42 protein-coding genes and 2 riboswitches (2 of these 44 running past the window's edge) are annotated in these 57671 nt (G+C 72.1%); of the genes, 16 read left to right on the forward strand and 26 right to left on the reverse strand.

Going from position 1 to position 57671, the window contains the following annotated elements; all coding sequences use genetic code 11:
* From WMF45_RS21810 to WMF45_RS21865, 12 genes are all read right to left on the reverse strand, one after another.
* Window positions 1-585, reverse strand: partial view of a hypothetical protein gene (locus tag WMF45_RS21810; protein ID WP_437718782.1) — the 5' portion only. It extends 345 nt beyond the left edge of the window; 585 of the gene's 930 nt are visible here — the first part of the coding sequence; it begins with the start codon at window positions 583-585; its stop codon lies beyond the left edge, outside the window.
* Window positions 543-965 (reverse strand): hypothetical protein, encoded by a 423-nt coding sequence (locus WMF45_RS21815; protein ID WP_437718783.1) that lies wholly within the window; start codon window positions 963-965, stop codon window positions 543-545. The genes WMF45_RS21810 and WMF45_RS21815 overlap by 43 nt, the downstream gene beginning before the upstream one ends.
* Window positions 966-1081: 116 nt before the next feature.
* Window positions 1082-3166, reverse strand: coding sequence for a hypothetical protein (locus WMF45_RS21820; protein WP_437718784.1), 2085 nt, complete (start codon window positions 3164-3166; stop codon window positions 1082-1084).
* Between the two features lie 239 nt (window positions 3167-3405).
* Window positions 3406-4917, reverse strand: coding sequence for a metallophosphoesterase (locus WMF45_RS21825; RefSeq protein WP_437718785.1), 1512 nt, complete (start codon window positions 4915-4917; stop codon window positions 3406-3408).
* Between the two features lie 194 nt (window positions 4918-5111).
* Window positions 5112-6566, reverse strand: a complete 1455-nt coding sequence (locus tag WMF45_RS21830; RefSeq protein WP_437718786.1) for a serine hydrolase domain-containing protein — start codon at window positions 6564-6566, stop codon at window positions 5112-5114.
* Window positions 6567-6793: 227 nt separating this feature from the next.
* Complete coding sequence (locus WMF45_RS21835; protein WP_437718787.1) at window positions 6794-8176, reverse strand: serine hydrolase domain-containing protein; 1383 nt, start codon at window positions 8174-8176, stop codon at window positions 6794-6796.
* Between the two features lie 399 nt (window positions 8177-8575).
* Window positions 8576-9463, reverse strand: a complete 888-nt coding sequence (locus WMF45_RS21840; RefSeq protein WP_437718788.1) for a hypothetical protein — start codon at window positions 9461-9463, stop codon at window positions 8576-8578.
* 379 nt (window positions 9464-9842) lie between these two features.
* Window positions 9843-10082: a hypothetical protein gene (locus WMF45_RS21845; RefSeq protein ID WP_437718789.1), complete on the reverse strand. Its 240-nt coding sequence runs from the start codon at window positions 10080-10082 to the stop codon at window positions 9843-9845.
* Window positions 10079-10783 (reverse strand): RNA polymerase sigma factor, encoded by a 705-nt coding sequence (locus WMF45_RS21850; protein WP_437718790.1) that lies wholly within the window; start codon window positions 10781-10783, stop codon window positions 10079-10081. The genes WMF45_RS21845 and WMF45_RS21850 overlap by 4 nt, the downstream gene beginning before the upstream one ends.
* Before the next feature lie 18 nt (window positions 10784-10801).
* Window positions 10802-14758: a tetratricopeptide repeat protein gene (locus tag WMF45_RS21855; RefSeq protein WP_437718791.1), complete on the reverse strand. Its 3957-nt coding sequence runs from the start codon at window positions 14756-14758 to the stop codon at window positions 10802-10804.
* A 296-nt stretch (window positions 14759-15054) separates the two neighbouring features.
* Window positions 15055-15648 carry a Uma2 family endonuclease gene (locus WMF45_RS21860; protein ID WP_437718792.1) on the reverse strand — a complete coding sequence of 198 codons (594 nt, stop codon included), beginning with the start codon at window positions 15646-15648 and terminating at the stop codon, window positions 15055-15057.
* A 468-nt stretch (window positions 15649-16116) separates the two neighbouring features.
* Window positions 16117-16248, reverse strand: a complete 132-nt coding sequence (locus WMF45_RS21865) for a hypothetical protein (protein WP_437718793.1) — start codon at window positions 16246-16248, stop codon at window positions 16117-16119.
* Here WMF45_RS21865 and WMF45_RS21870 point away from each other — a divergent pair.
* From WMF45_RS21870 to WMF45_RS21880, 3 genes are all read left to right on the forward strand, one after another.
* Entirely contained in the window at window positions 16247-16651 is a 405-nt protein-coding gene (locus WMF45_RS21870; RefSeq protein WP_437718794.1) for a hypothetical protein, read from the forward strand. The genes WMF45_RS21865 and WMF45_RS21870 overlap by 2 nt on opposite strands.
* On the forward strand, window positions 16648-17763 hold the full coding sequence (locus tag WMF45_RS21875; RefSeq protein WP_437718795.1) for a hypothetical protein: 1116 nt from the start codon (window positions 16648-16650) through the stop codon (window positions 17761-17763). Before WMF45_RS21870 ends, WMF45_RS21875 begins: the two co-directional genes overlap by 4 nt.
* 202 nt (window positions 17764-17965) lie before the next feature.
* Complete coding sequence (locus WMF45_RS21880; RefSeq protein WP_437718796.1) at window positions 17966-18457, forward strand: type II toxin-antitoxin system RatA family toxin; 492 nt, start codon at window positions 17966-17968, stop codon at window positions 18455-18457.
* Here WMF45_RS21880 and WMF45_RS21885 read toward each other — a convergent pair.
* Window positions 18446-21340 (reverse strand): helix-turn-helix domain-containing protein, encoded by a 2895-nt coding sequence (locus WMF45_RS21885; protein ID WP_437718797.1) that lies wholly within the window; start codon window positions 21338-21340, stop codon window positions 18446-18448. The two genes, WMF45_RS21880 and WMF45_RS21885, sit on opposite strands and share 12 nt — an antisense overlap.
* 123 nt (window positions 21341-21463) lie before the next feature.
* On the opposite strand from WMF45_RS21885, the gene WMF45_RS21890 reads away from it, so the two are divergent.
* Window positions 21464-22039 (forward strand): prolyl hydroxylase family protein, encoded by a 576-nt coding sequence (locus WMF45_RS21890; RefSeq protein WP_437718798.1) that lies wholly within the window; start codon window positions 21464-21466, stop codon window positions 22037-22039.
* Between the two features lie 34 nt (window positions 22040-22073).
* Here WMF45_RS21890 and WMF45_RS21895 read toward each other — a convergent pair whose 3' ends face one another.
* Window positions 22074-22940, reverse strand: coding sequence for an NAD-dependent protein deacetylase (locus WMF45_RS21895; protein WP_437718799.1), 867 nt, complete (start codon window positions 22938-22940; stop codon window positions 22074-22076).
* A 119-nt stretch (window positions 22941-23059) separates the two neighbouring features.
* A riboswitch (cobalamin riboswitch) is annotated at window positions 23060-23267 on the forward strand.
* 327 nt (window positions 23268-23594) lie between these two features.
* Between WMF45_RS21895 and WMF45_RS21900 the strand changes: the two genes are divergently transcribed.
* Together WMF45_RS21900 and WMF45_RS21905 are read left to right on the forward strand one after the other, a co-directional pair.
* Window positions 23595-26027, forward strand: coding sequence for a ribonucleoside-diphosphate reductase subunit alpha (locus tag WMF45_RS21900; protein ID WP_437719562.1), 2433 nt, complete (start codon window positions 23595-23597; stop codon window positions 26025-26027).
* A 59-nt stretch (window positions 26028-26086) separates the two neighbouring features.
* Complete coding sequence (locus WMF45_RS21905; protein ID WP_437719563.1) at window positions 26087-27043, forward strand: ribonucleotide-diphosphate reductase subunit beta; 957 nt, start codon at window positions 26087-26089, stop codon at window positions 27041-27043.
* A 34-nt stretch (window positions 27044-27077) separates the two neighbouring features.
* Here the strand turns inward: WMF45_RS21905 and WMF45_RS21910 are convergent, their stop codons facing one another.
* Window positions 27078-28310: a YncE family protein gene (locus WMF45_RS21910; RefSeq protein ID WP_437718800.1), complete on the reverse strand. Its 1233-nt coding sequence runs from the start codon at window positions 28308-28310 to the stop codon at window positions 27078-27080.
* Window positions 28304-30382 carry a TonB-dependent receptor domain-containing protein gene (locus WMF45_RS21915; protein WP_437718801.1) on the reverse strand — a complete coding sequence of 693 codons (2079 nt, stop codon included), beginning with the start codon at window positions 30380-30382 and terminating at the stop codon, window positions 28304-28306. The genes WMF45_RS21910 and WMF45_RS21915 overlap by 7 nt, the downstream gene beginning before the upstream one ends.
* 159 nt (window positions 30383-30541) lie before the next feature.
* A riboswitch (cobalamin riboswitch) is annotated at window positions 30542-30768 on the reverse strand.
* A 391-nt stretch (window positions 30769-31159) separates the two neighbouring features.
* On the opposite strand from WMF45_RS21915, the gene WMF45_RS21920 reads away from it, so the two are divergent.
* The 3 genes from WMF45_RS21920 to WMF45_RS21930 all read left to right on the forward strand — a co-directional run bounded on the left by WMF45_RS21920 (window position 31160) and on the right by WMF45_RS21930 (window position 34724).
* A complete protein-coding gene (locus WMF45_RS21920; protein ID WP_437718802.1) occupies window positions 31160-31975 on the forward strand; it encodes an MFS transporter in 816 nt (271 codons plus the stop codon).
* Between the two features lie 195 nt (window positions 31976-32170).
* Entirely contained in the window at window positions 32171-33088 is a 918-nt protein-coding gene (locus WMF45_RS21925; protein WP_437718803.1) for a trypsin-like serine protease, read from the forward strand.
* Between the two features lie 253 nt (window positions 33089-33341).
* On the forward strand, window positions 33342-34724 hold the full coding sequence (locus WMF45_RS21930) for an OmpA family protein (RefSeq protein ID WP_437718804.1): 1383 nt from the start codon (window positions 33342-33344) through the stop codon (window positions 34722-34724).
* Window positions 34725-34827: 103 nt separating this feature from the next.
* Here WMF45_RS21930 and WMF45_RS21935 read toward each other — a convergent pair whose 3' ends face one another.
* The gene (locus WMF45_RS21935) at window positions 34828-36291 is read right to left on the reverse strand and encodes an alkaline phosphatase D family protein (RefSeq protein ID WP_437718805.1); all 1464 of its coding nucleotides are present in this window, start codon (window positions 36289-36291) and stop codon (window positions 34828-34830) included.
* A gap of 418 nt (window positions 36292-36709) precedes the next feature.
* Here WMF45_RS21935 and rlmN point away from each other — a divergent pair, with 418 nt between their 5' ends.
* Genes rlmN through tatC form a run of 3 tightly spaced genes read left to right on the forward strand, consistent with a single transcriptional unit; the run spans window position 36710 to window position 39530 of the window.
* Window positions 36710-37951 carry a 23S rRNA (adenine(2503)-C(2))-methyltransferase RlmN gene (gene rlmN, locus WMF45_RS21940; RefSeq protein WP_437718806.1) on the forward strand — a complete coding sequence of 414 codons (1242 nt, stop codon included), beginning with the start codon at window positions 36710-36712 and terminating at the stop codon, window positions 37949-37951.
* A 44-nt stretch (window positions 37952-37995) separates the two neighbouring features.
* On the forward strand, window positions 37996-38643 hold the full coding sequence (tatB, locus tag WMF45_RS21945) for a Sec-independent protein translocase protein TatB (RefSeq protein WP_437718807.1): 648 nt from the start codon (window positions 37996-37998) through the stop codon (window positions 38641-38643).
* Window positions 38640-39530 (forward strand): twin-arginine translocase subunit TatC, encoded by an 891-nt coding sequence (tatC, locus tag WMF45_RS21950; RefSeq protein ID WP_437718808.1) that lies wholly within the window; start codon window positions 38640-38642, stop codon window positions 39528-39530. The genes tatB and tatC overlap by 4 nt, the downstream gene beginning before the upstream one ends.
* Window positions 39531-39749: 219 nt before the next feature.
* Here tatC and WMF45_RS21955 read toward each other — a convergent pair whose 3' ends face one another.
* The 5 genes from WMF45_RS21955 to WMF45_RS21975 form a co-directional block, all read right to left on the reverse strand.
* The gene (locus WMF45_RS21955; RefSeq protein ID WP_437718809.1) at window positions 39750-40688 is read right to left on the reverse strand and encodes a prolipoprotein diacylglyceryl transferase; all 939 of its coding nucleotides are present in this window, start codon (window positions 40686-40688) and stop codon (window positions 39750-39752) included.
* A 2-nt stretch (window positions 40689-40690) separates the two neighbouring features.
* The gene (gene lspA / locus WMF45_RS21960) at window positions 40691-41365 is read right to left on the reverse strand and encodes a signal peptidase II (protein WP_437718810.1); all 675 of its coding nucleotides are present in this window, start codon (window positions 41363-41365) and stop codon (window positions 40691-40693) included.
* Window positions 41366-41614: 249 nt separating this feature from the next.
* Window positions 41615-42298 carry a signal peptidase II gene (gene lspA / locus WMF45_RS21965; RefSeq protein ID WP_437718811.1) on the reverse strand — a complete coding sequence of 228 codons (684 nt, stop codon included), beginning with the start codon at window positions 42296-42298 and terminating at the stop codon, window positions 41615-41617.
* A gap of 173 nt (window positions 42299-42471) precedes the next feature.
* Window positions 42472-42939: a DUF4398 domain-containing protein gene (locus WMF45_RS21970; RefSeq protein ID WP_437718812.1), complete on the reverse strand. Its 468-nt coding sequence runs from the start codon at window positions 42937-42939 to the stop codon at window positions 42472-42474.
* A 26-nt stretch (window positions 42940-42965) separates the two neighbouring features.
* Window positions 42966-43319, reverse strand: coding sequence for a DUF4398 domain-containing protein (locus WMF45_RS21975; RefSeq protein ID WP_437718813.1), 354 nt, complete (start codon window positions 43317-43319; stop codon window positions 42966-42968).
* Between the two features lie 613 nt (window positions 43320-43932).
* On the opposite strand from WMF45_RS21975, the gene WMF45_RS21980 reads away from it, so the two are divergent.
* The 3 genes from WMF45_RS21980 to WMF45_RS21990 all read left to right on the forward strand — a co-directional run bounded on the left by WMF45_RS21980 (window position 43933) and on the right by WMF45_RS21990 (window position 49204).
* The gene (locus WMF45_RS21980) at window positions 43933-46335 is read left to right on the forward strand and encodes a DEAD/DEAH box helicase (protein WP_437718814.1); all 2403 of its coding nucleotides are present in this window, start codon (window positions 43933-43935) and stop codon (window positions 46333-46335) included.
* 367 nt (window positions 46336-46702) lie between these two features.
* On the forward strand, window positions 46703-48280 hold the full coding sequence (locus WMF45_RS21985; RefSeq protein WP_437718815.1) for a protein kinase domain-containing protein: 1578 nt from the start codon (window positions 46703-46705) through the stop codon (window positions 48278-48280).
* A 45-nt stretch (window positions 48281-48325) separates the two neighbouring features.
* Complete coding sequence (locus WMF45_RS21990; RefSeq protein ID WP_437718816.1) at window positions 48326-49204, forward strand: class I SAM-dependent methyltransferase; 879 nt, start codon at window positions 48326-48328, stop codon at window positions 49202-49204.
* Between the two features lie 94 nt (window positions 49205-49298).
* Here WMF45_RS21990 and WMF45_RS21995 read toward each other — a convergent pair whose 3' ends face one another.
* The 4 genes from WMF45_RS21995 to WMF45_RS22010 form a co-directional block, all read right to left on the reverse strand.
* Complete coding sequence (locus WMF45_RS21995) at window positions 49299-50468, reverse strand: DUF1566 domain-containing protein (RefSeq protein WP_437718817.1); 1170 nt, start codon at window positions 50466-50468, stop codon at window positions 49299-49301.
* Between the two features lie 308 nt (window positions 50469-50776).
* The gene (locus WMF45_RS22000) at window positions 50777-52354 is read right to left on the reverse strand and encodes a pre-peptidase C-terminal domain-containing protein (RefSeq protein ID WP_437718818.1); all 1578 of its coding nucleotides are present in this window, start codon (window positions 52352-52354) and stop codon (window positions 50777-50779) included.
* 490 nt (window positions 52355-52844) lie between these two features.
* Window positions 52845-54491 carry a hypothetical protein gene (locus WMF45_RS22005; RefSeq protein ID WP_437718819.1) on the reverse strand — a complete coding sequence of 549 codons (1647 nt, stop codon included), beginning with the start codon at window positions 54489-54491 and terminating at the stop codon, window positions 52845-52847.
* 277 nt (window positions 54492-54768) lie between these two features.
* Window positions 54769-55068, reverse strand: a complete 300-nt coding sequence (locus WMF45_RS22010) for an FtsB family cell division protein (protein ID WP_437300928.1) — start codon at window positions 55066-55068, stop codon at window positions 54769-54771.
* Window positions 55069-55379: 311 nt separating this feature from the next.
* Between WMF45_RS22010 and WMF45_RS22015 the strand changes: the two genes are divergently transcribed.
* Window positions 55380-57671, forward strand: the 5' portion of a protein-coding gene (locus WMF45_RS22015; RefSeq protein ID WP_437718820.1) for a protein kinase domain-containing protein. Its footprint extends 3006 nt past the window's final position; 2292 of the gene's 5298 nt are visible here — the first part of the coding sequence; the start codon lies at window positions 55380-55382; its stop codon lies off the right edge, out of view.

The following is a 57671-nucleotide window of genomic DNA, read 5'->3' on the forward strand; positions in this document are numbered from 1 at the left end:
CTCGAGGAGGTCTGCGGCTCGAAACAGGACGTCCGAGTCGATCTCGTCCACCAGATCCAGCACGCGACGCGGCCAGATGCGGGTCAGGCCTCCGCTGTTGACATTGCGGCGCACCAGGTTCGCGTGCGTCATGGCCTTCCGGCCATCCCCGGCGCCCGCGAACGTGGCGAGCGTCAGGTCGCGGCGCTGCGCGGTGGCGTCCGGCGCGCTGTCCAACGCATGGTAAGCGGCGACTGCGCGGGTCGCAGGATCCAGCCGATCCGCCTCGAGCATGTCGTCGCTGTCGTACGGGCGGGGAATGAGCACGTCACGGGTCCCAAGGTCGGCCATGTACGTGAGCCGAGCGAACTCGTCCTCGTGCTCCTGGATACCGCCCCGAGCGAGGAACATCGGCAAATCCTTACGATGCAGGTACTTGCATGTCGTCTGCTCCGGCCGCTCGATGACCGAACCCCACGTCAGGCAAAAGCCGGCGCCCGACCCCAGCGTGAGCCCCTGGGCCGGATTGTGGATGCAGTTGCGACACGAGAACAGATCGGTGCTCATGCCTTCACAAAGTAGTGCCGCACGTGAGGCCGCGCCCACTCCGAAAGCTCTTTGCGAGCGATCCGGGAGACATCGAAGTTCCAGTGGACGAGCGCCTCCCGACGCTTGACCGCGCGCGGGAGCGCCCGGGACGCGAGCTCGCGAGCAGCCGGATCGAGCGAGGCCCTGGTCTCCTCCCGCAAGGTGCTGACCAGGGCGTCATGGGAGATGACGCCGTGCCCATCGTCGTAGATCTTGGGCTGGAGCAGCTGCCAGAGCTGGGGCCCGAAGTCGACGATGGTCGCCGGGTCGCTGCTGAGCGAGGTGAATCGCGTGCGCTTGCCACGCGCATGGACGATGTGCTCCGCGTAGGTCGACGCGTCGGCGAGATTGGGCGGCGTGATGCCGTCAGCTTGGTCGCGGCGGTAGTAGGGCGTCACCGGCTCCTCGGTTCGCGCGAGTATCCGTAGACCTTCGCTCGAGCGTCAAGGGCGGGGCCACCCCGTCGGCGCTCCACCCGGCACGAGCGTCAGCGTGGAGGACCGTGGGCGACCCGCTACAGCTCGATCGCGTAGACGACGCTGCCGAGCGGCATGCGCTGCATGCGCTCCTCGATCACGCCGCGGAGCGCCCTCCAGGCGCCGGCCTTCTCGACGTACGTCTCCCGGAGGCGCAGCGCGCCGGCCTTGTCGCCGCGCGCCTTGATCCCGAGCACGGTCCTCGCGAGCGCCTCCGCCGCGGCGGGCAGCTTGTCCGACTGGATCGAGAAGCACCCCTTGTCCGCGCCGTTCGCCGCGGTCTCGCCGCGGTAGAAGCCGATGGCTCCTGCGTCGAGCAGGCTGCCGAGCTGGATCGCGGCGAGCTGGCCATAGGGACGCGCCTCGCCGCCTGCGGTGTACATCCCCTGCCCCGCTTGCCCGAGCGCCCAGATCACGTCCCTCACCTCGGACATGCGGGCGAGCGCCGGGTCGAGGACGCCCTTCTGCGCGAGCCAGCCGGTGAAGAAGAGCGCGCCGGTCTGGGCCTTGAGCTCCTCGAGCATCGAGGCGAGCGGCCCGCCGAAGATCTCGTCGTCGGTCTTGCCCTGCACCTTGTAGCCCTGCGCCGGGCCCAGGTTGTGGGACGCCTCGTGCAGCACCGTCCCGAGCGCGGCCACGGGGCCCTCGAGGGACACGCTCTCCATCGTGGTCTTGCAGAAGAGCGACGCGGCGGCCTCCCGGAGCGCGGCGCGGCTGTCGTCGTCCTGCAGGAGGTTCACCATGGCCACGGTGCGGCCGCGGCCCTCGGTCGCGACCGGCCCCCAGTTCGGCAGGCTCTGCCCCGACGTCCCGCCGGTCGCGGCGCGCGACTCGCCGGCGTTCAAGAGGATGTCGATGAAGTCGGGCAGGTGGAAAGCGACCTTGCGCGCCCTGTACGGCGCCCCCGCGAGGCTCGCGAAGGCCGCCTCCATGTCGGACTTCACCGGATCGAGCTTCTTCTGCCAGGTCAGCGACTCCTGGTTGATCCGCGCGAAGCTCACGTGGAAGCCCGCCTTGCGGCTGCACGGCTCCCAGTAGGTCTCGTCCGGCCCCACGCGCAGGTACCACGCCGAGTTCTCGGCGTTCATCTTCGCCCAGGGCTCGTCCGCGGCCTCCCAGCGGTTGTCGAGGAACGCCTGCGACGCCGCGAGCAGGTAGGCCTTGAAGGCGGCCTCGCTCGGGCTCTGGATCGCCTCGGCCGCCGCCTTGAGCTCCCGGCTCACCGCCTCCATCTCGGGCTTGTAGGCCTCGCTGTAAGGCACGGCCTTGAGGGCGCCGCGCTCCTCGACCACCACGGTGAAGGGAGAGAGGAGCGCCTTCTGATCCGGGCGCGCCTCGAGCGCGGCGCAGAACTTCTTGTCCTGCTGGAGGCGCGCCGGATAGACGCCGGTGACGCGGGGCGGCCTGCTCGGCAGCGCGCTGCAGCTCGGATCGTCGCGCGTCCTGGGTTGCTGGCACCAGGGCCCCTGGTTGCGCCAGAACAACGCCCGGCTGGCGGCGTCGTCGGCCGGGATCTTGTCGGCCATGCCGGCGGAGCCGAGCTGCTTCGCGTGGATCTGCTCGATGAGCTCGGCCACCTTGAGCAGGTGGCCGACGATGGCGCGATCCTCTGCCGGCGCGCCGCGGAAGTCGGACCGGAGGAGCGAGGGGCGGCCGGCCGCGAGCTCCGCGAGGACGGCATCGCGGCGGCGCACCTCGGCCTCGTCGAGGCCAGCGCGCAGGTGGCCCTCGGCCTTGACCTTGGTCATCGCGGCATACGCCGACGTGAACGCCGGGGTGAAGGCCCCCGAGGCGACCCAGGTCGGCGCCGGGGTGTGGCGCCAGAGGGCGGAGACCTCGTCGGGGTCGACGGCGCCCGAGCCGTTGCGATCGGCGATCCAGAACAGCGGGAGATCGAGCTCCACGGCGATGCGGTTGAGCTCGAGCCGGGGGATCTGATCGAAGCGCGGGGCCTGGGGCGCGGCCTGGGTGGGCGTGGGCGCAGGTGGCGCGGCCGGCGGCGGCTCGGCCGGCAGAGGGGGGTGCGGAGCCGAGCATGCGGCGCCCGCGGCGAGGGCGGCGAGCCCGGCGAGGGCGGCGAGCGGGGCGCGGCGGGACGGCGGGATCGGAAGGGAGATCTTCATGGCCGGAGCTCCGAGGGGTCTTTGACCTGCGAGGCGCGCGGGGCGGCCGGGAGGCCAGCGAGAGCGAGGAGGCGCGCCGCGAGAGCGCCCGGCACCCGGGTCGCGCCGCGAGAACGCCTCCCCGCGCGATCGGCCGCCGGACTGCCAGACGCGCAGGAGCGTAGATCAGTGGCGCCTGGAGAGGGGGTGTTTCTGCGCGCGGGTGGGAAGGAGCGTTGTCCGGCGGCGCGGGAGCAGGCTCATGCGGAGGGACGGACGCCTGCCGCCCTGGGCAGCCGCTGCCCGAACACGCCAGCCAGGAGCTCCCCTGCCCCGTAGTAACAGAGATAGCCGGCCAGCACGAACTTGAGAGGTACAGCCGACGCGGGCAAGAGCAGCAGGACGAGGCCGGCGAGCGTCGAGCCAGCGCCCACGGCGAAGAGCCACCTCGACTCCACCATTCCCTTGAGCACGATCGACGCCGCGACGCGCAGCGCGCCGGAGATGAACGCAAAGAACCCCACGAGGACCACGAACATCTCGACCATGGTACCGCGACGGAGCACGACGAGGCCCAGAAGGAGGCTCGCCACGCCGCGCACGCGGGAGAGGAGGCGTCGGATGGGCGGCTCCCGCAGCGCACCGACGAGCGACAGGGCGCCATCGACGAGCGCGTAGGCAGCGAAGGCCAGGACGAGCAGGCGCCACCCCGCGGACGAGCCCTGACCGACGGAGATCGTCAGCGCGCCGGCGCCCACGGAGAGCGCGAGGGCGCCTTGCGCGATGAGGATCCATCGGGAGCGCTCCGGGCGCGTCGGCTTCGGGAAGATCGTCCTCGCGGCGGCGAGGGCCGCGGCGACCGGGCTCTTCGCCGCCGGACGTCCGCGATCGGGCTTCGCGTCCGGGAGCACGAGGGGCATCCCGCGCTCGACGGCGCGACCGTCTTTCCACTCCAGATAGCGGACATGTCCGTCCGGAGAGATGCGAAGGAACGAGTTGAGAGGCCCGGCCCATGAACCGCTGTTGAAATACCAGTCACCGATGGAGCCTGCCTTGTGGGTGTGCCCGAGGACAGCCACGTCGTATGCGCCCGTGTCGAGCTCCGCGCGGACCCCGACCACGTGCTCGCCGAGCCGGTCCGGGTTCTGCGCCGGCGTCAATGCCCCGCGGGGGGACGGATCCCGCTCGGTCGCGCGCTGGCTCATCGTCGCCAGGGTGCGCTTCCAGATCGTCAGTATCGAGTCGCCGAACTTCTCGAGGACGTCCTCCACGCTCTCGCCGCCCTTGAGGAGAGGAGAGCCGTTCTCGTCCTCGGCGACGCCGGCCAGGATGGAGAACATGCGGCCGAAGCCAGGCTCGTCCCCGGCGTTGAACGGATCGGTCTCGTGCCCGTGGCAGAAGCGGAACCGCTTGCCGCCGAGCTCCCGGGTGAACGGCGCGCACATGCACGCGAAGAAGGGGTGATTGAGGAGGTCCGTCTCGATGAAGTGCACGAGATCGACGTCATGGTTGCCGGGCACGTAGACGAGCCTCAGCGCGGCGAGCTGGTCGAGGAGCGCTCGCCGCTTCACGAACAGGAGGCTGAGGTTCATCTGCCAGAGCTCGAAGAGGTCGCCGAGGATGAAGAGCTCGCCTCCTTCGCTGCCCACGTGGTCGAGGAATGCACGCAGCTGCGACGTCTTCTTGCCTGCCTCGAAGTTGTCGCGCGCGCCGCCGTCACCGATGTGCAGATCGCTGATGACGAAGATATCCCTGGCTGCGACATCCACCATTGCCCTGCTCCAGGGTCGAGCGATCCCGCCATGAGAGGCGGCCGCGTCCCCCACCCCGCGTGCGTCGCAAGCCGCGTGCCGTGACGGTTCGCAGGCGGGCGAGCGCCGGTCGAGCGGACGGCTCGGCCGGCAGCGGCTCGCCCGCCGGCTCGCCGCCGCTCGCCGCCGCTCGCCGCGCGAGCGCCCCCGGGCTGTCACTCGCAGAGGGCGGTATCGACGAGGCCGAGGACGTCCATGTACGCCTGCTCGGCGCCCTCTTCGCCGAACACGAAGTACGGGAGAACCGTGATCGCCACGGTGACGACGCGGCCGTCCTCGGTGACGCCGCCGCGGGTGTGGTAGCCGGGGATGTCACCGCCGTGGCCCCATACGAGTCCGCCGCAGCTCAGCGGGGTGCTGACCACGCCGAGCCCGTACCGGGCGCCGGGCCACATGGTGGGGGCGTCGACCGTGGTGCGGAGCTCCTCGAGCTGCGCCGGCTCGACGAGCTCGCCGCCGAAGAGGGCGGTGTAGAAACGGTTGAGGTCGCTCGGGGTCGCGATCACCTGGCCGGCGGCCCATCCCCATCCCGGGTCGAGCTCGGTGATGTCTTGCAGCGGCTCGCCGGGCACGTCCGTGTGGTAGCCCTTTGGATGGCACCCGCGGATGCCCTGCTCGCCGACGCCGGGGAGGTAGGTGTTGCGCAGCCCGATGCGCTCGATGATCCGGCGCGTGATCTCCTCGTTCAGAGGGCGGCCGGTGACCTTCTCGATGATCATGCCGGCAAGGACGTAGTTGGTGTTGCTGTACGCCCATTCGCTGCCGGGGGCCTTCCCCGGCTGCGCCAGCGCCATGTCGAGCAGCGCGTGGGGATCGACGTAGGTGTGCTGGATCTTGAAGACGCCCTCGGCCAGGAGCACATCGTCGTAGTCAGGCAGCCCGCTCGTGTGCTGCAGCAGCTGCCGCACGGTGATCTCGCGGCCGTCGATGCCGTCGCCGCGCACGAGGCCCGGAAGGTAGGTCTCGATCGGCGCGTCGAGGTCGACATCGCCCTCGCCGACGAGCTGCAGGACGACCACGGCGGTGAAGGTCTTGCTGCTGCTGCCGATGCGCAGTCGCCCGTCGACAGGCACCTTCGCCTCGGTCTCCAGGTCGCCGACACCTGAGGTGTAGTGACGGGTCTGCCCGTCGCGATCACCGACGGCGACAAGGACGGCGGGGAACTTGAGGTCGCTCACCAGACGATCGGCGCCTTGCTGCACCGGGTCGTCGGGATCGGTGTTGGCGCCGCTCGTGGAACCCTCGGTGCACTCGCCCGACGGGTCGCCCCCGCCGCCGGCGTCTTGACCACCGCTGCCGGCGTCCTGCCCGCCGCTGGCGTCCTGACCGCCGCTGCCGGCGTCCTGCCCGCCGCTGGCGTCCTGACCGCCGCTGCCGGCGTCCTGCCCGCCGCTGGCGTCCTGACCGCCGCTGCCGGCGTCTCCGCCCACGCCGGCACCGCCGCCCGTGTTCTCCAGCGTCCCACCGGCGTCGGAGCAGCCCGCGAGCAGGGCCGAGGACCCGAGCAGCGCCGAGACGAGGACCATCGAGACGACGTTTCGCAAGCTCATCGCTGCTGCGCTGGCAGCCCGGGTTCTGGGAGAAGTCAGATGACGGTGCAGAGATCTCATGATCAGCTCCTGGTCGCGTGCGGGCGCCCTCGGTTCACCACCGCGAGCCGGCGGCTTGCGCCGCCGGGCATCGCCGCGTTCATCGGAGAGCGCCTCTCGTTTTCGTAACGCTGTTCCCGGACTCGTGAGGTTCGTTCATGCCTCCTACGAGTCTGTCGTAAGAACTCATCCTCCGGATCGTGCCGACGCGGCGGTCGTGACCACCGGCGCGGGGGCGCGCCCGGGGCTCACTCGCACAGCGCGGCGTCGGAGAGCGCGAGGACGTTGGCGTACGCGGCGTAGGCCTCCTCGCGGGTGTGGACGCTCGGCACGGCCGAGGGGAGCGCCGTGACGGCGACGGTGACGGCGCGGCCGTCCTCGGTGACGCCGCCGCTGGTCTCGTAGCCGAAGATGTCGCCGCCGTGGCCCCAGAGGACGCCGCCGCAGCGCAGCGGGCTGCTGCTCAGGCCGAGCCCGTACCGGTAGCCGGGCCACATGCTGGAAGCGTCGACGGTCGCGCGCATCTCCTCGAGCTGCGCCGCGTCGAGGAGCTCGCCGCCGAGCAAGGCGGAGAAGAAGCGGTTCACGTCGCCCGGCGTGGAGACGATGTTTCCGGCGGCCCCCGCCTGGGACGGGTCGAGCTCGGTGACGTCGCGCAGCGGCTCACCGAGCGCCGCGTGATAGCCCTTCGGGTGGCACCCCCGGATGCCCTGCTCGCCGACGTCGGGGATATACGTGTTGCGCAGCCCGATGCGATCGATGACCCGCCGGGTGATCTCCTCGGCCAGAGGGCGACCGGTGACCTTCTCGACGATCAAGCCGGCGACGATGTAGTTGGTGTTGCTGTACGCCCATTCGGTGCCAGGGGCCTTCCCCGGCTGCGTCAGCGCCAGGTCGAGCAGGGCGCGGGGCTGGAAGTAGGTGTGCAGGACCTCGAAGACGTCGTCGCCCAGGGCCAGCCCGACGTAATCGGGCAGGCCGCTCGTGTGCTGCAGCAGCTGCCGCACCGTGATCTCGCGGCCGTCGATGCCGTCGCCGCGGACGAGATCCGGCAGGTACGTCTCGATCGGCGCGTCGAGGTCGATCTGGCCCTCGCCGACGAGCTGCAGGACGACCACCGCGGTGAAGGGCTTGCTGTTGCTGCCGATGCGCACCTGCCCGTCGACAGGCACGCTCGCCTTGGTATCCAGGTCACCGACACCGGCGGTGTAGTGACGGGTCTGCCCGTCGCGATCGCGGACCGCGACCAGGACGGCGGGGAACTTGTCGTCGCGCACCAGGCGGTCCGCGCCTTGCTGCACAACGTCGTCGGGATCGGTGTTGGCGTGGAGGGTGGGATCGCCGGTGCACTCGCCTGACGGGCTTCCTCCGCCTCCGCCGCTGCCGGCGCCTTCGCCACCACCGCCGCTCTCGTCTCCACCTGCACCGCTCTCGGCGCCACTGCCGCCCGCGCCGCTCGCGGCGTCCGTCGTCGCCGGCGCCCCGCTGCCGTCGGAGCAGCCCGCGAGCAGGGCTGAAGACCCGAGCAGCGCCGAGACGAGGACCGTCGAGAGCACGCCTCGCAGGCGCATGGATGCTGCGCGGGCGATCGACGTTCTCGGGGAAGCGAAGCGATGGTGTGGAAAGTTCATGATCGGCTCCTGGTCGTGTGCCGGCTCCGTCGAATCATCGTCGCGGACCGGCGGCTCACGCCCCCGGGCATCGCCACGTTGCTCGAAGAGCGCCGCTCGATTTCGGAGCTCTGTTCCCGGCCTCGTGAGGTTCGTTCACGTCCGGAGACGAAATTTCTCTTCAGGATGCCGTCGATGGCGGGTGATGGACGTTGGAACGCCCTCCACGCCATGGCGCATCACCACGGCAGGTTCCCCATCGACCTCGCCGCTGCGCACGGACGGGTGGTCTTCTTCCGCCACGCTGGCCGCGGCGCGCTCAACTCCCGTTCGTGAGGGGGGCTGTCTGGACCGTTGGTGTTCCGCGCCGCGCCGCACGCGCGCTTTCGGGCGGGCGCGGCGCGGTAGGCTACGCGCCGCTTACGGTGACGCCGCGACGGCGGATTGCGCGACGGCGCCGTGGTTGCCGTCCTCGCCCGCGTCCTCGCCGCCGCCCGCTTCTGCCTCGACCTCTTCGCTCACGTCGTCGACAGCGGTGCTCGACACGCGCGACAGGAGCTTCGGGATCACCTCCTCGAACGCGTCGCCGTGGAAGTAGTACCCGATCTTCCGGAGGTCGGCGTAGCGACGGACCAGGAGGGTCCAGAGCCGGTCGCGCATCGTCTCGGCCTCGCCGCGCTGCTTTGCCACGGGCCGGCGGGCCCCCTCGGGGGTGAGGGTGTCGAGCAGCCACTCGCTCGCTTCCCGCAGCTGCTCGAACTCCTCCTGGCTGAAAGGGTGCTTTCCGAGGAGCGCGACCGCGTGCTCCTCGTAGAGATGAGCCAGCGCCATTCCGTCGCTGGCGAGATCGTACTTGCCGCTGCCGGCCCGGATCTCCGCCACGACGTCCTTCGGCAGGAGCCCCCGCTTGGCCAGGGTCTCGGCGAGCGTGAGCATCGGCTCGCGCAGCTCGATCACGACCTTCAGCTTGGCCTCGATCTCACCGGAGCTGGCCGGCTTCGCGGTGACGCGCGTGGCGGCGAAGACCAGGGCCCGGCCAAGGTCCGGCAGCGCGAGCACGTCGTCGAGCGGCAGCTCGGGCAGCGCTCGCCGGATCCGCGCAGGCTCCGCGCAGGCGGCCTGGACGCCGCGCTTCACATTGGCGAAGGCGATCCGCACATCCGCCCGACAGACCTCGACGTCGCGGTCCGGGAGCGCCATGGCCTGCGGGGCAAAGCGCTTGTAACAGGCGTGGTAGGTTGTCTTTGCCGTGGGAGTCGCCGTGGGCGCCTTCCCGGTGTGTGCTTGTTGGGTCTTGGCTTTGGCCATCTTGGGAACCTACGTCCAGGCGAGCGCGACGGTAGGTCACAGCGCCGCCGGATGTGTGCTCGGAGGAGCGCAGGATCTCGATGCAAGGGGGATGGGGCTGCGAGGAGAGGCGCAACCCGTGGCCGCGGACCCCGGGGCGGGTGTGGATGGGGTCACGTAGTGTCATTTCGCAGGCCGATCTGTAAACAGTTGGACACACGTAGTGTCATTTCGCAGACCGATCTGTAAACGGCGGGACACACGTAGTGTCACGCGGCAGGCCCTGCGGCCTACCATCGGACATGCGTAGCGTCGGCCGGTACGAGGCTGCTGAGGCGGAATCGTCCGTGTCGCCTCCGCTGGCGCGCCGTCCGGCATCCGAGATGAGCAGCGGGTGGCGCTACGGCGCAGGGAGCCGGCGCAGCGCGAGCCGGCGCAGGTGAGCGCGGAGAGCTGGCGAGGGCGGGACGGCGTGGGCGTCGAGGCCGGCGAAGGCGGCGCGCTGGAGGCGGCAGGCGGAGCAGACCGCGAGGTGCGCGGCGACGGCGGCCGGTGGGGGCGAGCCGAGGGCCTGGGTCGCCTGGGCGCCGAGCAGCGGCTCGGTGCAGGCGGGCGGCGCCGGATAGGGAGACGTGGTCATGACGGCCCCTCCTCGGCGAGCGCGTCGCGCAGCTTGCGGAGGGCGCGGTGGCGGAGCACGCGCACGTGGTCCGGGGTGATGCCGAGAGCGCCTGCGATCTCGGGGCCGCTGTGGCCATCGATGTCCATGCAGACGACCTCCTGCTCGAGCGGGTTGCAGGCGCGCTCCAGGAGGAGGGCGAGCCTCTCCGCGGCTTCTCGCCGGAGCAGCTCGGTGAGGCCGCCCTCGTCGAGGGAGGGCTCGTCGTCGCCTGTCGGGCCGGCGGCTGCCTCGCGCGAGCGGGCGGCGAGGAGGTGCACCGCCTTGTTGCGCAAGGTGACAAAGAGGAAGCCGCGGACGTTCACGGACTCGTGGGCGAGCACGGTCTCTGCCTTCCGAAAGAGGACGAGGAAGGCTTCCTGCACGGCGTCGGCGGCGTCGGCGGGCTGGAGCCGCAGCTGTCGTCGCGCGCAGCCGTTGAGCAGCTCGGCGTGGCGATCGAAGAGGGCGTCGAAGGCCGCGGCGTCGCCCCGGACGAAGGCGGCGAGCAGGGCCTCGTCGCTGTCGGCGAGGCTCGGCGGACGGCCGCGCAGGTCGCCGGAGGGCGCCCAGCCCGAGGCGCGCAGGCGCCCGAAGAGGCGCGCGCGGATCGGGGCGAGATCGGTCACGTCGGGAGGAGCCGAGAGCATGGCGGCGCGAGAGAGGAAGTCGGCGAGGGGCACGGGTGGGGTGGAAGGAGGTTAGCCTGGCTGGTCCTGCATCCGGGCGCTGAACTGCTGCAGGATGGGGTGGCCCGGTACCTGCTCGGCGAGGATCTGCAGGGCGTGTCGGAGGAGATCGCGGGCCTCATCCTCCCGACCGAGGCGGAAAAGCACTTTGGCGAGCGCCACCTCGGTCTCGGCCGAGTGGAACTGGTCGAGCGTACCAAAGCACTTATTCTCGATCGCCAGGACGCGGCGATAGTGCCCCGCTGCTTGCTCGATCTCTCCCTCCGCCTCCAGCACGCCGCCTAGCGCGTGCAGCGACGTGGCCACGGAGGGGTGGTCCTCCGTACGGTGCAGTTTGAACTTGATCGCCAGCGAGCACTCCAGCGCCTTTCGCGCTCCCTCAAGGTCGCCCTGCGCCCTCAGCACGCCACCCAGCGCGTACAGCGACGCGGCCACATCGAGGTGCTCCTCGGTGCCGTGCACCTTGGCCAGGATCGCCAGTGAGCGCTCCAGCAGGTTTCGCCCTCTCTCAAGCTCGCCCTGCGCCGTCAGCACGCCGCCCAGCGCTTGCAGTGACGCGGCCACATCGGGATGCTCCTCGGTGCCGTACACTTGAGCCTTGATCTCCAGCGAGAGATCCAGCGCCTTTCGCGCTCCCTCAAGGTCGCCCTGCAACATCAGCACGCAGCCCAGCTCGTGCAGCGACGCGGCCACAAAGCGGTGCTCCTCCGTGCCGTACACCTTGAGCTTGATCGCCAGCGAGCGCACAAGTGCGTCTCGCGCTCCCTCAAGGTCGCCCTGCGCCCTCAGCACGCAGCCTAGCTCGTGCAGCGACGCGGCCACCTCGGGGTGCTCCTCCGTGCCATGCACCTCGGCCAGAATCACCCGGGAGCGCTCGAGCGCCTTTCGCGCTCCCTCAAGGTCGCCCTGCGCCCTCAGCACGCCACCCAGCGCTTGCAGCGATGTGGCCACGGAGGGGTGCTCCTCCGTGCCGTGCACCTCGGCCAGAATCACCCGGGAGCGCTCGAGCGCCTTTCGCGCTCCCTCAAGGTCGCCCTGCGCCCTCAGCACGCCACCCAGCGCTTGCAGCGACGCGGCCACGGAGGGGTGCTCCTCCGTGCCGTGCATCTTGGTATCGATCGCCAGCGAGCGCTCCAGCGCCTTTCGCGCTCCTCCAAGATCGCCCTGCGCCATCAGCACGCCGCCCAGCGAGTTCAGCGACGCTGCTACCTCAGGGTGCTCCTCCGTGCCGTTCATCTTGACCAGGATCGCCCGCGAACGCTCCAGCGCCTTTCGCGCTCCCTCAAGGTCGCCCTGCGCCCTCAGCACGGCGCCCAACGAGTGCAGCGACGCGGCCACCTCGACATGATCCTCCGTGCCGTGCGCGCCTACGAGTAGCGCATGGGCTTGCCGGATGCGCTCCACGGCGCGAGCCGGAGCCCGCCCCGACATGAACTCGGCGTAGCCGAGCCACTGATGCCCGAACGGCGACTCCGGCAGCCCCTTCACATGGCGCTCGGCCAGCCGCAGGTTGTGGCTGTAGAGACCCGCACGGTGGAGCGCTGCGTCGATGCGGCGCGCGAGGCGCTCCGCGCGCGCGACATGCCCGCCCCGCAGCGCATGCTCCCACGCCGCCTCGGCACGCTCGATCCACACCGCGCCAGACGTCGCCTTCCCGGCCAGCGCCTCCCAGGCCTCGGCCGCCGCTTCGTGCCACCGTGCCGCGTCGGCCACATCGAACCGCGGCTCGACGAGCGGGCTCACCCGGTACGCCCGCGCACCGTCGAGCTCACCCACCTCCAGCAGCCCCCAGCTCGCCAGCACGTCCAGGTCGCGGTCGAGATCGACAGCGAGCCCCTCGGCGAGCGCCGCGAAGGCTTCCCTCGGTACCGCGGCGTCGAAGACGCGCGCCCGCTTCACGAACGCGAGCGCCGGCTCACCGAAGGCCGCGCGGGCCTGCTCGTAGGCCATGGTGCGCAAGAACAACCGCGCGAGCCTGGCGTGCTCCTCCTCGCTCGCCTCGTCGCCCGGCGCCCAGACCGGGAGCGCCTCCGACGCGCTGGCAGCGACGGCGGCGAGCTCCTCGTCACGCAGACCCGCGAGCAACGCGCGCGCCCACGTGAGGACACGCGCGTTGCGACCCAGCCGCTCGGCAAGGTCGTGCCAGCTCTTGAGCGAGACGTTCGCGAGCTCGTTCGACGCCTGCCCGCGCATCCAGAGCTTTCTCACGGCCGCGCCGTCGAGCACACCGAGCGGCACGAAGGCGAGCGCCCGGGCGTTCGCCCCCGGGACCAGGAACTCGGCCGTCGACGTGATCAAGAGCTTCGGCTTGCCGAGGGTGCAGGCGGGCAGGAGCGCCTCGAGCAGCGCGGCCGCCTCGGGCTCGACGAGTCCGGGGCCGCCCGTGCTCCGCTCGACGTTCTGCTCGAAGTCATCGAGCACGATGACCACACGCCGTGCGCGCCAGTGATCCATCAGGCGTCGCACGCGCTGAAACACGCGCTCCTCGGCGCGAGCGAGGATCGCCTCGGCGTTCTGATCCGCGCCGCCAGCCTTGACGGCCTGATCGAACGCCTCGAGCACACCGCGCTCGTCGATCGCGCCGTGCAGGACCACCACGACGAGCTCCGGCGTGTGCTGCTTGGCGCGCTCGATCGTCCGGCCCACAGCGCACGACTTGCCCACGCCCTTCATCCCGAAGACGCACGCGCCAGCCACGTCGCGCGTCCTGCCCTGCTGCACGTCTTGCCCCCGCTGGAGGACGCGGAGCAGCTGCTGCACGAGGCGCCGCCGGCCCACGAAGCCCGTCTTGAGCACGCGCATGCGGCTGCCCAGGAACCTGTAGATCTCATCGCGATCGACGAGCTCGCTGAGCGGCTCGGCGTCATCGTCGACGCGGAATCCAGCCGCCGATCCGCTGACGAGGTGCAGCGTCGCCGAGCCATGGGACGGCGCGGACGCGCGCTCCTCGGCGCGCCGCATCCGCTCCCGCGCCATGTGCGCCGCCTCGACCGGGATCTTGCCGGTGCCGAGCTGCTCGTACACGGCCGACGCCGCCAGCGTGGCGATATCGTCGCGGACCGGACGCGTCCAGCCGAGGACGTTGGGCACGCCCGCGGCCACGAGCTCCGCCGCGAAGCTCGCGACCGATCCGCGGACCTCGGCGCTGTGGCAACACGACACCATCACGAGCTCCGGCATGACCTTCGCCCGCTCCAGCACGTCGATGAGCTCCACCGGCGAGACGAGGCGCTTGCCGCCGAACGCGTCCTCCATGACGAGCTGCGGTCCGTCGGGCGTCAGCACCCCGTGGCCGCTCAGGTGCACGACGTCGAAGGGCCCGACGAGCAGCGCGGCGTGGAGATCCTCCAGCGTGCCCTCCTCGACGACGCGAAGGCGGGCGCGGCGGCGCTCGGCCAAGGGCGCGATCGCGGCGAGCAGCTCCTCTTCTTCCCGCTCGAAATCGAGCTCGGGCCGCGCGTCGTGCGGAGAGAACGCCATGAACAGGATGCGCAGGCCGCCGCTGTCCAGCACGCGCGGCGCCGCGAGGTCCTGGGGCCCGAGCTGCAGCACGACCGTGAGCGGCGGCGCGCCACGGCGGCGCGTCTCCGCGACGGGCAGGAGCTCCCACCGCATCCACGTTGCCGGGTGCGAGCGCAGCGCGCGGCGGTCGTCGCTCCGGGCGCGTACGACGAGGTCGAGCCGGCGGCGCCGGGCCTCCGCCGTCGCGATGCGCTGCGCGAGGGCGCGCTCGGGGCCGTCGAGCAGCTCGAAGAGGGCGGCGCTCAGCGCGCCGCGGGTGCTGTCGATCGCGGCGCTCTGCCCCGCGCTCTCCGCGACGTTCACCGCGTCGGCCAGGCGCTGGAGGCGCGCGATCTCGTCGCGGCGGAGGACCTTGTTGCCGGCGCCAGGCGCCTCGGTCCAGCTCAGGATCACGTCGCCCCCCGGATCCAGCCGGAGGTCGACCATCGCGGGCAGCGGCGCAGCCATGTGAGGCATCGTACGTGGCGAGGTTCGGAGGGCCAAGGGCGCGGGCATGAGGGTCCTTTCGTCGGGTCCACCGGCTCATCCCGCGAGGAGGCCCGGGCGTTACAGCCACCCGCACGTTTCTGGATCGAGCGCCGTGGCTCCCCGCTCCAGGACGCGGGCTGCCCTCCGGCCGGCCCCGCGCCCGCTGCGGGGGTACGGTCCTCGACGCCGCCCGCGACCGCGGCCCGCCGCGCGACGCCGTTCAGCGCAGGCCGCTCACCCAGCCGATCGAGGGGAGCCCATCACCGGTACCGGCGTCACCCCTCCACCTCCGGCGCGGCCTGGGCCAGCGGATCGCGGTACACCTCGTCGACCGACAGAGCGCACCCGATCGTCTCCAGGCGCGCGCCCTCTCCCGCGTGGGCCTCCCGGAGCGTCCACGAGCCGTCGTCGTTGCGGTGGAACACCTCGATGCGCTGCTCGCGCTGCGACACGAGCACGTACTCCCGGAGCGAGGGAATGCGCCGGTAGTGGGCGAACTTCTGCCCACGGTCGTAGGCCTCCGAGCTCTCGGAGAGGACCTCGACCAGGACGATCGGGTTGAGCGCTGCGTCTTCGTCCTCGAGGTCGCGCTCGAGCCTCCCGCAGACGACGCTGACGTCGGGGTAGGTGGAGAGCCCGGTCGCCTGCACGCGGACGCGCAGATGGGAGGAGTAGACCGCGCAGGGCCGCCCGCGGAGGTGGGCCCAGAGCTCGGCGCCGACGCTCGCGCACCGGCGCGCATGCTCCGGCGTTCCGCCTGCCATGGCGAATATCTCACCGTTCAGGAACTCGTGCTTCGTCGGGCTCGCCCGCTCCTGCGCGAGATACTCGGCGTAGGTCCAGACGATCCTGCGCGCCGGCTCGTTCATGGTGCAGCCGAGTATGCCACGCGGGCTCCTCCAGGAGAAAACGGCGCCCGTGCCCCTCGTCTGGCCGGTGGGTCGTCACGGAGGCCCCCGCCAGCTCACTTCGGCTTCGTGGCCCGCAGCGCCGACTGCCGCGCATCCTGCTCCCGATACGCCTCGATCACCACGCAGCCACCGTGCAGCCCGCCGCCGCCGCTGCCGACGCGCGGTCCTGGGGCTGCAGGCCGGCGCTGCTCCGGTCGGAGGCGGCGCCGCTCCAGCCAGCTCGATCCCAGTCGATGAGCGCGTTCAGTCCTCTGGGAATGCCTGGGCAACGCTGAGCCTTCGAGCGCAGCCAGGAGGCGTCCACCGGCGCATTGCCCAGCGTGTGAGGCGCGCGCCGCTGTGTTAGGCTGTTGCCGTGCTTGGCATGCCCGGTGCTAGAATCGAGCGGCCTACTTACGCTCTAGAGACCCTCTACGAGCACCAGGATCACGACTTCGTGATCGACACGATCCCGCACGTGATCGCCTGGTTGCCCTGCCGCGACGATCCGCCGCCCCCGCAGCCGTTCGTGTTCCAGATGGACGTCGCCCGCCCGAGCGGCGCAGAGCCCAGATCCATGGAGGTCGCGCTCGTCTGGAATATGGAAGCCCTGGAGAGACACGACGCCGATCTGCGCGCGAAGGTCGCGCGGTTACGCTCCGGCCGCACCGTCGATCGCGAGCGCGTCACGGAGAACGCGGCCTATGGGCTCGCGCTCGTCGCCATCTCGGCGCTGATGCCAGGGAGGCGAGTGATCACGATGTGCCGAGACGAGGCGCCGGACTTTGTGCTCGATGCGACCCCAGGGGCGCTCCGTGGCGTCGAGGTCGCGGGGCGGTCGTCAGGCGGCCTTTCGGCGCTCCGTGCGGTCCGGCTGGAGAAGGGCCCCCGGCTGATTGCCAGAAAAGACATCGCCGAGGCCCACCTCTCTCTCTGGTGCGCAGATCCACGGGTCAGTGAGCTGTACCAGGTGAAGCCATGAACATGCACGACGAGTATCTCGCCTCGCTGGCCTCCGGGGGAAAGCGGAAGCTCAGGGCCAATTCGCTGTTGGCCTACGGAGACGAGGAGAGCCGCTTCGAGGCAGCCGTGTTGTTTCACGAGGCAGCCGACATCGAAGCACGCGCGCTCTCGCTCCTGGAGGATGTCGCGCCGGAGACCCGTCTCAGAGCAGCGGTCGAACGGTGCGCGTGCCTGGTCATGGGCTTCGATGTCGTGGAGGCAGCGCGAGCCTTCCGCGCGGTGGAAGAGGCCAGCGCGGCCGTGCCGCAGGAGGTCGCAGACGCGCACCGGGATCGGCTCGACCGTCTGTACTTCGCCGCGCGGCAGGATCTCACGGAGCTCCTGAAGCGTGCGCCCGTTCTGGTCTCGTCCCGGTTCCGGTGGGAGGAGATCGCCGAACCCGACCGGCCGCGCGCGCGCGCCGAGATCGAGACGCTCCTCCAGCGCTTCCCCGGCGAGTCGACGTTTCATCTCATCGATGCCATGGCAGCGCTCGACGAGCGCCGTATCGACGATCTCGGCCGGGCCTTGCGCCGGGCACTCAGGCTGTGTCCGGACAACCCGGTTCTTCGGGCTCACATGCTCCTCGTGACCGCCCTGTCCATCGCTCACCCCGGCTCCGCGATGGCGCGCGAGGAGGCCGAGGCCGAGCTGGAGAAGACCTACCAGGACCTGAACCGAGAGCCGACGGATGGCGTCGTCTACCTGGGCTTCATGACGGCGTCCCTTGCTGCGTTCCTGGCCGCATTCTATGCAGGTGAGGACGCCAGCGTACACGGCGAGCGGGCTCGCTGGGCTGCGGATATCGGAGCGCACCGGCCTTCGGTCGTCTCCTGGGAGGTCCGCAACCACATCGAGGGGATGAAGCAGATCGTCAAGCTCCTGACGACAGAGCCGCAGATGATGAGCGCCTTCATCGAGGACTCTCTCCGCGAAGTCCTTCGGGACAGCCACATCGTCCAGGATCCTGGCGGAGGCCCGCCGAAGCCGAAGGCCGCCAGCCTGATCGGAGGCGTCATCTCGGCGGCCTCGCGGTGGCTGACGCCGAGCGCAGAGCTCGCAGCGCTGTCGGAGCTCGCGCTCGCGGCGTAGCCCTGAAATGAGCGAGGGCGAAACTCAGCGCTCGCCCTCGCTCATTTCAGGGCCAGTCTTGTTTCCTCTGGGCTCCGCCCCACACGCGAGCCCCTCCTCGGGACCGCGCAGCTGACCTCCGCCGCATAGCCCAGCACCCGAAACGCCATCGCGACTGTCCTTTCGCCATGGCGATCCCCTCGGCCCTATCATCCTCAGCGCCATGCCCACGATCCAGAGCACCGCCGAGATCGACGCCGCCTGCGACGAGCTCTTCGCGCTGTCCCAGGACTACGATCTCCGGCTCCAGTGGGACCCGTTCCTCCGCGAGATGCGCTACAGCGACGGCGCGACCGAGCCCGCCGTCGGCGTGCGGGTGTGGGTGCGGGCGAAGAACGGGCTGTCCATGGAGGCCCGTTACATCACCCTGAACCCGCCGGAGCAGGTGGCCATCACCATGGTCGATGGGCCACGGATCTTCCGCCAGTTCTCTGGCGCATGGCTCTTCAAGGCGCTGTCGCCGCGGCGGACCCGCGTCACCTTCCGCTACAACTTCACCGCGCGCCCGCAGGCCCTCGCCCCGGTGCTGGAGCCGGTGATGGCGGCCGTGCTGAAGCGCGACATCGAGCAGCGCCTCGCCGGGCTCAAGCAGAGTGCCGAGACGACGGACATCCTGCTGCGGCTGCCGCCGCGCGCCCGGCCCTCACCCGCCTAGCCGCGCGAGCGCCTCCCGCGACGCTTCGGCCCCGGGGTGGCGCAGGCGCGCCCGCAGCGCCGCCGCCTCGGCGAGCAGCTCCCGCCCTCGGGCGCGCTCCTCGCCGCGCGCCGCCGCCGCGCGCGCCACGCCCGCCCAGTGCAGCGCGTCCGCCCGCGCCCATGCGTCCTCCCCCGCCCACGCCACCGACGAGTCGGCGAGCGCCGTTGCCGACGCCGTCGCCCCCGCGCCGCGGGCCAGCGCGCACCGCGCGGCGACGACCGCGAGCCGGGCGCGGAACGGGCCGAACCCGCACGCCTCGGCGACATGCAGCCCCTCCAGCGCCTGCCGCGCGCCGTCGTCGAGCCGGCCAGCGGCGAGCGCGATCCACGCCGCGAGCTCGTGGCACCGCAGCGCGACCTCCACCTCGCCCGTCGCGGCAGCCCAGCGGCGCGCCTCGACGAGGTGCGCCTCGGCCGACGCGACGTCGCCGCCGCCGCCGCCGCCTCCGTCCAGCAGCGCGAGGCCGAGCAGCGTGTGGCCGTGCGCGACGTGCCCCTCCCAGCCCCTCCGCCTGCACTCGGCGATGTTCCGCTCCGTGGCCTCGCGCGCCTCGTCGCGGCGCCCGAGCGCGAGCGCGTGCTCCGCCTCCCAGAGCGCGCGGCGCGCCACCGGCGCGTCGCCCAGCGCCCGCAGGCGCGCGAAGCGCTCGGCCGCCGCGTCGACCTCGCCGAGGTCGTGAAGCACCGCGGCGAGCAGCGCCAGCGCGCGCACGGCGTGGACCTGGTCCGCGGCGCGACGGGCGCCCCCCGCGGCGCCGCCGGCGATCTCGGCCGACCGCTCGAGCAGGCGGCGCGCGCCGGTCAGGTCGCCCCGCAGCCGCTCGGTGTACGCGAGCGTGCGCAGCCCGGTCGCGATCGGGGCCGGGTCGGCGAGCGCCCCGGCGATCTCGTTGTGCGCCTCGTAGCAGGCGCAGGCGAACGCGAGATCCCCGAGCGCGCCCGCGTAGAGCCCCGCGTCGTACGCGAGCGACGCGCGCACCCGCGCGGGCAGCGAGGCCGGCATGCCGCGGGGGTCGTCGCCGCCGGCGAACGCGCGCAGGATGCGGGCGCCGCGGGCCATGTCGCCGAGCTTGAGCCCGAGGTGCGCGAAGCCGCCGAGGGCGAGCGCGTAGATGTCGTACGCCTCGCCCGCCCGCCCGGCGCCGAGCAGCTCGCCGAGGATGGCCTCGAACGCGTCGACGGCCTCGCGTTCCCGCGGCGGCCGGCGTGGCGCCTCGTCGAGGCGCGGCGGCGGCGCGGCGCTCCCCGCGGCGTGGACGCGCTCCGGCGGCACGCCGAGCAGCGACTTGAAGTGCTGCCGCACGAAGGGGTGCGTCGAGTAGCAACGCTCGCCCGGGCGCGCCGCGAACACGAGCCCCAGCCGCTCCAGCCGGGCGAGCCCGCGCGCGAGCTCCGCGGCGCCCCACCCCGCCATGGCGCCGGCGATCTCGCCGCCGGCCCGGATCAGCTGGAGCAGCGCCTCCTCGCCCGCGCCGCCGGGGAACACCGAGAGGCGCGCGAGCAGGTCCCGCTCGCCCGGCGGCAGCGCGCGCGCATAGGCCGACAGCACCGAGCTCAGGCGGCGGGCGAGGACATCGTCCTGCTCGGCCTCGGCGAGGTGCGCCGCCTGCGCCGCGGAGAGGCGGCCCGCGTCGCCGCCGAGGAACGCGCCCACGTAGGAGCCGAGGACGGCGACCGAGAGCGCGTGGCCGCCCGTCGCCTCGAACAGCGCGCCGAGGGCACCGTCGTCGCCGCGGATGCCCCAGCGGCGCAGGAGCGACGCGGCGTCGCCCTCGCAGAGCGGCTCGGGCCGGATCGTCGCGAGCCCGCCCTCGGCCCAGGCGGACAGATCCGCGAGCTCGAAGCGCGACGTGACGAGCGCCCGCGCGCCGCCGAGCCCGGACGCGATCGCGCAGAGCAGCCGCCGGAGGAGCGCGTCGTGGAGCTCGCCGTGCGCGCGCCCTGCGCCCCCCTCGGCCTGCACGGTCTCGATCCCGTCGAGCACGAGCAGGTGCGGCGGCCCCTGGCCCAGCGCCTCCTTCAGCCGCGCGAGCTGCTCTCCGGGCGCCGCCTGAGGCCGCGGCGCCGCCGGGCCCGAGGCGCCCGCGCCCGGCGCGAAGTAGGCCGCCGCCTGGTCGAGGAACGCCTCGGTCCTGGGGTCGTCGTAGAAGCTCCAGACGAGCACTCCGCCGGGCCGCGGGGCGTCGCCGAGCCCCTGGAGGAAGCGCTCGGCGATCGCGGTCTTGCCCGCCCCGCCGACGCCGAGGAGCGCGATCACCCGGGGGGACGGCGGCGAGCCGTCGGCCCACGCGGCGAGCCGATCGACGATCTCGGCGCGCCCGACGAAGTGCCGCGCTCGCTGGAGCGTGTGCGCGTGCAGCGGGCGCCACGCCGGGGCGGCTCCCTGCGACGGCGCGGGCGCGCCCGCCGGCGCCTTCTCCCCTGCCTCCTCGTCGAGCGCCCTCTCCTCCCCCGCGAGCGCCCTCTCCGCCCCCGCGAGCGCCCTCCCCGCCTCGTCGGGCGCCTCCGCGGCCTGGCTCGCTGCACCCGCTTCCTCTGCGGCGGGATCCGCCGCCGGCGCGGCCTCGGCCTCGACGACGAGCAGCTCCGCCTCGGCGAGGCCGAGCTCGGCGCCGAGCCGCTCGATGATGCGCCGCCGGGACGGGCTCCGGACCGAGAAGCCGAGCCGCGGATCGTTGACGGCGCCCGACTCGTAGCGGCGGTAGGTCCGCACGTCGACGCCGATCGACGCGGCGACCTGCTCCTGCGTCAGGTCGAGATCGAGCCGCGCCCGCTGGAGGAGCGTGTGGTTGAAGCGGACCGCGGGCTCCGCGCTGCGGCCCGCCCTGGAGACCCGTGCCATCGGTGCGAGCGCTCGATCATCGGCGATGCGGCGCTCTCCTGTCCACCGCGCTGCCCGGTCCTGCCCGGTCCTGCCCGGGTCCCGCCCTTCCGGATCCGGTCCGCCCGGACCCACGCTTCCCGCATGAGCACCCTGCACGCCGAACGGACCGCCAAGTGCACCGACTACACCGACGATCTCCGCATCTTCACGGTGACGAACGTCCTGTCGCCCGAGGAGTGCGAGGGCTTCATCGCGCTCGCCGAGGCGCGAGGCTTCGAGCAGGCGCCGATCGGGGGCGGCGAGGTGATCAACCTCGACGTGCGCAGGAACGGCCGCGTCATGATCGACGATCCGGACCTCGCCGCGAGCCTCTGGGAGCGGCTCGCGCCCTGGATGCCGCCGAGCTTCGGCCTCCACCGCGCCGTCGGGCTGAACGAGCGCTTCCGCTACTATCGCTACACCAAGGGCGAATATTTCAACTGGCACGGCGACGGCTCGTTCGTGCGATCCGACGGCGAGCGGAGCCTGTTCACCGCGATGGTCTACCTGAACGACGACTTCGAGGGCGGCACGACCGATTTCTGGGGCGGCCGGAGCATCGCCCCGCGGCGCGGGATGGCGCTCCTGTTCGAGCACCGCCGGCTCCACCGCGGCGCCGCCGTGACACGGGGGAGCAAGTACGTCCTCCGCAGCGACGTGATGTACCGGCGCGGGTGATGCCCGCGCCGCGCGTGCGCCGGCGCTCGGCGCCTCAGCGCGGCGCCGGGGTCGCGCCGGCGCCGAGCGCCTCGGCGAGGCGCGGCAGCACCTCGCCGGCGCGGGCCTCGATCTTCAGCGCGCCGAGCTCCTCGCCGCGCGCGGAGCCGAGGTTGATCATGGCGATCGGGATGCCTCGCTGCGCGGCGCGCAGCACGAAGCGGTAGCCCGAGAAGACCGCCAGCGACGAGCCGACGACGAGGAGCGCGTCCGCCGCGTCCACGAGCGCGAACGCCGCGTCGACGATCGGCCGGGCCACGTTCTCGCCGAAGAAGACGACGCGCGGCTTGAGCGGCCCCTCGCAGCGGAGGCACGGCGGCGCATGGAAGCCCGCCACCTGCTCGGCGGGCAGGTCGGCGTCGCCGTCGGGGGCGACGTCGGCCGCGAGGCGCAGCCAGCCGGGGTTCTGCGCGAGGAGCCGCTCCTGGAGGACGGCGCGCCGCTCCATCGCGCCGCACGCGAGGCAGGCGACCTCGGAGAGCGTCCCGTGCAGCTCGATGACGCGGCGGCTGCCCGCGGCCTGGTGGAGGCCGTCGACGTTCTGCGTGATGAGGCCATCGAGCTGCCCCGCCTGCTCCAGCCGCGCGAGGGCGCGGTGGGCGGGGTTCGGCTCGGCCCTGGAGAACCGCTCCCAGCCGATCACGGCGCGCGCCCAGTAGCGCTGCCGGATCTCGGCCGAGCGGCAGAACTCCCGCCCCTGGATCGGGTTCCGCGCGCGGCGCCGCGTCTCGGGCCCTCGATAATCGGGGATTCCGGACTCGGTGCTGCACCCCGCGCCCGTCAGCGCCACGATCCGCTTGCCGCGCAGGAGCGCGACGAGGTCGTCGAGCGGATCGGCCGGACGCGCTTCGCTGAGCGGCATAGGCCCGGGTTGTGGCCCGTCGCTGCGCGCACCGCCAGCGTCGACCACGCGACCACGCATGCAACCGAGCAACGGAGCTCCCCCCACAACATCTCGCTTGACCGGCTCACTGCACCACCATATGTAGTGCCCGTGTTGGTGCCTCGGGCTTCGGCCCGGGGCTCAAAAGGGAACCCGGTGTGAATCCGGGGCTGCCCCGCAGCGGTAAGCGAGAACGATCTCCACGACGCGCACTGGCCCCCGGGCTGGGAAGCGGTGGACCGTAGGAATCCGGCGAGAGCCGGAGCGCTCGTGAGCCCGAAGACCTGCCAACATCCTGCGCTGGGGAGACATCCGGCGCCGGTTTGACCTGGAAGCCTCGAGGGAGGCGGGTAGGTCCGAGCTGGCGCAGACTCTCGCGCTTGTCCCGGTTCCGACCCCCTCCCGCGCTGTCTTCCTTTCGCCCGCGGGGGCGAGCGGTCGGTCCGAGGGCTCCTCAAAAGAGCCTGGCGCACCCGTGCGCATCGGCTGGCCTCTTCGCTCTCGCGGCATCGACGCGAGCGGTCCGGGACCGCTCGGAACGAGCACGAGGAGGATGCCATGCTGAACGAACCGTTGGTGAAGAGCAACGGCGCGGCGCCGTTGCGCGCGCTCCACGCACCCCACGCGCCCTCCATGAGCGGCGGCGCGCCGGAAGAGACGCTCCCGCACACGACGATGCGGGTGAAGAAGAGGAACGGGTCGAGCGAGCCCGTGGACGTCAACAAGATCGTCCGGGCGGTGAGCCGCTCCTGCGCGGCCCTGTCCGACGTGGACGCGCTCCGCGTCGCGACAAAGACCATCAGCGGCCTCTACGACGGCGCGACGACGCGCGAGCTCGATCAGCTCTCCATCCAGACGGCGGCGTCGCTCATCGCCGATGAGCCCCAGTACGCGAAGCTCGCGGCGCGCCTGCTCGCCACGTACATCGACAAGGAAGTCCGCAATCAGGAGATCCACGCCTTCTCGCAGTCCATCGCCGTGGGGCGGCGGCTGGGCCTCATCAACGATCGGCTCCACGGCTTCGTGGCGCAGAACGCGCGCAAGCTGAACGACGCCATCGAGCCCAGGCGGGATCACGAGCTCGAGTACTTCGGCCTGCGGACCCTCTACGACCGCTACCTGCTGAAGCACCCCGAGACGCGCCTCGTCATCGAGACGCCGCAGCAGTTCTTCCTGCGCATCGCGTGCGCCCTCTCCGAGACGGCGGCGCAGGCGATCGAGCTCTACCGGCTCTTCTCGTCGCTCGATTACCTGCCGAGCTCACCGACGATGTTCAACTCCGGGACGAGCCACGAGCAGCTCTCGAGCTGCTTTCTGCTCGACTCGCCGGACGATCACCTCGAGACGATCTACCAGCGCTACACCGACGTCGCGATGCTCTCGAAGTTCTCGGGCGGCATCGGGCTCGCCTACCACCGGGTGCGCTCGCGCGGCTCGCTCATCGAGAGCACCAACGGGCACTCCAGCGGGATCGTGCCTTGGCTCAAGACGCTCGACGCGTCCGTCGCGGCCGTGAACCAGGGCGGCAAGCGCAAGGGCGCCTGCTGCGTCTACCTCGAGCCGTGGCACGCCGACGTCGAGGAGTTCCTCTCGCTGCGGGACAACACGGGCGACGAGGCCGCGCGCACGCACAACCTGAACCTCGCGAGCTGGGTCCCGGACCTCTTCATGAAGCGGGTCGAGGCCGACGGCGAATGGAGCCTGTTCGACCCGAAGGACGCGCGCGATCTCCCCGATCTCTACGGTGAGGAGTTCGATCGTCGGTACGTCGAGGCCGAGCGGGCGGGCATCGCCAAGAAGACGATGAAGGCCCGCGAGCTCTACGCGCGGATGATGCGCACGCTCGCGCAGACCGGCAATGGCTGGATGACGTTCAAGGACAAGTCGAACCGCGCCTGCAACCAGACGGCGCTGCCGGGCCGGATCGTCCACCTCTCGAACCTCTGCACCGAGATCCTGGAGGTGACCTCGAACGAGGAATCGGCCGTCTGCAACCTGGGCTCGATCAACCTCACTCGCCACACGCTCACGCTGGCGGACGGCGCGGTCGCGTTCGACTTCGAGAAGCTCGCGCGCACGGTGGGGACCGCGGTCCGCCAGCTCGACCGCGTCATCGACCTCAACTACTACCCCATCCCCTCGACGAGGCGATCGAACCTCCGTTGGCGGCCCGTCGGGCTCGGGCTCATGGGCCTGCAGGACGTGTTCTTCCAGATGCGCCTGCCCTTCGACGCCCCGGCGGCGCGGGAGCTCTCCAGGCGGATCTCGGAGGAGGTGTATTACCACGCGCTCTCGACGTCCGCGGACCTCGCGGCGGAGAAGGGGCGGCACCCGGCGTTCGACGAGACGCGCGCCGCGCGCGGAGAGCTCCAGTTCGACGCGTGGAACGCCGTCCCGGAGGACACGGCCCGCTGGGAGGCGCTCCGCGCGCGCGTCCAGGCCGAGGGGCTCAGGAACTCGCTGCTCGTCGCCATCGCGCCGACCGCCACCATCGCGTCGATCGCGGGCTGCTACGAGTGCATCGAGCCGCAGGTGTCCAACCTCTTCAAGCGCGAGACGCTCTCCGGGGACTTCCTGCAGATGAACCGCTACCTTGTCGCGGAGCTGAAGCGGCTCGGCGCCTGGAACGACGCGGTGCGCGCCCGGCTCAAGCTCGCAGAGGGCTCGGTCCAGGGCATGGACGAGCTGCCCGCGGAGCTCCGCGCCGTGTACCGGACGGCGTGGGAGATCCCGATGCGCTCGCTGATCGACATGGCCGCGGATCGCGGGGCCTTCATCGATCAGAGCCAGTCGCTGAACCTCTTCATCGAGAGCCCCACCATCGGTCAGCTCTCGAGCATGTACTTCCACGCATGGAAGAAGGGGCTCAAGACGACCTACTACCTGCGCTCGCGCCCCGCGACGCGCATCACCAAGGCGACCGTGGAGGCGGCGCCCGAGCGGACGCCCGAGGGCGGCGCCGCGCCGCGCGGCGAGGGCGGCTGGGTGTCCGCGCCGCCGGCGAAGGCGGCCGCGGACGTGGCCTGCGCGCTCGAGAACCCCGAGGCCTGCGAGGCCTGCCAGTGAGCCGCGTCAGCCGCCCCGCGCGCCTCCTCGATCCGGGCCAGTGCCTCACGCTGCGCCCGATGGCCTATCCGGCCTTCTTCGAGATGTACCGCTCCGCCATCAAGAACACGTGGACCGTGGAGGAGGTCGACTTCTCCACGGACGTGGGCGACCTGCGGAAGATGACCGACGCGGAGCGGCACCTCGTGCAGCGCCTCGTCGCGTTCTTCGCCACGGGGGACTCCATCGTGGCGAACAACCTCGTGCTCAACCTGTACAGGCACATCAACGCCCCGGAGGCGCGGATGTACCTGTCGCGGCAGCTCTACGAAGAGGCGCTCCACGTCCAGTTCTATCTGACGCTCCTCGACACGTACATCCCCGATCCCGAGGACCGCCACCGCGCCTTCGCGGCCGTGGAGAACATCCCCTCGATCCGCCAGAAGGCCGATTTCTGCATGCGGTGGCTCGATTCCGTCGAGTCGCTCGGGCGGCTGGACTCGCGCGCCGAGCGGCGGCGGTTCCTCCTGAACCTCATCTGCTTCGCCGCGTGCGTCGAGGGGCTCTTCTTCTTCGGCGCGTTCGCGTACGTGTACTTCCTGCGTTCGCGCGGCCTGCTCCACGGGCTCGCCGCGGGGACGAGCTGGGTCTTCCGCGACGAGAGCGCGCACATGCGCTTCGCCTTCGAGGTCGTGAGCACGGCGCGGCGCGAGGAGCCCGAGCTCTTCGACGCCGGCCTCGCGCGGTCGATCCTCGACATGATGGATGAGGCGATCGCCTGCGAGGCCCGGTTCGCCGAGGATCTCCTCGGCGCCGGCGTGGCGGGCATGTCGGCGCGCGACGTGCGCAGCTACCTCGAGTTCTGCGCCGACCAGCGGCTCGCCACGCTCGGCATGCCGAAGCGCTACGGGGCGAAGAACCCGTTCTCGTTCATGGATCTGCAAGACGTCCAGGAGGTCACGAACTTCTTCGAGCGCCGCGTCTCCGCGTACCAGGTCGGCGTCTCAGGGGAGGTCGTCCTCGACGCCGCGTTCTGACGCCAATCAACCGACGCACCGCCCGCGGGGCCGATCAGAGCCCGCCGATCCCTCGCGGCGGGAGCCCGATCTCGGTGTCGACCGTCGCGTCCTCGAGCGGCTCGAGCGCGCCGCTCGCCGCCACCTTCCAGCGGCGGAGCCTGCTCCTCGCCGCGTCGCTCAGCAGGCAGACATCGCCGCAGCCGGGCGAGCAGTGGACGCCGCCGAAGGCGTAGGACTGGGTCGCCTGGGCGAGCGTCGTGACCTCGCCCGTGGTGATGCTCACGGAGAAGGCGCGGTCCCCGGCGGACGCGCTGCCCGCGTAGGCCGTCCCGAGGAGGACGTCCTCGGAGGCGAAGGCGAGCGTGGGCTGGACCGCCGCGCCGAGCGCCCTGGCCACGCCGAGCCGCTCGATCTCCTCCGGGGGCGACGTGCGAGCGTCGTAGATCACGATGTCGCTCGTCGCCGGATCGTACTCCATCGCCTCGGCGTCGAAGCGGCTCGAGCAGGCGACAGCCAGCCGCTCTCCCGAGGGCGACACGGCGAGACGCCCGCAGCCGTAGAGCCCCTGCACGTCGACCGTCCATGTGACAGCGCCCTGCTCCGGCGAGACGCCAACGAAGCGCCCTTCGCCCACGGTCGAGAGGTCCGCGGCGAGCCGGCCGAGCGCCACGATCACCTCGTCGCCGACGCGCGCCATCCCCGACGGGCGCGGCAGGAGCCCCTCTTCCTCCTCCGGCAGGGCGATACGCCCTGCGATGGAGTACTCCTTCGTATCGACGATCAGCAGATCGCCGCCCTCGTCGAACGGCTCCACGCCCGGGCTCGGGTTGCTCCCGTAGCGCGACACGAGCGCGCGGTCCGCGCCGACCTCGATGTAGTCCTGAGGGTTCGACTCGAACCCCTGCCCGACCGGGAGCTGCGCGAGGACCTCGGCGGTCTCGAGATCCATCCAGGTGATCACGTTCGTGCCGAACCGATCGAGCAGGACGACGCGGCCGGACGGCGGCGCCGCCCCCGGGACCTCGACGTCGCCGGACAGCGCGAGGCTGAGCCCCGGCTTCGCCGCGCCGCTCGACACGAAGGAGGGCGACAGGGTGGTCCCATCGAGCTCCGACACGGCGATGTTCGTCGACTGGTAGTCGCTCGTCACGATGACCACGCCGCTCTCACACGCGTCGCCGTCGCCGCCGCCGTGGACGCCGCCCGTCGACGGCGGCGGCGAATCCACGTTGCACCCGAGCATCGGAATCGAGATCGCGAACGCAAACAGACTGATCTTCACCATGTTGACTCCAGTGTGAAAAACACGCTCCGCCCCGGGAGCGGAAACCCGACGACATCCGTGCGCCGCGCGTCCAGGAGGTCCGCGACGCGACCTCTCACCGCGAGGTGCCCTCCGAGCCACCTCGCCTCCGCGTCGAGGTCGAGGGTCGCTTGCTCCGCGATCACGCCGAGCCCGGCGGGATCGGCGTACCGGCTCGACTGGTACACGGCCCGGATCTCGCCCGACGCGCCCGAGAACACGGCGCCGCCCGGGCGCTTCCACTCGGCGTGCAGGCGCGGCGCGACGACGAGGCGCGAGCGGAACGGGAGGAGGTCGTTCCTCGTCGTCCGTCCCGGCGTCGTGTCCCGCGGATCCAGCAGCGTCGCCGCGATTTCGGCGCGGAGGAACGGGGTCACCTCGACCCCGGCCAGGAGCTCCGCGCCCACGACGCGGGCGCGGCCGACGTTGTACGGGCTCACGTAGCCCTGACCGGACTTCTCGTACGCGACGAGCCCGGAGACCGCGCTCCCGAACGCGAACACGTCGATGAAGGCGCCGCGCAGCACGGCGCCGCGCCCCGTCTGCGCCCGGATCCCGGCCTCGATCGTGGCGCCGGACTCGGGCTCGAGCGCCGCGTTGCCGTGGACGACGCCGGAGACGCCGTACACCTCGCCGAGCGTCGGGACGCGGACGTAGCGGCCCACGGTCGCGAGGAGCCGGAGCCGGTCGCTCCCCGCCTCCACGCCGACCCGCCCGGTCGGCACGAGCACGTCGCAAGGGCGCTCCCGGTCCGCGCCGGTGGCGTGGCACTCCCCGCTCGCGAGGGCGTGCAGCGTGAGCCCCTCGCCGAGGCGCGCCTCCGCGCTGACGGCGCCGCGCGCGGACGAGCGCCGCGCCCGCGCGAGCGGTACGTCGTCCGGCGCGCGCGAGATGCCCTCGCGCGCGACCGAGAGCACGGGCCGCACCCGGAGCCGGTCGGCGAAGGCGAGCGTCGCCCCGAGCGTCTGCTCCAGGCGGCGGCCGGCGAGGTGGAGCTCCGGCGTCTGCAGCGCGAGCTCGAAGAGGGGATCATGGACCTCCGACCGCGCCTCGATGAACGAGGTGCGCGCCTCGAGCGTGTGCTGCGCCTCCCCGCCGAACGGCACCCGCGCCGCGACCGACGCCAGCGCGCGCCGCGACTCCCCCCGCGCCTCGCGGGACGGCAGGAGCGCGAGTCTCGGCACGCCCTGCTCGCGATCGGTGCCGTTCGCGATCACGTCGACGATCGCGCCGCCCCCGAGCTCGACGCGCGCGAGCGCCCACGCGTCGATCGTGCGCACGTCGGCGTTCTGCCGGCGCTCCACGGTGTCGTCGCGCTCGTCGAAGAGCGTCCCGCCATCGTTGACGAACGCGTAGCGGTTCTCCGCGGCCTCGGCGCTCACCCCGACGATCGCGCTCACCGGGCCCGCGCCGGCGCCGGCGAACGCCCACCCGCGCCGCGCGCCGAGCGAGCCCGCCATGACGCCTGCGCCGCCCGTCGTCCGGGAAGGCCGCCGCGGCTCGAAGAAGATCGCGCCGCCGGGGCCGAGGCGGTCGGCCTCGATGGGCGCGTGGCCGCGGTAGATCTCGATGCGCTCGATGAGCCAGAGGGGCACGAGGGAGAGATCCGCCGTCCCCACGACATCGTCGTTCAGGCGGACGCCGGCGAGGTACACCGGCGTCTGCGTGGCGGTCGCTCCCCGGAGGGCCGCGGTCGCCGGCCCGCCGAAGCCGCCCGACTCGATGATGAGCACGCCCGGCTGCGTGCGGAGCACGTCCGCCGCCCCGAGCCCCGCGCCGGTGAGGCGCTCGCGGCCCAGCACCGACCCCGCGACGGACCTGTCCTTGGGCGGCGCGGGCGCGCGCAGGCGGTCCCCCTCGACGCGCACCTCCAGCGGGTCTGTCCCCGGTCGAGCGGCAGCGGCATCGCCCCCCTGCTCGCCCGCAGGCCTGCGCACATCGTCGGCGCGGGCCGCCGGCAGGCCTGCCACCGCGCTGCCGACCGCGAGCGCAAACCAGCGCGCCGCGCCGGCGCTCCGGCGCCGACGCGACCGACGATCAGAGGAATCAACCATTCACGCGCCGCCTGCCCGCGTCGACCCAGCGCTGCTCCGGGTGAGCTGAGAGCCGAAGCGAGGGGGCTGCGTGACGGGCCACGGCACCGCGCGCGAGCGAGGTGGTCGAGGGCCTGGGCGCCTTCCCCTCGAAGGCTCAGGTCAGCGCGCGCCAGAGCACCGGCGCGCGCACCTTCGGCAGGTCTTCGGACTCACGGGCGCTGCGGCCGTCGCCGGTCGCTCTCCTACACATCACCGCTTCCCAGGCTGCTCTGGTGCATGCCCAGTGCTTCTTGGTGATGGTCGTTCCCGTTCACCGCTGCGGGGGCAGTCCCGGATTCTCACCGGGTTCCCTTTTCAGCTCGCCAGGGGATGGCCGGACGAGCACCGATGGCGGGGCGACTCGTCGCACCCGTCACGCAGGATGTCAACGCTGAAGCGAAGGCCCGGAGCGCCCCGTCCACGGGCCCACCGGCGGCGCACACCCGAGACAGAACCGGGAGTCCCTTGACAGTCTTGCACGCGCGTGCAACGAGTTACTTGAAACTGATTTTCTTTATCATTAATCAGAAACGAGCGGCCCGAGACCTGACGTCCAGCGCCCGATGACCAGAGCCCACGTGGCTCTCGACGCCCATCGGAGCTGAATGTGACGAGTTCCATCTCGATACCGGCCTCTGTCGCGCTGCCCGCGGTGAACACAGGGCAGCTGTTGAAGCAATACACCCCTGAGTCGGCGTTCTTCTTCGCATCGCCGACGCGCACCCTCCTCGCGCAGGCGCCTACTCCCTGGCCGCGGTGCTCGGGGTGCCGGCCGGCCTCGAGCTCGCGCGGCGCGGCGGCTTCCAGGCGCCGTTCTTCGCCGTCGCGGCGCTCGGGCTCGCCGTCGCGGGGCTCGCGCTGCTGCTGCTCCCCTCGATGCGAGGCCACCTCGCCGGGGCGCGGGTGCGCGCCGAGGAAAACGCCATGCGCGAGCTCCGCGCGCTCGTCGGCCGCCCGCTCGTGCTGCTCTCGTACGCGACGACGGCGGTCATGACGATGGCGTCGTTCCTCGTCATCCCGAACATCTCGGCCTACGTGCAGAATAACCTCGGCTATCCGCGCGAGCGGCTCGGCCTGCTCTACCTCGTGGGCGGCGCGCTCACCTTCGTCGTGATGCGCACCGCGGGCGCGCTGATCGATCGCGTCGGCGCGTTCCGAACGAGCCTGGTCGGGGCGGCGATGCTCGTGGCCGTCCTCTATGCCGGGTTCCACGCGTACGTGCCGGGGCTGCCCGTGATCGTCGTCTTCGTCGCCTTCATGACCGGGACGGCGATCCGCAACATCTCCCACGGCACGCTCGCCTCGAAGGTCCCGCTCCCCTCCGAGCGGGCGCGCTTCGGATCCATCCAGTCGGCCGTGGATCACCTCTCGTCGGCGCTCGCCGCGTTCCTCGCGGCCAGGATGCTGCACGAGCTCCCCGACCAGCGCCTCGACGGCATGGGCGCCGTGGCCGCGCTGGCGATCGCCTTCACGCTCGCGTCGTCGTGCTTGATCTTCCTGATCGAGCGACACCTCGCCCCCGGCGCGTCGAGCAGCGCCGGCGCTGCGCGCGCGCTGGAGGGCCGGGGCTAGTCGACGAGCGCGGGAGTCCAGAGAGCGCGCCTCCAGCCGGGCGCCCCTCACCTGACTGACCTGATTTCCATCTCTCATTCCCCTCGGTGGGAACAACAACTTATCGGGGGCACCTCCCCTTCCGATGCTGGAGAAAAGCTCCAGGGTCGGCTTGCACGGTCGTTACTCACATGCTCTTTGTCGGTGACCTCATCCATGGTGTCTCCGCCTCTCGTCCCGCGCCTCGCGGGATGCCTTGGCTGCCTTGTCGCGGCCCTCGTCCCACGCCTCGTCGTCGCCGTCATCCCGGCTGAATCCTCGCCTCCTCCGGTGGCGGCGGTCGAGCCGATCACCGAGGTTTCGCCGCGCGCGAAGGGCACGCCTGAGCCCCGCATCGACGGCGCCGCGCGCTCCGTCGTCGCCGTGGCCGTCTCGCACCGCGATCCCCGGGGCGGCGAGCGACGCGTGAACCTGTGCAGCGGCGCGCTCGTCGAGCCGAACCTCGTCTTGACCGCGCGTCACTGCATCTCGCGCAACCTGACCGCGACCCCTCGCTGCGATCGCTCGGGCAGGTCGCACAACGGCGATCACCTCGGCGGAGACATCGATCCTTCCGAGATCGCCATTTACACAGGGGACCATATCGATGTCTCCCGCGACGCCGCGCGGGCGCGCGCCGTGGCCACGCTGCACGGGAAAGAGCGCGTCCTCTGCGACGCGGACATCGCTTATCTGGTGCTCGATCGGCCCCTCACCGACGTGGCGCCCCTGCGGATGCGCGAGGTCGGGGCGCTCGATCCAGGCGACAGCGTGATCGCCGTCGGGTACGGCGGCGGAGCGGTAAGCCGGCTCGGCGTCCGCGCCGCGCGCGGCCCGCGCCTCGTCGCCGCCGTCGGGCCCCGCGCCGATCCGGCGACCGGCAAGGTCCTCGGTCCGCGCGAGTTCGAGATCGAGGGGGCGACCTGCGCCGGCGACTCGGGAGGTCCGGTGATCGACGCCGACCGCGGCGACGTGGTGGGCATCACGTCGCGAGGCGCGGGGTGCACCGCGGCTGGCAACCACGTGTATACGCGCACGGACGCCTTCGCCGCGCTGACGGCCGAGGCCCGCACGGCCGCGCTCGCACGACGCTGAGCGCCGCGCGCCATCGCCGCCGGCTCGCCTCGCCTCGCCTCGCCTCGCCGAGCGCGAGGGGCAGGAAGCGGCAGGAGCAGGCCGTGTGCACCCGCGGCACAGCGCGCGATGCGCGGGCGTGCCGGCACGTCGCTCGCATCGCGCGGAGTCCGCGGAAGACAGACACGGGATCGACGCTCATGCGGGCAGGGTCGCGTGCGCGATGACGCTGCTTCGCCCGCGCCGATGACCACTTCCCGGAGGGATCGGAACCATGTCGTTGCTGGACACCACCAGGGGCTTCTTGACGCCCGAGCTCATCTCGGCCGCAACGAAGGGGCTGGGCCTGAGCGATGAATCGCCGACGAACGTGCGCGGCGCCGCGGAGAGCTCGGTGCCGACGCTGCTCGCCGGAATGGCTCAGCTCGCCTCTTCGGAGAGCGGCGCAGCGCAGCTGTTCAGGTTGATCACCGAGCGGGACTACGAAGGTCTGCTCGGGAGAGCAGGCCCCCTCCGCGCCGAGCAGGCCGAGGAGCTCTCGCACCATGGGCAGTCGATAATCGCCCGCCTGTTCGGCGACCGCGCGAGCGGGATGATCGATCTCATCTCCCGCTCCTCCGGCGCGGAGCAGCGGTGCTCGACCGCGATGCTCGGCCTGGTCGCTCCGATCGTCGCGTGCGTGCTCGGCCGCGAGGTGAGGTTGAGAGGGCTGACCGCGCGCGGGCTCGCCGATCTCCTCTCTCATCACAAGCAAGCCTTCAAGGACGATCCGCGCGCCCCGGCGGGCCTCGCTGGGTTCCTCGCTCCCTCCATGGGGGCGAGCGCTCCTTTCGTCGCGGCGGCGGCGCGCGAACGCCCGCACGACGCGGTATCGCCCGCCCCGTCCCGAACGACGGAGTCGTCAACCCCGCTTCCCTCGCGTGAAGGGCCTGCCCGTCAACGTCCGACGCGAGAATGGCTGCTCCCGACCTTGCTGGCAGCGGCGGTGCTCGGAGGCCTGTGGGCGTTCGCCCGCGAACGCAGGCCGGAGCGCACCGCCGCCGAGCCCACGCACGAAGCCCCGATCGCGGCGGCTCCGAGGGACGATCTCGCCCAGCCCGCCGCGCCGCCGCCGCAGGTCGAGGCGCCGCGCGCCGAGGCGCCCACGGCCGCCGCGCCCGGCGAGGCGCCCCCCGGCGCGCCGGAGATCGTCGAGCAGCTCAGGATCACGGCCGGAGAGATGACGCTCCCGGGCGGCAAGGTCCTCTCCGTCGACGAGCACGGCTCCGAGGCGGAGATCGCGCGGTACCTCGACGCCGGAGCCCCGGATGGCCCCAGGCGCTTCTCGATGGAAGGCGTGAACTTCCGCTTCGGGACCACGGAGTTGACCGAAGCTTCGCGGCCGAATCTCGAAGCGCTGGCCGTCATCCTCGACGCCTATCCCTCCGCGCGGGTGCGCATCGAAGGGCACACCGACGCCGTGGGCGGCGCCGAGGGGAACCGATCGCTGTCGCTGGCGCGAGCCCAGGCGGTGCGCAACGAGCTCACCGCGCGGCAGATCGCTCCCCATCGCATCGAGGTGGCCGGGATGGGCGCCGAGCAACCGGTGGCGTCGAACGACACCGCCGGCGGACGCGCGCAGAACCGCCGGATCGACGTCATGGTCCTGAGCCTCTGAAGCGGCGACTCACCCCCTCCGCGCCAGGGGCAATGTACCGGCGCCGGCCTGCGGAAGCAGGGTACCGGCGCCGTCAAAAGGCCGGCGCATGTCCGGCCGGCGCCTACGTGTGCACTCTCGGGAGGACTTGCTCGAGGACGACGACGCCGCCGTTGTCCTTCTCCACATGGAAGCGGACCACCAGGTTGTTGTTCCTGTCCCAGTCGTCTGCGCCGTCGCTCGGATCGAGGATCGCAAAGTTGCGATGCGTGACGCAGTACCTGTGATCGGACCCCGAGATCTCCCGGAGGAATCCCTTGATGTCGCCGTTGAACAGGTTCTGACTACCACCGTTCGTCAGCAGCGAGAGGATGATGCGGGACATCCCCTTCGGGGCAGGGCGCGCGATGCCGGATGCGGTCACCTGATAGAGGCGCGGTCGCGAGCGCGGCTGCCCGAACCCGAGGACCGTGTCGATGTGGGCCATCGTGCCCACGTGGATGTCGCCGCCCATGAGCGTCACCTGGGTGCGAGGGCTGAAGCCGGCGAAATTCATGAGAGACATGAGAAAACGCCTGCATTCGTTCTGGTTGTTGGAGGCAGCCCAGCCGTCCCGGATGTCGTCGATGGAGGCCATGTTGAACGTGTTCGTGAGCGCCTCGGCGGCCGCGAGCGGCAGGTAGACGACGGGTGTGCCGACCACGACCAGGAGGTGCTTGAGATCGAGCGCCGCGAGCTCGTTGAGCCTGAGCTCGAGGTCGTCGAGCTGTTGCTTGCCGAGGATCGCCCCGTTCTTCCACGAGCGCTGCGACCGCCCATCGACCGCGAGGATGGCGATGTCGCCGTGCTTCGCGATCCAGCCGAACCCCGAGCTGCTCAAGCGGTCCCTCGGGCTCAGCGCTACCTGAAACTCCTTGAACGCCTGCTCCGCGGCCCTGTAGCGCTCCACGGCCTGCGGGGAGCCGTCGTTGTTGTTCGACCCCCACCCATCGTAGATCTCGTGGTCGTCCCACATCATGACGTTCGGGCAGCTCCCGAGGACGGCCGCCACGTCAGGGTGCGACCACGTCTGCACGTAGTGCCTGCGGTACGCGGCGGTGCGCCCCTCCGAGGCCGACCAGCCCGTTGGATCGCCGTCGCCGTAGATCTGGTCACCGGCGTGAACCAGGAGGTTCACCTTCCCTTCGTCCACGAGGGCCTTGAGCGCCCGCCACATCGCTCCGCGCCGCTCCTTCGGAAACTCGTGGTTGTCGATGTCGTTACAGCTCACGAGGCCGATACGGATCGGCCCGTTCGCCACGGTGCGGAAGGCGGACCCGTTGATGCTCAGGTTGTCCGCGGGTGTGGGGAGCGGATCCCCTGCGTCGTGCTCCACGATGCCATAACGAACCCTCTCGCCGCTCAGCCCGCTCAGCTCGAACGTGGCGAGCCCGAAGGGCGGCGCGCTGTTGATCGGCACGTCGAGCGTGCGAACGCCGTTGTCGTCCGCGAACGCCAGTCTCGCCCTCCCCTTGGGCCTCTCGAAGACGGCCAAGATCCTGCTGGTTGTCTGCGTCGTGTGTCCGATGACTGCGCTTTTGAACGCCATGGTCAGCCTCTCTGGCGAGAGCTCGTCAGGCTGAGGGAAGAGGCGTCGTGGTCCTGGCGGGCACTCTCCCCTATGTTTCGTCGCTGACGGCCGGACGCAAGTTTTTCGGCTCGCTCGAGGCGCTCGCGAGAGGGGTTCTCCGCGCGGGGCTGATCCCACGGCGGCAGCTCATCGCATCGCCGCCTCAGGACGCCGCCGTCACCGTCGCCCCGAGGTGCAGCATCGCGCGCCGAAGCCGAGCACGTCCTCCGGCGACGCCTGCGCCGCGCGGCCCTGCGCGAGGGCGAGCCCCTCCGTCGCGAGGGCGAGCCTCTCCGTTAAGGAGCGGCGCGAACCCGCGCCCCCGCCGGCAGATCCGGCGAAACATGCGCGCGCGGCCGTAGACTGGGCCGTCCTGGCGCGCTAGTCGGTATCCGCCGTGGATCCCAGCCCTCGAAGCAGCCCGGACGAACGCCGCCCCCGCCTCGCGCTCCAGGCCGTGCTGCCGGAGGAGCTCGCCGGCGCGTGCGGCATCGACCTCACCGACGCGCGCCGCATCGTCTCCCTGGCGCACCGCCTCGGCGAGCTGCCCGCCCGCGCGCCCGCGACCGTCCGGCGCGCCGCGCTCGACGCGGCGCGGTCGGCGGGCGAGATCAGGACGCTCGCGCTCGTCGAGCGGCGCGCGAGCGCCGAGGATCCGTTCGTGAAGTACGCCTTCCGCCTCGAGGACGGCACGACGGTCGAGTCGGTGCGCATCCCGCTCGAGCGGCCGGGCCGGTACTCGGCGTGCGTGAGCTCGCAGGTCGGCTGCGCGCTCGCGTGCGCCTTCTGCGCCACAGGGCGCATGGGCCTCACGCGCAACCTGGAGGCCTGGGAGATCGTCGAGCAGGTGCGGCTCATCCGCCGCGATCTCGACGCCACCGTAGGCGGCGGCGCGCGCGTCCATGGAGTGCTGTTCCAGGGCATGGGCGAGCCGCTCGCCAACGCCGACCGGGTCATCCAGGCGATCCGGGTGCTCTCCGAGCCGAGCGCGCAGGCCATCGACATGCGCAACATCACCGTCTGTACGGCGGGGCTCCCGTCCGGCATCCGGCGGCTCGCGGCCGAGGTCCCCGCGGTCCGGCTCGGCCTGTCGCTCGGCTCGGTGCGCCCCGGCAAGCGGCGCCTGCTCATGCCGATCGACGGCGCGCACCCGCTCGAGGAGGTCCTCGCGGCCGTGGGCGAGCACGCGCGCGCGAGCGGGCACGCGCCGATGTGGGCGTACACGCTCCTCGCGGACCAGAACGACACGGACGAGGACGCCGCGTGCCTGGCCGCGCTCGCCCGCGGCTTCGCGGCGCAGCACGGCATCTCTCCCCGGCTCAGCCTCATCCCTTACAACGCGATCGGCGCGCCCGGCGATCCCCTGCCCTCGCCGGACGGCGGCGATGAACGCGGCGCGTCGGACGATCCGTTCGTGCGCTCGGCGCGGCTCGACGCGTTCCGCGCGGTCCTCTCCGCCGCCGGCGTCGGCTCGATCGTGCGCTACTCGGGCGGGCGCGACGTCGGCGCGGCGTGCGGGCAGCTCGCGCGGCCTTCGGCGGAGGCGCGGCGACCGGGCGGCCGCCGGGCGCCGCCCCGCGCCGGGGCGACCGCGGGCGCAGCCGACGTCGAGCCGAGCGCGCCGCCCAGGCCAGCGTGAGCGTCGCTATGGATCCCTGCTCCCACGCGCGCTAGCTTGCGCGCGTGTTCGGCTTCAGCTTCGGCGAAATCATGGTGCTCGCCATCGTGGGCATCATCGTGGTCGGTCCCCGGCGGTTGCCTGCCATGATGCGCTCGGCGGGGAGCTGGATCGCCAAGCTCCGCCGCTTGAGCACGGATCTCCGGACGCAGAGCGGCATCGACGATCTGATCCGCCAGGAGGGGCTCGAGCGTGAGCTCCGCGAGCTCCGCGCCCTGTCGCGGGTCAATGTGATCGAGACGCTGGTGAACCCCGTCGTCGGCGCCGTGACCGCCGGTACGATCGCCTCGTCCACGCCGCGCGTGAGGCCGCCGGATCCCGAGCCGCCGCCGCCGCCCGTCGTGAACGCGCCCCGCGAGCGCGAGTACCCCGTCCTCGGCTGCGACGCCTACGGAGTGACGCTGGACGCGGCGCCCGACGGCGCCGCCAGCCTGCCGACCACACCAGAGAGCGCGACCCCCACGGAGGCCGCGAAGGAGGCGGACGCCACGGTCGGCGTCGAGTCCGCCGCGGCGACAGCGCCCGCGACCGCAGAGTCCGCCGCGGCGACAGCGCCCGCGGCCGCAGAGACCACCGCGGCGACAGCGCCCGCGGCCGCAGAGAGCACCGCGGCGTCGCAGGGCGTCGTGACCGGAAACGGAGCGACGTCATGAGCCAGGAGCAGGCGGCGGCGGTGAAGAGCGGCTCCCCGGGGGCGGAGGGCGCGTCGAGCGACGCCGCGGAGGATCCGGCCGAAGACAAGCCGATGTCGTTCTGGGAGCACCTCGACGAGCTGAGAAAGCGGCTCGTCCGGAGCATCCTTGTCTTCTTCGCGGCCTGCATCGTGGGGTGGGAGGTGCGCGAGCAGCTCTTGCACTTCCTGACCGTCCCGTTCGTGCAGGCGTGGCGCGAGCAGAACCTGTCGGGCAACCCCTCGCTCCACTTCGGCGCGCCCGCGGCCGCGTTCGTCGCTTACTTCAAGCTGTCGATGATCGGCGGCGCGGCGATGGCCTCGCCGTTCATCTTCTACCAGCTGTGGTCGTTCGTCGCGCCCGGCCTCTACGCCAAAGAGAAGCGCTACGTCATCCCGTTCGTCCTGTTCTCGACGATCCTGTTCGTCGGCGGCGGCTGGTTCGGCTGGCGAGCGGCCTTCCCGATCTCGTTCGGTTACTTCCTCAGCATGGCCGGCACGGTCGGCGGCGACGGGGTGACGATCACGCCGACCGTGATGATGGGCGACTACCTCGACTTCGTCGCCCAGCTCCTGCTCGGCTTCGGGATCATCTTCGAGATCCCGCTCATCGTGCTCTTCCTCTCCATCGCCGGCATCGTCAACTACATCCAGCTCATCCTGTTCGGCCGCTGGTTCGTGTTCGGCGCCTTCGTCGTGGCGGCCGTCCTGACGCCGCCGGACATCACGAGCCAGCTCGTCATGGCCGTGCCGATGTGCCTGCTCTACGTGCTCTCGATCGGACTCGCGTACGTCTTCGGCAAGCCGCCGACCGACGCCCAGCGAGCGGCGTACAAGGCGCGCAAGGAGAAGGAAGTCACCAAGGGCTGACGGGCGGCGCGGCGCCGGCCGGGCCTCCTGCGCGGCGTCGTCCGCGCGCCGTCCTCCGCGGCGGCGCGGCGCATCGCAGACCGCTGCGCTGCTCCTTCGCGGCCCCGTCTTCCGCGGGGGCGCGGCGCATCGCAGACCGCTGCGCTGCTCCTTCGCGCGCCGCGGCGCACGGCAGACCGCTGCGCTGCTTCCGCGCGCCGTCCTCCGCGGCGGCGCAGGTCAGGCGGCGGGCGCGGCCGCCGCGGGCGCTGCCTTCCGGCTCCGCGCCACGTGGATCGCGATCGCGGCGCCGGCCATCGCGAGCCCGATGAGCTGCGACGTGGACAGGCCGACGAAGCCCCCGCGGTCGTCGGCGCGCACGAACTCGAGCACGAAGCGCCCGAGCGCGTAGAGGCCGAGGAACGTCGCGAAGACCTGCCCGTCGTACCGCTTCCGCCCGTGCACGTAGAGCAGGCAGATCGCCGCGATGGCGAACGACATCGCCGACTCGTAGATCTGCGTCGGGTGCACCGGGTGCGACGGCAGGCGCGGGCTCGTGAGCTCGAGCAGCTTGAACTGCGCCTCGCTCGCGGGACTGTTCGGCGGGAACGAGAGACCGAACGCCCCGTCGGTGCGCATGCCGAAGCAGCAGCCGGCGAGCAGGCAGCCCATCCGGCCGAACCCGAGGCCCAGCGGCACGGCGAAGCCCGCCATGTCGGCCGCCTTCCAGAACGGGAACCGATCGCGCTTGAGCAGCCAGTACGCCATCGCGGACGCGCCCACGAAGCCGCCGTAGTACGTCAGGCCGCCGGCCCAGAACTTCGCCCACGCCAGGCAATCGCGCTCGATCGGGTGGCATACCCCCTTCGCCGCGTCCCACACGCCGTGGTACCGCGACGCGCAGAGCGCCTGCTCGACCTTCCAGTCGACGAGCGACGGGTCGGTGCAGAGGTGCACGTAATCCCAGAAGTATCCGTCGGCGACGACGTGGAGGAGCCTGCCGCCGACGACGCCCGCGAGGAGGCAGGCGAGCCCCAGGTCGACGATCACATCCGGGTCCTCGCCGATCCGCCGCGCCCAGAGCGCGCCGATGGCCGTCGCGAAGAGGAAGCCGGTGAGCAGCAGCAGGAAGTAGGCAGGGAACGCGACGTCGAGCAGGCGGAACAGCTCGGGCCGCATGGTCAGCCCGCGGACGCCTTCGCGCCGGGCGCCTTGAGCTCGGGGCGGTGGGGGGAGAACATGTCGATCGCCATCAGCCCGACGCCCACGACGATCGCGATGTCGGCCACGTTGAACGTCGGCCACACGAACGTCGAGGTGAGCCTGACCTGGATGAAGTCGATGACGTACCCGTAGCGGATGCGGTCGACCAGGTTCCCGAGCGCACCGCCGAGCACGAGCGGCAGCCCCCACCTGAGCGCGGTCTGGGAGGGGTGGAGCTTGCGGTACAGCGAGACGATGAAGACGATCGCCGCGAGCGAGACCAGCAGGAAGAACGGGCGGCGGATCGCCTCGCTCTCGTCGCCCAGGATGCCCCACGCCCCGCCGTGGTTCTTCGCGAAGATCATGTTCAGGTGATCCTTGATCACCTCGATCTTCCGGAACGAGAGCGGCCGCGGCGCGGCGGTGAGGTCCGTGAGCGCCTGCGGCTCCAGCCGGTCCTTGGCCCACCACTTCGTGCCGAGATCGGCGGCCAGGGTGACGGCCGAGACGGCGATCAGGAACACGTACGACGGCCGGTACGCGGGCTTCGCCGGCGCGACCACGTCGTCGGCGTCCGCCTCCTGCGAGGAGCCGCGCCCCTCGTGGTCGCGTTCGCCGGCGGAGGCCGGCGGCTCGCCGGCCGGCGCGTTCACGGGCGCGGAGCGATGCGACTCCGCATGGGCACCTTCGGTCTCAACGGGAGCGTCTCGCGGCGTCGCGTCTTCAGTCATGCGGAGCGCGTTCCTCTACGACAAACCGAGCGCTCCGGCAAAGGCTTCCCTCCGTGGACGCCGCCGCGCGCGTCTTTCACGCCTTGCGCGTGTCACGTGACGTGCGTGACTTGCTCGCGCCGCGCCGCGCCGCGCGCCGTCTGCTCCGGCCGAGCCGCCCGCTCGCGTCGTTCAGCTGGCCGGCGGCACGGGCGGAGGCGCTTCCGTCGATAGCGGAGGGGCGGGGTCGCCGCCCGCCGGGCCCTCCGAGGCGCCGCGAGCGTCCGGGGACGGCGCGCTCGCCCTGCGGGTCGCGACGATCATGTCCTTGGACATCAGGATGACCCCCGCGACGATCGCGATGTCGGCCACGTTGAACGTCGGCCAGTGAAACTCCCGACCGCCGCGGATCACGTACATGTCGATGAAGTCGATGACCCAGCCGTAGCGGATCCGGTCGACCAGGTTGCCCATCGCGCCGCCGAGCGCCAGCGCGAGCCCCCACTTCATCCCCGTCTGGTCCCTGTGGACGCGCCGGTAGATCGAGAAGATGAAGACCATCGCCGCGGCGGAGACGAACAGGAAGAACGGCCGCCGCAGGCCGTCCGGGAGGCCGCGCAGGAAGCTCCAGGCGCCGCCGGGGTTCTGCGCGAAGATGAAATCGAGGTGGTCCGGGATGATCGTGAGGACCTTCGCGCCCGACCGCTTCGGGTCGAACCCGGCGAGGCGCGCGTGCGCCCACCCCTTCGTGACCAGGTCGGCGGCGCACGAGACGAGCGCCACGACGGCCAAGAAGCGGAGCGAGGCGCGCTCCTCGCTGGGGAGGTCGTCGGGAAGGTGCTCGACGGGCGACGCTTGCGGTGCGTCCGAGGACATCGTCCTCGCTTCTACGCGATGGCGTGGCACGGAGCAAACAGCCTCGAGCAGACCGGTGCCCGGCGGCGGTCGTCTTCTGCTTTCTGCTCTTCCGTTCTTCCGTCCTTCCCCCGCGCCTCCCGTTTCCGCCTTCCGATCTCGCCCGCGCCTCCTCCGCCGATCGCAGCGCCGGTTCACCGCTGGTTCAGGATCACCACCGGACGCTCCGGGGCGCGCGGTCGCACCGGCGCCTTTTCCCGTCCAGGAGGATCGGTCGGACCGGCCGGGTCGACCGCCCGCCCCCCCCTCCTTCGCAGCGCGAGGTGCACCTCGCCGTACGCCTGGAGGGCCGCGCCGCGCTGCCGCTCCGTGGCCGCCGCGCGCCCCAGCGACTCGGCCAGCTGCGCCCGGCGCCCCGCGAGGTACGCGAGATCCCTCGCCTCGGCGAGCTCGCTCCCCCCGGCGAACGCCTGCTCCGCGCGCTCCATCGCCTCGGTGGCGCCGCGCAGGTCCGCGGGCGCGAGCTCTGCCGCCGCGCTCGCCCGGGCGCGCTCGTAGCTCTTCCTCGCCTCGATGAGCTCCTTCGGCGGGAGCGGGGCGCTCGCGCACCCCAGCAGACCGCCGACGAGCAGAATGGCCACTGTCCCGTGATTGGTTCGCATGATTCCGCGCCTCCTCTCCGCGAGCCCTAGCGGAGCTGCCGCTGGATGGATCCGACCTCTTCGAGCACCTCGTTCGTGCGGGCCTGAGCCTGCGCCTCGCGCTTGAGGGCGAGCGCGAGCTCCGCGTCCGCCTGCGCGCGCAGGAGCATGCGTTGCGCCCGATCGGGCACGCCGCCTTCCGACAGCCGCGTCGCCCGCTGCACCTGCTCCCGGGCCAGGCGGAGGTGGGCTTCCGCCCGCGGGTCCTCGTCGGCGCCGACCTCCTCGGCGGCTCGAATCATCGCCTCCGACGCGCCGAGCCGCTCGCTGAAGCTTGGCGCGTACGCGGCGCACCCCGCCGCCGACGCGCCGAAGAGCGTCAGGAACACTGCGTTTTTCATGTGCGACACCTCGTTGCCAGCCCCGGACGAGAGGTCGCCCGGAGAAGGCGGGTGAAAGAGCGGATGGGATCATCGACTCCGGATCTCCGTCGTCGATCGGCTCGTCCTCAGGCAACCAGCACACCAGGGCCGACGGCCTGGGGGCGGCGCCTGAGCGCGCACGCGAGAGGCGCCGCCCTGCGTCCGTCGGCGCAGGAGGAATCACCACGCCACTGAGACATCGCCTCACGCGCCGTATCCGCGCTTCTCATCCGTTGCGCGCAAACGAGCCATTCGCCGGAGGGCCCGTGTGCGTCGCCTGCGGCAACTGGACCACAGGAGAGCCCAGCACACCGGATCTCGTTCGAGGACGGGAGAGGCCCCCTCTCCGCTGTACGCCCGCCTGCCGCGGCAGCCCGCCGCGACCGCGTTCCGCGCCCGCCTGCCGTGCCCGCCTGTCGCGCCGATCCGCCGCGCCTGCCGCGCCGGCCCCTCACCCGCGCGCCGTCCTCCCCTCACCCGCGCGCCGCCCTCCGAGATCCCGGCCGCGCGCGCCAGCGCTACGCCGGCCGACGTGTGCATCGCGCCCGATCCGGTTGAGTGACACGGCGCATCTGTTTAGTATACCTGCGTCATGCCGTCGCCCCCCTGGAAGATCGAGACCGGCGTCGAGACCGTCATCTCGTCGTGGCTTGCCTCCGGCTACGTCCGCCCTTGTTTCACCGCGGATCGCGAGCTTCCGCCGGCCGACGCGCGCACCTCACCGATGCCCGACGCGCTCTCGCCGGCGCTCCGCGGCGCCCTGGAGCGGCGCGGCATCTCCCGGCTCTACGACCACCAGGCGCGGGCCTTCGCGGCCGCCCGCGCGAAGCCCACGGGGCCGAGCGCCGCGGCGGAGCCGGCGCAGGCGGGGCGGCACGTGGTCGTCGCGACGCCCACCGCCAGCGGCAAGAGCCTCTGCTTCCATCTCCCGGTGCTCGACGCGCTCGCCGAGGGCGCCGCGTCGGGCCAGGGCGGCAGCGCGATCTACCTGTACCCCACCAAGGCGCTCGCCCGGGACCAGGAGGCCGGCCTGCACGCGCTCATCCGCGAGGCGGGGCTCACGATCCCGGCGATCGTGTACGACGGGGACACGCCGGGCGACGCCCGGCGGGCGGCGCGCGAGCGCAGCCCCATCGTGATGACCAACCCCGACATGCTCCACGCGGGGATCCTGCCGCACCACGCGCACTGGGCGCGGACGTTCCAGCGCCTGCGCTACGTCGTGCTGGACGAGCTCCACACCTACCGCGGCGTGTTCGGGTCGCACGTCGCCCACGTCCTCGCCCGGCTGCGCCGGGTCGCCGCGTTCCACGGATCGAGCCCGACCTTCCTCTGCGCGACGGCGACGATCGGCAACCCGCGGGCGCACGCCGCGCGCCTGCTGGGCATCGCCGAGGACGAGCTCGAGCTCATCGACGAGTCCGGCGCCCCGCGGGGGCCGCGGCGCTTCTTCCTGTACAACCCGCCGGTGGTGAACGCGGAGCTCGGGGTGCGCGCCAGCACCCTGAAGAGCGCGGTGCGCCTCGCCGGGGATCTCGCCCGCGCCCGCGTGCCCACGCTGGTGTTCGGCCAGTCGCGCAACTCGGTCGAGATCATGCTGAAGTACCTGCGCGAGGGCGTCGGCAAGGAGATCGGGGCGGAGGACGCGATCATGGCGTACCGCGGCGGCTACCTCCCGGAGACGCGCCGGCGGGTCGAGCGGGGGCTGCGCGAGGGCGAGATCCTGTGCGTCGTGGCCACCAACGCCCTCGAGCTCGGCATCGACATCGGCGAGCTCGACGCGGTGATCTGCGCCGGCTACCCCGGGTCGGTCGCCGAGACGTGGCAGCGCTTCGGCCGGGCGGGCCGGCGCGGCAAGACGAGCATCGCGGTCCTGTGCGCCACCAGCGCGGCGCTCGACCAGTACCTCGCGAGGAACCCGGCGTACCTCCTGGAGCGCGCGGCCGAGTCGGCCCGGATCGACCCGCAGAACACCGAGATCCTCGTGCAGCACCTCAAGTGCGCGGCGTTCGAGCTGCCGTTCCTCAAGGGGGAGCCCTATGCGGCGATGCCGCCGGACGACACTGTGGCGGCGCTCCGCTTCCTGCAGGACAACGGGGTCGTGCACGAGTCGAACGATCGCTTCCACTGGGCGACCGACGCGTATCCGGCGAACCACGTGAGCCTGCGCTCGGTGGGCTGGGACAACTTCGTCATCATCGACAAGGCCCATGGCAAGACGCTGGCGGAGCTCGACTGGCGCGCGGCGCCGACGATGCTCCACGAACAGGCCATCTACCAGCACGACGGCGAGCAGTACCAGGTCGAGCGGCTCGATTACGAGAACCACAAAGCCTTCGTGACGAAGGTCGTCCCCGACTATTTCACGACCGCGCTCACCCACCGGAAGGTGAGCATCCTCGACGAGAGCGCGGCCGCCCCGCTCGGCCGGGCGACCGCCGCCTTCGGCGAGGTGAGCATCGTGGAGAAGGTGGTCGGGTACAAGAAGATCAAGTTCTACACGCACGAGAACACGGGATACGGCGACGTGCGGTTGCCCGACATCCAGATGCACACGACCTCGTTCTGGCTCACCGTGCCCGAGCCGCTCTGCGAGGAGCTCGGCCTCGGCCGCGCGACCGCCATCGACGGCCTGCGCGGGATCGCGCGGGCGCTGGAGACGGTGGCGACGCTCTCGCTCATGTGCGATCCGCGCGACATCGGCCAGACGCTCGAGGACGGGAGCGAGGCGCGGGAGGTCCCGGCCGGCGGAGAGGCGGCCGGCGTCTTCGATCCGACGCTGTTCCTGTTCGACAACGTGCCAGGCGGCGTCGGGCTCTCCGAGCGCATCTACGAGCAGCGCGACGAGCTCCTCGCGCGCACGCGGCAGCTCATCGCCGGCTGCGGCTGCGACGAGGCCGGCTGCCCGCTCTGCGTCGGCGCCACGGAGACCATCGACGCGAAGCGCAAGCGCGCGTCGCTCGGGCTCCTCGCGATCTTGCTCCACCAGGCGTGAGCACGGCGGCGAGCGCCTCCGGGCGCTCGCAGCGGCGCGGCGCGCATCATGTCCTGAGCGGACGGGTACCCGACCCACGCAGATCCGGCGACATCCACCTCGCTCTGCGCCCCTGAGCCCCTACCACGCTCGCGACGGGCGCGCGTCGTGGACGTGTCGCCGCCGCCCGCGCTCGCGATGTGACAGCCATGTTTCAGCGCACAGGGGAACACCACGAGTCGATTTGTGCAATCGACCGCAGCATCTCTTGGAGATCGAGCGCTGTCGCCCCTTTACCCCACCCCTCGGGGCAATCTAGAGTCGGGGCACCGTGGAGAGCGCGCCATCGAGGGGGGTTGTTCTGGGGCGTTACGCCATTGGACCGCGGATGGCGCGCGGCGGGATGGGCGAGGTGTTTCGCGCGGTCGCGCTCGGGCCGGACGGCGAGGAGGTCCCGGTCGCCATCAAGCGAATCGTCCCGATGCACGCCGGCAGCGACGATCTCAGGCAGCTCTTCATCGCCGAGGCGAGCATGATGACCCGCCTCAAGCACCCCAACATCGATGAGGTGCTCGACTTCGGCGTCGACGATGCGGGCGACTTCTACCTCGTGCTCGAGCTCGTGTCCGGGACGGATCTCGGGCGACTCTGCAAGGGGCTCTGGGCGCGGGGGGAGTCCGTCCCGGTGCCGATCGCGCTCTTCGTCGCCGCCCAGGTGCTCGAGGGGCTGGGCTACGCGCACGAGCGCTCGGCCGCCGAGGGGCGGCTGATGGTGCACCGCGACGTGAGCCCTGGAAACGTGCTCATCTCGCTGAGCGGCGTCGTGAAGATCGCGGACTTCGGCGTGGCGATCGCCACGCGGGGCGACGTGGGGGACACCGCCAGGCGCGACCTGGTCGGGAAGCCGAGCTACATGCCGCCCGAGCAGTTCGACGGCGAGCGCGTCGACGCGCGCGCCGACGTGTTCGCCCTCGGGGTGGTCCTGTTCCAGATGCTCACCGGGACGCGGCCCTTCCCCGGGAGCAGCGCCGCCTCGCGGATGGCGGCGGCGCGCGAGGGGCAGATGTTGCGGGCGAGCGAGCTGCGCCCCGAGGTGAGCCCCGCGCTGGAGGCGATCCTCGCGCGCGCGCTCGCGCCGCGCCGGGACGACCGCTTCCCCGACGCGCGCGCGATGCTGGACGCGATCGAGGCGCTCCGCGAGGCAGGCCACGAGATCGGCACGCCGGAGGACCTCGGGGCGCTCGTGAGCGCGGCGCTGAAGGAGTCGCCGGAGTCGCGTCCGCCGGGCCCCCACACGCCCGAGCTCCCCGAGGACGAAGACGACCTGGAGGGGGGCGAGCTGACGCGCGCCGACGCGGACAGCCCCTTCACCCTGCGCGCGACGCGGCGCCCCGGGCCATCGTCGCAGGTGCTGGGCGGCGAGGCCGAGGCGCTCGAGGCGCTCGAGGCGCTCGATGGCATCGACGCGGCGCTTCCGGCGCCGTCGAGCGCCCCGGTGAGCGGCGGATTCCACGCCGTGGCGCCGGCGTCCGGCGAGGAGAGCTCGATCGATCCGCTCCAGGCCTCGAGCCTGAGGGGAGCGGTCTCCTTGACGCCGAGGCCGCGCGACGAGGCGCGGCCGCCGTCCTCGGCGCCGGGCGCGGTCCTCCCGCCGGCCGGGGCGACGCGGCAGCGCCTGCTCGCGGCGGCGATCGCCTGCGCCGCGCTGGCGGGGATCGCGGTCGCCAGCGTGCGCGTCGGCCGCGGCGGACCGAGCGCAGCCTCCCCCGCGGCCGTGCAGCGCGCCGTTCGGGCAGTACAGCCGCAGATCACCGCCGCCGTGCAGGCCGCGCTGTTGCCCCTGCGAAGAGCTCCTTCCCCCGCGAGCCCCGCCGAGGGCGCTGCGCCGGCCGCGGGCTCCACCGCAGGTGCCGCGCCGGCCGCGGGCACCGCCCCCGCCACCGCGCCGGCCGCGGGCACCCCGTGAGCCGCGTCGCTTGCGGCGCTCGGTCCGCTCGGTTAGCAGCGCGGCATGCGACGCCATCACGTCCTCCTCGCCCTCGCCCTGACCGCGCTCGCCGGCTGTAGCGCCTCGCCGCCCGCAGCTCCGCCGCCTCCGACGGCCGCGCCCCCGGCCCAGCCCGGCGCGCCGCCCGCCGCGGCGGCCCCCGCCCCCGGCGACGCGGTCGCCCCGGCGCCGTTGTCGGTCGCCTCGGTCGAGGTGCCCGCCGCCCTGCGCGCCGTCGTCGACGCCGCCGATCGCGCGGACGCCGACCGGACGCTCGACGCTGGCCGTAAGCCTGCGGAGACGCTCGCATTTTTCGGCATTCAGCCGGGGATGAAGGTCGCGGAGCTCGCGGCGGGGGGCGGCTACTCGGCCGAGCTCCTGGCGCGGGCGGTCGGGCCGGGAGGGGTCGTCTATGCGCAGAACAACCGCTTCGTCCTCGAGCGCTTCGCCGAGAAGCCGTGGAGCGAGCGGCTCAAGAAGCCCGTGATGAAGCCGGTGGTCCGGGTCGATCGCGAGCTCGACGACCCGTTGCCGCCCGAGGCGCGGGATCTCGACGCCGTGTTCCTCGTGCTCTTTTACCACGACACGGTGTGGATGGAGGCGGACCGGGCCGCGATGAACCGCGCTGTCTTCCGCGCGCTCAAGCCCGGCGGCGTGTTCGCGATCGTCGATCATGCCGGGCGCGCCGGGACGGGCGTCACCGAGGTGAAGACGCTCCACCGCATCGAGGAGAAGATCGTGCGCGAGGAGATCGAGCGCGCCGGCTTCCGGCTCGCGGCCGAGGCGACCTTCCTCCGGAGCCCCGCGGACACGCGCGACTGGAACGCCTCGCCGATGGTGGCGGGCGACAAGCGGGGCACGAGCGACCGCTTCGTCCTGAAGTTCGTCAAGCCCGGGGGCTGAGCCGCCGCCGCGGCCTGGGCTCATCGCGAGCGGGCGGGCGGCTGCGGCGCATGCCGTCCGCCATCGGACCCGCCCCTCGGCGCATGAGCGGCGCTCACCCGTCGGAGCGAACGCAGCGCACGAGCCGCCGATCGCGGACCGTGTGGTCCTGCGATGCGCCGTTCGTGAAGTTGACGAGGACGGCCTTCTCCGCGCTGCCGATGGCGGGCGTCGACGACCAGAAGACGTCGGACGGCGTCCCCGGGAAGGCCGCCAGGTCGATCGCCGGCCCGGACCGCCGATCATCGACGATCGAGAGCAGCTCCTTCGCGCTCGGCAGCCGCCAGTCGCTCTTCGCGGCGAGGCCGAGGTCCTGGCAGTGCGCGAGCGCGTCGCTCCAGATGAACCGGGTCTGGGAGGCGTGGCGCTGCCAGACGAGCCCCGTCGAGCGATCGAGCACCCAGTCCTCGCCGGGCGAGAGATCGGCCGGCGCGATCCCCTTCGCACCTCCGACGCACAGCGCCCGCGCGCCGGCCGTGTCGTCCTTCGGGAAGAAGCCGAGGGACGCATCGCTGGCCAGCACACCCCAGGCGAACGAGCTGTCCGCGGCGACGTCGGTCGCGGACCAGTAGAAGCTGTCCTGGGTGGACGTGAAGAAGATATCGGGAAACGCCGTGGCATGGCCGAAATCCACGATGGAGACGAGCTCGATCCGCGTCGGCAGGCGCCAGTCCGAGAGGCCGCCGATGCCCTGAGCGCTGAGCGCCGCGCAGTGCTCCTGCGCGCCGACCAGCGTGAACATCCCGTTCTCCGCCACCTTTTCCCAGGTGAGCCCGGTCACCGAGTCTTCGACCGCGCCGTCGGCTTCTGTGTAGGAGGGGACGGCGATCTCGTAGTTCCCGTCCTGTCCGAAGAAGGGCGCCGAGGGCCCTGGGCACGCCTCCAGCACGGTGGTCCCGTTCGAGCAGCGCGTGGTCGGCGAGTCCGGCCATGTCACCGGCACGGGCGGCGGCCCTCCGCCGCCGGTCCCTCCCTCGCCGCCCCCGCCGCCGATCGGCTCGCTGCCGCCGCCGCCGATCGGTTCGCTGCCGCCGCCGCCGATCGGTTCGCCGCCGCCGCTGCTGCTGCCGAACTGAAAGGGCTCTCCGATGCATCCGGCGAGCGTGACGGACTCCACGAGCAGCGCGGCCAACAGCCAGGTGAAGCGAAGGGCGTGAGGGGTCTCGTTCGGCATGGGCAAGCGGCGGCGCCAGGAGAGGATCCGGGCCAGCAGCCTATCATTCACCGGGGCGCGGGGGTCGACTTCCTCGCAGCGCCTCGCCGCAGGCTCGCATCGCTGCCGCCCGCCGCCCGCCGGCGGCTTCGTTCCCCGCGCGCGCAGTTGCCCACGCCCGCGCCCGCGTCGGCGGCGGTCGCGCCGCCCGCGCGGGCGGGTCGGCCCATGAGAGGCGAAGCGAGCATGATGGAAGAACGACGCGCGGCGGAGAGTGGGGTTGAGCCCGTGCACCTCGGTGCCTCTCCGCCGCGTCGACTTCTTCTACGCAGGTTGCGTCGGGTGCCCTCTCCGCCTTTGCGGGCCAAGGGTCCGCCGCGTCACGGCGTCGTGTAGTCGACCTTCACCGTGTACGAGCTCTCCGCGTACCCCTGCACGAGGAGGAAGGCCTCCGACTGCCCTTCCGGGACCGTCAGCTCGCACGTCTCGTCCGCGCCGTCGAGGTAAGGCCGGCAGTCGAAGGCGCTCAGGGTGGGCTGCTCACCGAACCGCACGTAGAGATCGGGATCCCCGGTGCCGCTCATCACGGCCCGGAAGGTCGTGCCCGGGACCACCGAGATGGGCCCGTGGGACGCCGTCTCGCGCCGCGAGACGCTGCCGTCGAAGCTCGTCGACGTCTCGGTGCCGCCGCCTGCGGGCTCGCCTCCGGGCTCGCCTCCGGGCGCCTTCGGCGCGGAGTAGCGCACCTCGATGTCGTAGGTCGAGGCCGTGAAGCCTTGCACCTTGATGAAGGCCCTCGTCTGGCCCGCGGGCACATCGAGCGTGCAGGTCTCGTTGGCGTCGCTGAGGTAGGGCCGGCAATCGAACGATCTCGCCGTCGGCGCATCACCGAACTTCACGAAGAGATCGGGGTCTCCGGTCCCGGTCATGACGACGGTGAGGGTCGTCCCGGCCACGACCTCGAACCCCTCGGCGGGCCCGACTGCATCGAAGGCTCCCCGGGCGAGGCGGCCGCTGAAGTTCTCGGTGGTCGGCTCCCCGACCGGCGGCTCCCCGGTCGGCGGCTCCCCGCCGCCTCCACTGCCTCCATCACCTCCGCCGTCACCGCCGTCTCCGCTCGGCGTGCCATAGAGCGACCGGACGCCCGCGATGTCCTTCTCCGTGAGGACGAGCGTGCTGTCGCCTGTGCCGTTGCACTGGGGATAGTGCATGACGGACGCGCCGTCGTACTCGGTGAGGGAACGCCAGTTGTCGTCCTCGAAGCAGGTGCCCGACTCAGGACGGGTGTGCTCGTGACGGAAGCCAAGGGTGTGGCCGAGCTCGTGGCGGAGAATGCCGGTCATCGTGGGCCGCGTGCTGCCGAAAGCGGTCCTGTCGATCAGCACGTTCCGCGAGTACCTCGACTGGCCGGGGAAGAAGGCGCGCGCCAGGTACTGGCCACCGGCGTTGACGGGGTTCACGTCGAACAGGACCTCGCTGGTGCTCGACGTGCAGCGCGAGTCGGCAGACTCGACATGGATGAAGTCGACGTCCGTGACGTCCTCCCATGCCTTGACGGCATCCGCCATCGCCGTCACGACCTCCTCGTACTTGTCCCCGAATCTCGTGCTCACGCAGTACGAGAGGTTGTGCCGCTGCTCCGCCGTCCAGATGACGTCTTGCCCGCCTTCCTGGTTGACGATCAGCGCACCACCGCGCACATGCGCCTCCCAGAACTCGCGCAGATGCTTGATATCTACGACCGGCGTGTCCCCGTTAACAATGTAGATGCCGGTGTCAGGCTCCCGGAACACCGTCCGCTCGAATCGCTCAAATCCCAGCTGATTCGTGCCGACTTCCTCGGTGTCGGCGCCGCCGACGTCTGCCGAGCAACCGACCGCGGCAGCGGTCAAACCAGCGATCACCAGAACGAGCTTACGGGCGATCACATTGCTCTCGTGCGTCTTTGCAGGATGCATTTGGAGCTCCTTTCGGGGGAGGCGAATCACGCTGTCCACGCGAACTCGATGAGACCCAAATGCCTTAACCCGATTTGACCCTCAGTCGGATAGCCAAATCTGACCGCCGTTCATAAAAAGGGTTCAGGATTGTAAAAAATTTCGAAGAGAGCGGACACGGTTCCCTTGTCACAGGAAAATTCCCGCGACACGCGAAGCGAACAGATCACGTCGGACAGACACACTGGAAAACAACACATCTTGAGCTCGGGCGACGCGTACTTGCACCAGGACAAACATCGGGATCCTCCTGCCTCCGTTGCGTCGATGAAAGGCGCGGAACGCACGCATGCAACGCGACGGCTGCAACGCAGCGGGCGCGGGCGCAGCTGCGAGCGCCGCGGCAGCCGACAGCGCGCGGGCACGTCCGCGGGCGCCGAGCGCGGCGCGATCCTTCAGGGCAGCGTCGGGACGGCGCGCAGCGCTCGTCGCGCGGGACGACGGCGGGCGCTCACCCGCGCGCCGACAGGATCCGGCTGAAGGCCTCGCCGACGGCGCGCGCGAGCTCGACCATCCGGCGCGAGCCGCTCGAGGTGTCGAGGATCCGATCGGCGACCAGGATCATCGCGGGCCGGCCGACGACCTGCACGGCGACGGCGGCGACGTCGAGGCTCGGGTTGACCATGACGTCGAGCAGCGGCGCGTGGGTGGGGGTGCCGGGGATCGGGCCGACGTAGAGGTGGGTCGCCACGGCCGTGGCGAGCACGCTCGGCTGATCCATCGGGAGGGAGAGCTTGCGCAGCGCCTCCTGGTCGCCGAACTCCGCGTTGCACGCGAACCCACGAAAGACCCCGCGGTGCGCGGCGAAGATGGCGACACGCCCGGCGAACAGCCGCAGCCCCCGGAGCGCGAGCCGGATGACGTCGTCGCGCGTGCGCGCGAGGTACAGCGCGTCGATGACGTCGCTCAGATCGACGAAGGGCTGCGGCGGCGGATCGTCGTCGAGAGGATCGCCGAGCTCCGGCTCGGGCGCGGGGGGCAGCGCCGGGAGCCGCCCGGGGCGCCTGCTCGACGGCGGCGCGGCGCTCTCCGGGCGAGCCCTGCCGCTTCCAGGCGACGGGGCCTCCGCGTCGACGGAGCGGCGGCGCGAGCGCGGCGCGAGGCCGGAGGGCGCGTCGAGCGGCAGCCGTCCGAGGCGCCGCGTCGAGGGGGCCGGCTCCCGCCCGGCGCTGTCCGGCGCGCGTTCGGGGCCAGGCGAGGCCTGGGGCAGGATCGAGGCGAGCAGCTTGAAGGGCGGCGAGATCTCCACGGGCGGCGGCGGAAAGGAGACGGCCGGCGGCTCGACCGCCGGCGCGCGCAGGGCCGCCTGACGCCCGGTCGCCCTCCCGCCGGCGCCGCGTTCGGCGTCCGCTGAGCGGCGAGCGCTCGAGGGAGAGCCGCGCGCGCCGGGGGCCGCCTTGGCGAGGCGGAGCGGCAGGATCGCGTCCTCGTGCGCCGCCGGCGTGTCCGCGCGCTCCGCGTGACCGTTGTGCGCCGCTCCGCGGTGGCCATGCTTGCCGCTCGGCGCATCCACCAGGCTGACCTCCAGGCTCGCCTCGTCGAACGAGGGTACCGAGGTGCGACGGATCAGGGGGATGGGCACCTCGGACGACGGCGGCGGCGGGATGGTCGACTGGGGCGCGCCGTGCGGAAACGCCGGGGTCGCGCGCCGCGCGCGGGAGGGGAGCTGCTCCCGCTCGTCGAGATCGAGGGCGCGGATGGCCTCCTCGATCGCCGTGATCGGCGCGCGGAAGAGGCGCGCCGGCGCGCCGAGGTGGAAGCTGAACTCGTCGGCGATGTGGCGATCGAGCGGATCGGCCGCCGCGACGTCGATGGTGCCGACGCCGGGATCGATGCGGATCGGGACGGCGCCGAGGCGGCGGCACATGGCGCGCGGCAAGCGCGCGACGAGATCGCGGGCGCCGACGACCTGCCGGAGCGCGAGGCCGCCGTGGCGATCGAGCTCCTCCTCCAGGGCGCGCTCGCTGATGGCGGCGCGGTCGATGAGGGCGCGAGGGAACGGGATGCCCCGCAGGACCGCCACGAAGAGGGCGGCTTCGACCTCAGCCTTGGAGACGGCGCCGGCGGCGATGAGGAGGCGGCCCAGGTCTAGCGACACTCGCTGCACAATACCAGAAAGGACGCTGCCAGCGTGCAGCGCCCCGCATCCGGTCACGACGGACGCTGCCCCTTCCGGACGGGCGGCGAGCGGCCAGCGGGCCCGCTCCCTCACCACCCCAGGCGGCGGGGTAGCGCGCTGGGCGAGGGAGAGGGCCAGGCGAGCTCATGGGCTCGCGCCGAGCGCTGGCTCACGCCCTGGCGCCGAGCGCTTCCGCGGCGGAGCCGTGGGGCCGATAGGACAACAGGCCTGGGGAGGACCGAGAGACCCGGAGTCCTCAGCGGGAGAACTGAAAGACCACCTCGCTCTGCCGCACGAGACCCAGGTTGTCGCGCGCGATCCTCTCCACGGCGGTCGGGTCGTCGCGCAGGCGCGCCACCTTGCCGCGGAGCGCCTCGATTTGCCGCCCGAGCTCGGCATTCTCCTCCTCGACGTCGGCGAGCTCTCTCTCGAGCTCCCGCAGGCGGGGCAGCCCCTGCGGCGAGAAGATCATGATCGGTGCGCCCACGACGGCGACGATGAGCACCGCGATGGGGAGGGTCCGCTCCAGGAACTGCGCTATTCGACGCACAGACATCCGCTCGCACGTCCTCCGCGCTCCTGTCAACTTTCCTCCAGGGTTCCTGCAACTCCGCGTTACCTGTCATCCAGCCTCTCGGCGGGGCAGGCGCGGTGAGCACGACCCCGCGCGCCACGTCGATCGACGTCGATTGCGCCCACGTCGAGCGCCGCCGTCGCGCCGCGCACCGCCGAATCACCCTGCAAAACAGGCGTTCGTCGGATGTCGCATGGAGCCCCAAGCTTCGCTAGCATGACCCACGTCCCCCGCCGTCCGGCAGGTCCGCTGCGCGCGCAACGCCGGCACGAGGGCTCGGCCCGAGGAGTCCCATGTCCATTGATATCGTCCGAGGCGAGCTCGAGCGCCTCTTTTCGCTCGATGAAATGATGGCCCTGTCGTCCGACCTCCTCGGCTTCAGCCCGGCCGAGATCGGGGGCAGCGCCTCCAAGGCCTCCTTCGCGCGCGCCCTCACGGATCATTGCGTGGAGCTCGACGCCATCGATGCGTTGATCGATGCCGTCATCGCCTCACGCGCAGAGGTCGACGCGCGCGTCCGCGCCCTCGGCGTCCATGGGCTCGGCCCGCACGAGGAGATCGGGCCCGGCGAGGCGTTCGGCGACTACATCGTCACGAGAAAAATCGGCGAGGGCCCCCGGGGCCTTGTCTACGCGGCGACCCGGGGGACCGAGCCGCGGACGCTCAAGGTGCTCCGGCGCGAGGCGACCCGGGACAGCCGGGCGGTGCGCAGGTACCTCACCCACGTCCGCCTGGCCGCGCAGGTGCACCACGAGAACCTGGCGAGCAGCATCGACGCGGGGATCGTGGGCGGCCGGGCGTTCGTGGCGTACGCGCACGTCGACGGGCTGCCGCTCTCGGCGCGCCTCGCGCGCTCGGGGCCGCTCCACATCAACGAGGCGAAGCCGCTCCTCCGCGGGATCCTCGGCGGGCTCGCCGCGCTCCACGAGCAGCGCCTCGTCCACGGCGCGCTCAAGCTCGAGAACGTCGTCGTGGCCCGCGGCGAGGACGGGGAGCCGCTCCCGATCCTCGTCGACGTCGGCGGCGATCGGCTCGGCGCCGGGTGGTCCAGCCCGGAGCTCGTCGAGGCGGCCAGCCCCGAGCAGCTGCGCGGCGAGAGCGTCGGCCCCGCGAGCGATCTCTACGCCTTCGGCGCGCTGCTCTTCGAGCTCCTCACGGGCAAGCCCGTGTTCTCGGGCGCCGCCGCTGTCGACATCGCCGTCGCGCACCTCATCGAGCCGCCGCCGCCGCCGAGCGCGGTCGCGCCGCGCGGCTGGGTGGGCAAGGACATCGACGAGCTCTCGGGGCGCCTGCTCGCGAAAGCGCAGGACGCCCGGCCGAGGGGGACGCGCGCGGTGCTCGACGCGCTCGATCCGCTCGGCAAGCCGCAGCGGCAGGAGGCGGCGATCGAGGGCGCGCAGCTGGACGACCTCATCGATCGGCTCGTCGCGAGCCCCACGGACACGGAGCTCGCGCTCGCCGTCGAGGCGGCCGTCGATCGGGGAGCGGACCCGGGGCGCGTGGCCGAGGCGCTCGTGATGGCCTCGGAGCAGATCGACGCGGGCTCGGCGCCAGGCCAGGGCGACGACCAGGCCGTCGCGGCGAAGAAGCTCCTCCACTTCCGGGCGGCCAGGATCTACGAGAAGGGGCGCCTGCACGACAAGGCGGAGGCGGTCTACCTGCGCCTCCTCGAGCTCGCCCCGGGCGACGACATCGCCTTCAGCACGCTCGAGGAGCTCCGCAAGGCGCTGGGCAAGCACGAGGAGCTCGTGGAGATGCTCCTCCAGCGGAGCGAGCGCGCCGAGACCGCCGGCGAGCGCGCCCGGGCGCTCAACGAGATCGGGCACCTCTACGTGCGGGAGCTCGACGACAAGGACCAGGGGGTGTTCGCCTTCGCCCAGGCGCTGGCCCAGGATCCGGAGCAGGACGCGTACGCCGTCGACCTGGAGCGCGCGGCGGGCAACGACATGAAGATCTGGTCCGAGGCGCTCCAGATCCTGAGCCAGGCGAGCACCGACGAGGCGATGCCGGCCGAGGCGAAGCTCGCGCTCTTCAACCGGCTCGGGCCCTGGTATGCGGAGAAGGTCGCGCGGGCGGACCTCGGGATCCCGTGCTTCCAGTTCGTGCTCGGGCTCGACCCCGCGAACGAGGAGGCGCTGGAGGGGCTCTCGCAGGTCTACCGCCGCGCCCAGCAGTGGCAGGAGCTCGTCCAGGTGCTGCTCTCGCGGGCCGATCGCGCCGCGACCCCGGGGGAGGCGCGCGACCTCCGCGCCGCGGCGGCCGAGCTCCTCGAGACGAAGCTGAGCGACGCGGGCCGCGCGCGCGACCTCTACGAGCAGATCTTCACCGAGGACCCCGGGCACACGAGGACGTGCGAGGCGCTGCTCAGGATCTACCGGCGCGCCGAGGATCACGCGGGCTACGCCAGGATCCTCGAGCGGCGCGCGGAGGCGCTGCGGGGCGAGGAGCGCGTCGACACGATGTGCAAGCTCGCCGAGCTCTACGAGGACCGGCTCGGCGACCTGGGCGAGGCGACGCGGCGCTACGAGGCGGCGCTCGAGATCGATCCGGCCAGCCTGACCGCCCTGCGCGGGCTCGATCGCATC

The organism is Sorangium sp. So ce448, from assembly GCF_051520915.1.
In the GTDB taxonomy this organism is placed as follows: domain Bacteria; phylum Myxococcota_A; class Polyangia; order Polyangiales; family Polyangiaceae; genus Sorangium; species Sorangium cellulosum_B.

Excerpts from the sequence above, each read along its gene's own strand:
- WMF45_RS21890 (WP_437718798.1), top strand. The coding sequence starts at position 21,464 with ATGAGCACCCTGCACGCCGAACGGACCGCCAAGTGCACCGACTACACC.
- WMF45_RS21905 (WP_437719563.1), top strand. The coding sequence starts at position 26,087 with ATGGCCTATCCGGCCTTCTTCGAGATGTACCGCTCCGCCATCAAGAAC.
- WMF45_RS21900 (WP_437719562.1), top strand. The coding sequence starts at position 23,595 with ATGAGCGGCGGCGCGCCGGAAGAGACGCTCCCGCACACGACGATGCGG.
- WMF45_RS21885 (WP_437718797.1), bottom strand. The coding sequence starts at position 21,340 with ATGGCACGGGTCTCCAGGGCGGGCCGCAGCGCGGAGCCCGCGGTCCGC.
- WMF45_RS21865 (WP_437718793.1), bottom strand. The coding sequence starts at position 16,248 with ATGGATCTGGGCTCTGCGCCGCTCGGGCGGGCGACGTCCATCTGGAAC.
- WMF45_RS21990 (WP_437718816.1), top strand. The coding sequence starts at position 48,326 with ATGCGACGCCATCACGTCCTCCTCGCCCTCGCCCTGACCGCGCTCGCC.
- WMF45_RS21820 (WP_437718784.1), bottom strand. The coding sequence starts at position 3,166 with ATGAAGATCTCCCTTCCGATCCCGCCGTCCCGCCGCGCCCCGCTCGCC.
- WMF45_RS21835 (WP_437718787.1), bottom strand. The coding sequence starts at position 8,176 with ATGAACTTTCCACACCATCGCTTCGCTTCCCCGAGAACGTCGATCGCC.
- WMF45_RS21930 (WP_437718804.1), top strand. The coding sequence starts at position 33,342 with ATGTCGTTGCTGGACACCACCAGGGGCTTCTTGACGCCCGAGCTCATC.
- WMF45_RS22000 (WP_437718818.1), bottom strand. The coding sequence starts at position 52,354 with ATGCATCCTGCAAAGACGCACGAGAGCAATGTGATCGCCCGTAAGCTC.
- WMF45_RS21860 (WP_437718792.1), bottom strand. The coding sequence starts at position 15,648 with ATGAACGAGCCGGCGCGCAGGATCGTCTGGACCTACGCCGAGTATCTC.
- WMF45_RS21985 (WP_437718815.1), top strand. The coding sequence starts at position 46,703 with ATGGCGCGCGGCGGGATGGGCGAGGTGTTTCGCGCGGTCGCGCTCGGG.
- tatC (WP_437718808.1), top strand. The coding sequence starts at position 38,640 with ATGAGCCAGGAGCAGGCGGCGGCGGTGAAGAGCGGCTCCCCGGGGGCG.
- WMF45_RS21970 (WP_437718812.1), bottom strand. The coding sequence starts at position 42,939 with ATGCGAACCAATCACGGGACAGTGGCCATTCTGCTCGTCGGCGGTCTG.
- lspA (WP_437718811.1), bottom strand. The coding sequence starts at position 42,298 with ATGTCCTCGGACGCACCGCAAGCGTCGCCCGTCGAGCACCTTCCCGAC.
- WMF45_RS21875 (WP_437718795.1), top strand. The coding sequence starts at position 16,648 with ATGAACATGCACGACGAGTATCTCGCCTCGCTGGCCTCCGGGGGAAAG.
- WMF45_RS22010 (WP_437300928.1), bottom strand. The coding sequence starts at position 55,068 with ATGTCTGTGCGTCGAATAGCGCAGTTCCTGGAGCGGACCCTCCCCATC.
- WMF45_RS21840 (WP_437718788.1), bottom strand. The coding sequence starts at position 9,463 with ATGGCCAAAGCCAAGACCCAACAAGCACACACCGGGAAGGCGCCCACG.
- WMF45_RS21855 (WP_437718791.1), bottom strand. The coding sequence starts at position 14,758 with ATGGCTGCGCCGCTGCCCGCGATGGTCGACCTCCGGCTGGATCCGGGG.
- WMF45_RS21925 (WP_437718803.1), top strand. The coding sequence starts at position 32,171 with ATGGTGTCTCCGCCTCTCGTCCCGCGCCTCGCGGGATGCCTTGGCTGC.
- WMF45_RS21845 (WP_437718789.1), bottom strand. The coding sequence starts at position 10,082 with ATGACCACGTCTCCCTATCCGGCGCCGCCCGCCTGCACCGAGCCGCTG.
- WMF45_RS21935 (WP_437718805.1), bottom strand. The coding sequence starts at position 36,291 with ATGGCGTTCAAAAGCGCAGTCATCGGACACACGACGCAGACAACCAGC.
- WMF45_RS21880 (WP_437718796.1), top strand. The coding sequence starts at position 17,966 with ATGCCCACGATCCAGAGCACCGCCGAGATCGACGCCGCCTGCGACGAG.
- WMF45_RS21910 (WP_437718800.1), bottom strand. The coding sequence starts at position 28,310 with ATGGTGAAGATCAGTCTGTTTGCGTTCGCGATCTCGATTCCGATGCTC.
- WMF45_RS21825 (WP_437718785.1), bottom strand. The coding sequence starts at position 4,917 with ATGGTGGATGTCGCAGCCAGGGATATCTTCGTCATCAGCGATCTGCAC.
- WMF45_RS21915 (WP_437718801.1), bottom strand. The coding sequence starts at position 30,382 with ATGGTTGATTCCTCTGATCGTCGGTCGCGTCGGCGCCGGAGCGCCGGC.
- WMF45_RS21975 (WP_437718813.1), bottom strand. The coding sequence starts at position 43,319 with ATGAAAAACGCAGTGTTCCTGACGCTCTTCGGCGCGTCGGCGGCGGGG.
- WMF45_RS21895 (WP_437718799.1), bottom strand. The coding sequence starts at position 22,940 with ATGCCGCTCAGCGAAGCGCGTCCGGCCGATCCGCTCGACGACCTCGTC.
- WMF45_RS21955 (WP_437718809.1), bottom strand. The coding sequence starts at position 40,688 with ATGCGGCCCGAGCTGTTCCGCCTGCTCGACGTCGCGTTCCCTGCCTAC.
- WMF45_RS21980 (WP_437718814.1), top strand. The coding sequence starts at position 43,933 with ATGCCGTCGCCCCCCTGGAAGATCGAGACCGGCGTCGAGACCGTCATC.
- WMF45_RS21830 (WP_437718786.1), bottom strand. The coding sequence starts at position 6,566 with ATGAGATCTCTGCACCGTCATCTGACTTCTCCCAGAACCCGGGCTGCC.
- WMF45_RS21870 (WP_437718794.1), top strand. The coding sequence starts at position 16,247 with ATGGAGGTCGCGCTCGTCTGGAATATGGAAGCCCTGGAGAGACACGAC.